Source organism: Amycolatopsis ruanii (assembly GCF_003385175.1).
Taxonomy (GTDB): Bacteria; Actinomycetota; Actinomycetes; order Mycobacteriales; family Pseudonocardiaceae; genus Amycolatopsis_E; species Amycolatopsis_E thermalba.
This window is the reverse complement of the sequence record NZ_PQHY01000040.1, coordinates 1-56454: the sequence shown is the minus strand read 5'-3', so window position 1 is coordinate 56454 and position 56454 is coordinate 1. Positions and strand designations below refer to the sequence as shown.

Genomic DNA, 56454 nt, shown 5'->3' with positions numbered 1-56454 from the left:
AAGTGCGACCGGTGGACGGCGAGTCGCGTGAGAGCGATCAGATCCGGGTTCTCCGCGGCGAGGAGACAGTCCTGCGTGGCGATGATCTCGGCGAGCGATGCCCCGTCACCACCCGTTCGCGCCAGCATTCGCCGATGCCTGCCCGGGTCGGTAGCACAAGCGATCATCCGCTCGGTGAGCCCGGCTTCGGACAGCATGGCGAAGTATCCCCGGAAGAGATAGTCAGGCGTGTTCTCGGGCCATTGCTGCCGCGCATAGCGGGCCGCCCATTCGTGCAAACGAGAACGATACTCCTCAAGCTTCGGGCCCAGCATCGAACGCGCAGTGGTTTGAAGTCGTTCGTGAGCCAGCAGATACACGTCATGCCCGCCAGAGGAAACACTACCCCGGCGCGTGAAGCTCCGACCGGCGGAAGTGCCGAGATGGTTGTCGATCGCCCATTCGGACACACCGATCAGCTCTGCGAGATCCGGTGTCGACAGTCCGCCCCCCGCTGCCGTCAGGAGCCCGAGCAAGTCCTGTTCTACCCGGGAACCCCGCATCAGGTGCTGGAGGTCGCCTTCCATGACTACCCGTACCGCCTCAGCCTTCGCAGAGGGTTGCAACGGGCGGATGATCTCCGGGGCACGAAGCGGGTGGCGTTCGGCGACGTCCTTGGGCAAAGGAGGGTTCGGACGACTGGAGACGATCACCCGCATTCCGTGACGGGGCTGTTCCGGAAGCAACGCTGCGATGCTGCGTGATTCACGACCCCGGTCCTCGTCGAGTCCGTCGACGACCAACACCAACCGCTCGCCACGCACCTCACACTGCCGCGCCGCTTCGGTCAGCAGCGCCAACAGGTGCGTGTCCCTCGTGAATTCCGTCAAGTGGGAGGCCGGTGGCACCTCCATCATCGCCCACAACTGCTCCAGCACGTTGTCGACGAATGCACGCCGGTCGCTGTGTGGCCCGAAACTTGCCGTCACGAAGAACGACACCACGCGCACTCCCGACGGCGGGTTCAGAACAAAAGTCGACAGCAACGCCGACTTCCCCGACCAAGCCCGAGCACGCAACCACAGGTAGGAGGTCGCGCCATGGACACAGAACTCGGCCAGTTCGTCGAGCTCGCGGTCGCGGTCGTTCAGTTCCTTCGGTGCGATCCGTTCGACCTGCGACCGGTAACCAGTAACAACCGGAGTTCCCGAGTGCACGTACACTCCGCCGTGCACCGAACCTGCCTGAACCACCGGCCCATGGAATTCGCCCGCAGCCGCGTTCTGCTCCATCCGCCTATGATCCCGCACAACCCGCCTGTCCAGGCCGGAATCGCTCGAGGCACACCCGTTCAGCGCACCGCGTAGACGTCCAGCACCACCGCGTCCGGGCGGCGCAGCGCCGAGCTCACCGCCACCACGTGGTTCAGCCACGCGTAGTCCGGCGAGTCCTCGGCGGTTTCGAAGGTGATCGCGGTGCGGAAGCGGTACGTGGACGGCTCCGGGGACTGCCCGGCGAGCAACGCGGCCATCACCTCGGGCGGGCCGTGCCGCACGCCGCGGCTGGTGATCGACACCAGCGATCCGTCGTCGGCGCGTGCGGTGTAGCGCGCCTCGACGCGGACCCAGCCGTCGCTCTGCAGGATCTGCCAGTCCGCGCCGCCGGGCAGGACGTCCGCGGTCAGTCGCGGGCCCTCGAAGCGGCCGCCGGTGATCGGCACGATCCGGCGGCGGCCGTGGGGCGTGCCGCCGAGGTCGAGCACCTCGTCCAGCGTCACCTCCGCCCTGGCGAGGAACTCCAGCTCCGGCCGCGGTGGCTGCTGCGGGGTCACCATGACCGGGCAAACTATCAGGAATCCTGACCCAGGACAGCCGTCGCGCGGAGGACCACCTCTCGCAGGTAGCGGTGCTCCGGGTCGTCGTCGTACATCGGGTGCCACCACATCGCCTCACGCAGCGGGCCGACCTCGAACGGGCACGGCAGCACCCGCATGCCCAGCTCGGCGGGCACCGCCGCGGCCAGCCGCCGCTGCAGCAGCGCGACCCGGCCGGTGCCGCGCACCAGGCTCGGCACGGTCAGGAACGTCTCGGTCACCACCTGGACGTGCAGCTCGATGCCGAGCATCCGCATCTGCCGCGCGGCGGGCGTCGACGCGGTGGGGCCGTGGTAGGTCACCACCCACGGCATCGCCTCGAGCTGCTCGACGGTCAGCTCCTCGCCGACCTCGGCGTTGTCGCTAGAGACCAGGCAGACCCAGTCGTCGAGGTAAAGCTCGCGGTAGGGCAGGTCGGTGATGAACCCGTGCGGCATCAGCAGCAGGTCGTGGTTGACCAGCGCCTGGGCCGCCTGCTCGACCAGCGACGGGGTGTTCGCGGTGAGGCGCAGGCGCGTGCCGGGCGCCTCCGCGGCGAGCAGCGCGGCGATCTCCGAACCCAGCACCGCCACGCCGTAGTCACTGATCAGCAGCGAGAACTCCCGCGTCGAGGACGCCGGGTCGAAGTCCGGTTCGGCGGCGAAGACCCGTTCCACACCGGTGATCGCGACCCGCACGCGTTCCGTGAGCTGGACTGCCAGCGGCGTGAGCCGGTAGGAGTTGCCGACGCGGATCAGCAGGTCGTCACCGAAGTGGCGGCGCAGCTTGCCCAGGTGCGCGGACACCGCGGGCTGGCTCAGGCCCATGCTGGCGGCCGCCCGCGTCACACTGCGTTCCTGCAGCAGGGCGTGCAGCGCGACCAGCAGGTTCAGGTCCAGGCTCGCCAGGTTCACCAGCGCAGGCTACATCAGCGCGGCTGATACCACGCATCACCGATTTCGTCTTCCCTGATACCGCCGCGGTGCCCGACAGTGGTCTTCGTCGCTCGAGGAGGAACCGACGTGATCCACGACCGCACCGATCCCGAAGGCGCGATCGCCGCCGCGGCCAAGCGCTGCTCCAACTGGGGCCGCTGGGGAGCCGACGACGTGCTGGGCACCCTGAACTTCCTGGACGAGGCCAAGCGCCGCGAAGGCGCCGCCCTCGTCCGGCAGGGCAAGAGCTTCTCGCTGGCGCAGCGGTTCGAGGCGGACGGCCCGCAGAAGGGCTGGCGCCGCCGCACCAACCCGGTGCACACGATGCTCGACACCGGGCTGGACGCCGAGCGCGGCCAGGGCTTCCCGCACGGTCTCGGTGGCGCGGACGACGTCGTGTTCATGCCGCTGCAGGCTTCGACGCAGTGGGACGGGCTCGGCCACATCTTCGACCACGGCACCGCCTACAACGGCCGCCGCGCGGGTGACGTCGTGACCAGCGAGGGCGACCAGGTCACCGGCATCGAGACCACCGCGGGCCGGATCGCCGGCCGCGGGGTGCTGCTCGACGTCGGGCGCGCGATCGGCACCGACGGCGAACTGCCGGACGGGTTCGCGATCACGGTCGAGCACCTGGAGGCCACGATCGCCGCGCAGGGCGGGACCGCCCGGGTCGGCCGCGGCGACCTGCTGCTGGTGCGGACCGGCCGGCTCACCCGCGCCCGCCGCGAGGGCTGGGGCGACTACGCCGGCGGCGACGCGCCCGGCCTGTCGTTCACCACCGCGGACTGGCTGCACGGCACCGAGATCGCCGGGATCGCCACCGACACCTGGGGGTTCGAGGTGCGGCCCAACGAGTTCGACGTCGCGTTCCAGCCGCTGCACCAGGTCTGCATCCCGCACATCGGCCTGTTCCTCGGCGAGATGTGGGACCTCGACGCGCTGGCCGCCGACTGCGCCGCCGACGGGGTGTACGAGTTCTTCCTCGCCGCCGACCCGATCCCGGTGACCGGCGCGGTCGGCGCCCCGGTCGCGCCCGTCGCCGTCAAGTAGGAGTTCCCATGCCAGCCGTGAACAACGTCCTGGTGGTCGGCAGCGGCCTCGCCGGGACGGCCACCGCGATCGGTCTCGCCGCGCACGGCGTCGCCGTCGACCTGGCCGAGATCAAACCCGACATCGCCGCCATCGGCTCCGGGATCACCTTGCAGGGCAACGCCTTGCGCGAACTGCGCAACCTGGGCGTGTGGGAACGGGTGCGCGCCGAAGGCTTCGGCTTCGACAGCCTCGGCCTGCGTGCCCCCGACCCCGCGGGCACCCTGCTCGTGGAGATCCCGGACGCCCGCACCGGCGGCCCCGACCTGCCCGCCACGATGGGCATGCCGCGCCCGGCGCTGGCGCGGATCCTGCTGGACCGCGCCGCCGAAACCGGGGTGAAGACCCGCTTCGGCGTCACCGTCACCGAGCTGAACCCCGACGGCGACGTGGTGCTCTCCGACGGCTCCACCGGGCGCTACGACCTGGTGGTCGGCGCCGACGGCATCCGCTCGTCGGTCCGCCGGATGCTCGGCATCGAGCTGGAGACCCGCGCCACCGGCATGGGCATCTGGCGCGCGTTCGGCCCGCGCCCGGCGTCGGTCACGCGCACAGACCTGTTCTACGGCGGGCCGTGCTACATCGCCGGCTACTGCCCGACCGGGGAGAACTCGCTCTACGCCTACGTCGTCGAAGACGCCCAGGACCGCTCCGCGCTGACCCCGGACGAGCGGCTCGCCACGATGCGCGAGCTGGCCGCGGCCTACCACGGCCCGTGGGACGAGATCCGCGAGACGCTCACCGATCCGTCCCGGGTCAACTACACCTGGTTCGAAACCCACGTGCTGCCGCCGCCGTGGCACCGCGGGCGCGTCGTGCTCATCGGCGACGCCGCGCACTCCTGCCCGCCCACCCTCGCGCAGGGCGGCGCGCAAGCCCTCGAGGACGCCGCGGTCCTCACCGAACTGCTGCTCGCCGCGGACACGCTCGACGAAAACCTGTGGCGGGCCTTCACCGACCGCCGCTACGAGCGCGCGAAGGCCGTCGTCGACGCGTCCAACCAGCTCGGCCAGTGGCTCCTCGACCACGAACAGGGCGACGTGCCGGGCCTGATGGGCCGCGTCGCCGCACTCGTCACCCAGCCCGCCTGACCCAGGAGGACCCATGACCGACCGACTCATCACCCACCTGCGCCACGTCGACCTGGCCGTGCCGGACCTGGCCCGGCAGCAGGACTTCTTCACCGGCGCCTGGGGCCTGACCACCGAGCACACCGACTCCGGCATCGCGTTCCTGGCCGCCGAGGGATCGCCCGAGCAGTACGTGATCCGGCTGCGCCAGGCCGCCGACAAGCGCATCGACCTGATCTCGTTCGGCGCCGCCACCCCGTCCGATGTGGACACCTTGGCCGCCCGGCTGGCGTCGTCCGGCGTGAAGCTGGTGAGCGAGCCCGGCGCCATCGACACCCCCGGTGGAGGCTACGGGTTCCGGTTCTTCGACAACGAGGGCCGCACCATCGAGATCAGCGCCGACGTGGCCGTGCGCGCGCACCGCAAGATCGAGGAGGGCGAGTCCGTCCCGGTGCGGCTGTCGCACGTGGTGATCAACTCCGCCGACCCGGAGGGCACTCGCGCGTTCTACGAGAAGCACCTCGGGTTCCGGCTCTCGGACATCCTGATGCACCCGCGGATGGGCGAGATGATGTGGTTCATGCGGGTGAACTCGTGGCACCACAGCATGGCGATCGCCCGCTGCCCGCACCCGTCGCTGCACCACGTGTCGTTCGAGATGCGCGGGCTGGACGAGTACATGCGCGGCACCGGGCGGCTGCTGCGCGCCGGGGTGGAGAAGATCTGGGGGCCCGGCCGCCACCTGGCAGGCAACAACACGTTCAGCTACTTCCTCGACCCGCACGGCAACACGATGGAGTACACCACCGAGCTGGAGCTGATCGACGAGGACACCTGGCACCCGCACCTCTACGACTTCAGCGACCCCGAGGTGTCCGACCAGTGGGGCACGGCGAACGCGATGAACGAGTTCGTCGCGCAGAAGTCGTTCAACGATCCGGACAAGGGCCTGTTCGTCGCCCCGCCGGTGTGAGGAGTTCCTGATGCGTTTCGCCACCTACTCACTCGATGGCGTGGTCCGGGCCGGTGTCGTCGCCGGCGACGGCATCCACCCGCTGCCGCCCGAGGTGACGGTGCTCGACCTGGTGCGATCGGGTCTGCCCGCCGCGCTGGAGGCGGGTGCCGCCGCCCTGGGCGAACCGCCGGTGCCGCTGGACCGCGTGCGGCTGCTGCCGCCGCTGGCGCCGCCGACCGTGCGGGACTTCGTCGCGTTCGAGGAGCACGTGGAGGGCGTGGTCGCCAGCGTCTCCGGCGGATCCGGGGTCGTGCCGGAGTGGTACGAGGCGCCCACGTTCTACTTCACCAACCCGTACGCGCTGCTCGGCGCCTTCGACGACGTGCCGGTGCCGCCGGGTTCGCGGCTGTTCGACTTCGAACTGGAGGTCGCGGCCGTGGTGGGGCGGGACGGGTCGTCGCTGACGCCGGAGCAGGTGGAGATCTTCGGGTACACGGTGTTGAACGACTGGTCCGCCCGCGACCTGCAGCGGCGGGAGATGAAGGTGCAGCTCGGCCCGGCGAAGGGCAAGGACTCCGCGACGACGCTCGGGCCGTGGCTGGTGACGGCGGACGAGCTGGAGTCCTATCGCGACGGTGACGGGTTCCTGGAGCTGGACCTGCGGGTGTCGGTGAACGGCGACCTGATCGGGCAGGACCTGTTGTCCAACATGGGCTGGCCGTTCGAGGAGCTGGTCTCCTACGCCTCGCGCGGCACCTGGGTGCGGGCCGGGGACGTGCTCGGGTCCGGGACCTGCGGCAACGGCGGTTGCCTCGCCGAGCTGTGGGGCCGGGGGCGGGACGTGCCGCCGCTGAAGCCGGGGGATGTCGTGGAGATGACCGTCGAGGGCATCGGCACGATCCGGAACACCGTCGTCGCCGGGGTGGACCTGCCTCCGGTGCGGGCGGCGCGCCCCCGCCCGCGGAAGCGCACGCGATGAGGGTCGCCGGCAAGGTCGTCATCGTGACCGGCGCCGGACGGGGACAGGGCGCGGCGGAGGCGCGGCTGCTGGCCGAGGAGGGCGCGCGGGTGATCGGCGTGGACCTCGATCCGTCGCCGGCGGAACCGTTGCCCGGGGTCGAGTACGCGCGGCTGGACGTCACCGACGCCGCGGGCTGGTCCGCGCTGGTGTCCGGGTTGGACCGGGTGGACGGGCTGGTCGCCAACGCCGGGATCACCTGGCGGGCGCGGCTGGGCGAGGTCGATCCGGACGATCTGGCGCGGGTGCACGACGTGAACGTGGGCGGCGTGGTGCGGGCGATCCAGGCGGTGCTGCCGGTGATGCCCGCGGGCGGGTCGATCGTGACGGTCGGCTCGGTGGCCGCGCTGACCGGGCACTACCCCGTCGCGTACACGGCGAGCAAGTGGTCCCTGCGCGGGCTGACCCGGGCGGCGTGCCTGGAGCTGGGCGCGCGCGGGATCCGCGTCAACGCCGTGCACCCGGGCTACATCGAGACGCCGATGACCGCGTCGGCTCCGGCGGCGTTCCGGGAGGCGAACATCGCCGAGACGCCGCTGCGCCGCACCGGAACCGTGGACGAGGTCGCGCCGCTGGTGGTGTTCCTGCTCTCGGACGACGCGTCGTTCATCACGGGCGCGGAAATCCCGGTGGACGCGGGCTGACCGCGCACGGCGGCGTGAAATCGATCAGTGACACACTTCGGAAAGGCTTTTGATGTTCGAGTACTTCCCCGGCAACTACGTCTGGAACCTGGGCGTCGTCGCGACGCTGAACAGCGGCGGGCTCATCGACGAGGTCGACCGCGCCTGCCGTCCGATCAAGGAGGCCGCGCAGCGCGGTGAGGACGCCGGCACCGCCGACTTTCTGACGGCGTGGACCGCGCTCACCGACCAGCTCGTGGAGCAGGCAGAGGAAGCGGAAGCGGCCGGGCACACCCGCACCGCGCGGCAGTTGTACGCGCGGGCCACGAACTACCTGTGCCAGGCCGAGCGGATGCAGAGCGCGTCGGCGCCCGGGCGGCTGGACACCTACCGGCGGGTGCTTGCGTTGCAGGAGAAAGCGTTTGCGCCGGGCGTGTCGCGGGTCGAGATCCCGTACGAGGGCACGACGCTGCCCGCGTACTTCAGCGCGGCGCCGGTCGAGGGCCCCGCGCCGGTGATGATCATGTGGAACGGGCTGGACTCGACCAAGGAGCACATGTACTCCTCCGGGCACTGGGCGGAGCTGGCGGCGCGCGGGATCTCGTGCCTGATGGTGGACTGCCCCGGGTCGGGCGAGGCGTTGCGGCTGCAGGGCCTGACGGCGCGCGTGGACACGGAGGCGTGGGCGGCGGCGTGCGTGGACTACCTGGTGGGCCGGTCCGATGTGGACTCGTCGCGGATCGGCCTGGTCGGCTGGTCGCTGGGTGGTTATTACGCACCCCGCGCCGCGGCGTTCGAGAAGCGGCTCGCGCTGGTGGTGGCGTGGGGCGCGAACCACGACTGGGGGGCCGTGCAGAGGCGCCGCCTGGAGCGCGAGGGCGAGCGGCCGGTGCCACACTACTGGGAGCACGTGCTGTGGGTGTGGGGGCACTCCGACCTGGAGGAGTTCATCCGCTTCGCGGACGCGGTCAACCTGGACGGCGTGGTGGAAAAGATCGACGTCCCGTTCCTCATCTGCCACGGCGAGAACGACCGGCAGATCCCGCTGGCGTACGCCCACCGCTCGTACGAGCAGGCAACGGCCAGCCCACGGCGCGACCTGCGGATCTTCACCCCGGCCGAGGGCGCGACGGAGCACATCGGGCTGGACCACCTGCCGTACGTGAGCAGCTACATCGCCGACTGGGTGGCGGACGTGTTCGAGGGTCGCTGACCGGCATACTCCGGAGGTGACGGACGACGAGTGGCGGCAGCACGTGGAGGGCTGGCGACGCCTCCTGGCCGAACTGGAAGCAGAAGGCTGGCAAGCCACGCTGACCTCCCCGGCGGCCCCGGTCCAGCTCGAAGGCCGCTTGCCCGAGGGCGAGCGGTTCTACTTCCGGGCCCGCCACGCCCACGTGCTCCTCTCCGTCGGCGGCGACGATCCCGCTGATGTCGGCGCTTGGGAAGGCGAGGTTCCGTTCGAGGGCGCCAGCTACCTGGCAGCAGAAGACGGCGCTCCCGTCATCCGGCTACTGCTTGCCCGCTACCGCGCGGACAAACAGTAGCCCCGGCCCGCAGCTGGGCTTCGCGCCCGGCGGGGCGAAGCCCAGTCGTTTCCGGCCCTGCCAGTGCAGGCCTCCGCGGCGTGCGGGCCGTCCGGCCCGATCACCCGCAGGCCACCGACCAGCGCCTGGGCGGTGCCGTGAGTCGCACCTGCCGCACCTCAGCCACCGGGCATCCGGCCGCGAGAGCGGATCACCCATCTCAACCTCGCAGCTGCGCCCGCGCGTCCATCAGCGCGAAGCCCAGCAGGTTCAGCCCCGGCCAGCGCTCCGGATCCCCGGCGCGCGGGTCGTCCGCCGCGGCGCCGATACCCCAGATCGCATCGACCGGGCTGGCCTCCACCAGCACCCGCGGGCCCGTGCCCACCAGGAACCGCCCCAGGTCGGGGTTCTGGCCGAACTTCGCGACCGAACCGGCGACCACGATGTCGTACCGGGACGCCTCCCAGCGGGCCGGATCGAAGCCCGCCACCTGGCGGCCCAGCTCCTTCGCCCGCCCGGGGTGCGGGGCGCGCAGCACCTCCTCGGCCACCGCCGAGTCGCCGAACAGCAGCGCCTTGCGCCACATCATGTAGTGCTCCGCCGTGGCGAACTCGCGCCCGTCCACGGTGAACCGCGCCGGCCACCACTGGCTCAGGCACCCGCGCCCCGCGCTGCCGTCCGGCTCCGGCCGGTGACCCCAGAAGAACAGGTACTCGACTCGCTCACCCCGTCGCACCCGCTCGATCAACTCCGCTCGCACAACCGGCAGTATCGCCGATCAGAAGCCGGAGATCACCGTCTTTCCGACGGTCCGCCCGGTCTCCGTCAGCTCGTGCGCCTGCCGCAGCGTCGAAGCGTTGATCGGCTTCAGCTCGGTCGTCAGCGTGGTCCGGACCGCGCCCGCCTCGACCAGTTCGGCGACGTGCGCGAGCAGGTCGTGCTGGGCGATCAGGTCCCAGCCGTGCAGCGGCCGGGTGAACATGAGCTCCCAGTGGAAGCTGATGCTCTTCCCCTTGAGCGGCAACAACTCCAGCCCCTCCGGCTCGTCGATCGCGGTGATCGCGCCGCCGGGGCGCAGCAGCTCGGCGAACTCCTCGATTCGGCCGGCGGTGTTCGGGGAGAACACGTAGTCCACGCCGTCCGGCGCCACCTCCCGCACGCTCGCGACCAGCTCCCGGTGGTCGGCCACGTGGTGGGCGCCCAGCGAGCGCACCCAGTCCCGCGACTCCGGACGGGACGCGGTCGCCACCACGGTCAGCCCGGTCAGCGCCCGCGCCAGCTGGATCAGGATCGACCCGACCCCGCCCGCGCCGGCGAGGACCAGCAGCGTGCCGGTGCTGTCCGGGCCGGCCCGGAACCGGTCGTGCAGCGTCTCGTACGCGTGATGCTGGTCAGCGGCAGCGCCGCGGCCTGGGCGAACGACAGGCTCCGCGGCTTCGGGCCCACGATGCGCTCGTCGACGACGTGGTACTCGGCGTTCGTGCCCGGCCGGTCGATCGTGCCCGCGTAGTAGACCTCGTCGCCGGGCTGGAAGAGGGTCACCTCGGCGTCGGTCGCGGTCACCACGCCGGCCGCGTCGAAGCCGAGCACCCGCGGCTCGCCGCCCGGGTCGGAGCCGGCGCGCACCTTCGTGTCGACGGGGTTGACCGACACCGCCTCGACGCGCACCAGGAGGTCGTGCGGCCCCGACTCCCGGACCGGCAGCTCGACGTCCTCGAGAGCGGCGGGATCGGTGATGGGGAGGGGCTTGCGGTAGGCCACCGCGCGCATGGTCGTCATGGCGGCGACGGTAGTAGGAAGGTAGTAGTTACCTGCAAGGCGCACAAGTTCCCATCGGATACCATCGCAGCGTGCAGACTTGTGGTCCGAAGGACGTCTACGCCGCCGCGTGCCCGTGCCGGGACATGCTCGACCTGCTGGCGAACAAGTGGAGCGCGCTCGTGCTGGGCGCGCTGGAGGGCGGCCCGCAGCGGTTCGGCGCGTTGCGGGCGCGGCTGCAGGGCATCAGCCCGAAGGTGCTGACCCAGACGCTGCGCAAGCTCGAGTCGCACGCGCTGATCGAGCGCGAGGTGTTCCCAGAAGTGCCGCTGCGGGTGGAGTACCGGCTGACCCAGCTCGGCGCCGACGCGGCCGTCCCGCTGGCCGCGCTGCGCACCTGGGTGGAAGCCAACATCGACCGCTTTCCGCAGCCCGCCTGAGAAACTCGCGCTTGACCTCCAGCTCACTTCAGCTTCTAGCGTCGTCGGCATGACGGATGTGACGGCGACCGCGGTGCGGATACTGCCCAGGACACTCCTGCTCACGCTGCTCGGCGTCAGCACGATGACCATCATGGCCAGCGCCACCATCACGCCCGCCCTGCCGGGCATGGAACACCACTTCGCGGGTACGCCGCACGCCGCGCTGCTGGTCCGGCTCGTCCTCACCCTGCCCGGCCTCGCGATCATGCTCGCCGCGCCGGTGCTCGCCCGGCTGAGCGGCCGGGCCGGGCGGGTCCGGGTGCTCGTGGCCGGCCTCGCTCTCTACATCACCGGTGGCGGGTCGGGCCTGGTGCTCGACTGGCTGCCCGGTCTGCTGGCCGGGCGCGCGGTGCTCGGCGTCGGCATCGCGGCGATCATGGTCACCTCGACCGCCCTGCTCGCCGACCACTACCCCGCCACCGAGCACGGCCGAGTGCTGGGCCTGCAGGGTGCCGCGATGGGGTTCGGCGGTGTCGTCGCCCTGCTGCTCGGCGGGGTCCTGGCCGACCTGAGCTGGCGCGGGCCGTTCGCGGTCTACCTGCTCGCCCTGCCGATGCTCGTGCTCGTCCTCCGGTTCGTGCCCGAGGCGCCGACGACCGCGCCGTCTCCGGACGGTCCACAACGGACACCGCGGCTGTTCGGCCTGTACGCGCTGATGTTCCTCGGCGTCGTCGTCTTCTACACCGTCCCCACGCAGGCCCCGTTCTGGCTGGGTGAGATCACCGGCACCGGCCCGGTCGTGGTGGGCGTGCTGATCGCCGCGATGAACCTGGTCATGACGCTGGTCGGCCTGAACTTCCGGCGGCTGCGCGCCCGCTGGGACTTCCGGGTCCTCGCCGCGGCGATCTTCGCCGCCTACGCGGCCGGCCTGGTCGTCGTCGGCCTCGCCGGCGGGATCTGGATGGCGGCGATCGGCATGCTCATCACCGGCATCGGCATCGGCCTGCAGAACCCGGTGATGAACGGCTGGGTGGTCGCCTCGGTGTCCGCCGTGGCCCGCACCCGCGCGCTCGGGATTCTCACCTCGGCGCTGTTCCTCGGCCAGTTCGCCTCGCCGCTGATCGCGCAACCGGTGGTCGACGGCGTCGGGCTCGGGAACACCTTCGTGCTCGCCGGCGCGCTCGGCCTGGTGATTTCCGTGGTGCTGGTTTTCCGGCGCGGCAGGGCAACCTCGGATTCCCCGGCGGCGTAAGGAGCTTCGTAAGCCCACCGACAGGGAGGAAAGGGCATGCGCGTCAAGGGAATCATCATGGGGGCGGCGACCGGGGCGGTCGGGCTGGAGATGTTCGCGACGCCCGCCGCGTCCGCGTCCGGCCCGGTGGACTGCGACCCGAACCCGGGTTCGACCGGCTCGTGCGGGTGGATCAACGTGGAGCCGGACGTGGTCCACCGCGGCGACGTGGTGGACGTGGAGGCCAGGTGCCTGAACGCGGAGGCCTACCCGGTGTCGGACGTGCTGCTGAACTTCACCCCGACCGCCGAGCCCACCCACTGGTCGGCAACGGTCTCCCGCAAGGCGAGGCCCGGCGAGCACACCGCAACGATCACGTGCCCGGAAAACACCTACACGACAACGTTCTTGGTGGTCCGATAAGGACGGACGCGAGGCCGCCGGACGGTTCCGCCTCACGATCCGGACCGTTCGGCGGATCACCTTAGTGGCTTGTAGCCGACTCCGGCAAGGCTTCCTCGACGAGCACGCTGGTCGTGAAGTGCGCGGGGGATGCTCGACCGCCAATCGGCCGCCGGAACCAGGCCCGGCGGAACGAGTTCGAGCCCCCGGAAGAACTCCGATATCTGCCCGGCCGTCCTCGGGATCACCGTGGCCGAATCCCGCGTGTAACGCCGGACCAGTTCGGCGCGGTCATCGGGACTGGCCGACGCGTCGTCGACCACTCCGTGCGAGATGACGAGGTAGCTGCCCGGCGCCAAGGCCTCAACCCAGTCGTGGACCGGTGACGCGGGCTGGTCGATGAAATGCAGTACCGCGTTCATGAGCAACGCGGTGGGCTCCGCGAGGTTCAGCGGCCCATCCAGCCGCCGGAGCACCTCCGCCGGGCGACGAAGGTCACCGGAAATCACCTGAGCCTTCGCGTAACCGCTGGTCAGGCCGGACAGCGCGTCGACGACGTCCGGGTCGTTGTCGACGTACACGACGCGTGCGCCGGAGGCGAGTTCGTGGACATTGCCCCCAGGCGTCGGGTAGCCGGCGCCGACATCGAGGAACTGACGGATCCCCTGCTCGTGGCAGAACCTGACCGCCCGTTTGAGGAACTCGCGGCTGAGCTGCGCCCACTCCACGATGAAGGGAATCAACGGGTAGACCGTCTCCTCGGCGAATGCCTGTTCCACGTCGCCGTAGTGCCTTCCGCCGAGGTAGAGGCTGTAGAGCCGGGGGGCACTGGGTCTCTGCGCGTCCGAGGTCAAGGTGGGGCTGCTCCTTCGCTCGCCATGATGGCTGCGGCCAAGTGGGCCGTGTCGTTGTGGGTGACCTGCACCCAGCGATGGTGTCGCTCCCGGATCCCGGGGACGAGGGGCTGCCGCTCCCAGCGGGTGATGCCAGTCGGAGTGACCTCGAACCCGGCGTGCACCCGTGCCTCTGGCGGCAACCGGAGAAAGAGATGAGCCGCTGTGGTGACGGTTTCCCCATGCCCGATGACGAGGATCCGCTCTCCCCGATGCCGATCGAGCAGCCGGGTGAGCCCTGCGGTGACGCGGACGAGATAGTCCTTCCACGTCTCCGCTCCCGGCGCGACGGCGATGTCCAGCCCGTCCTCGGGCCCCGCGCGGACCTCGGAGAGCACTTCCCGCCAAGGACGGCCGTCGGCCTCGCCGTAGTCGGGATCGCGCAGGTCGTCGGAGACGGTGAGTGGGAGGCCGAGCCGCGCTGAGACGACTTCCGCGGTCTCCGCGACGCGCCGCACCGAAGTGGCGTACAGCGCGGCGAACGGCTTGACGTCGTGCTCCTGCGCGAGCGCAGCGGCCAGCCGGGCGGCTTGCCACCGGCCCAGCTCGGTCAGTCCGGTACATCCGCGGGGGCCTCCGACGATCCCCTCCCGGCCGCACCGGGACTCCCCATGGCGCGCGATAACCAAACCAGTGCTCTCCATCCTGGCCCTCCCGCCGGATTCCGCAGCCTTGACGAACCGCCCTGCGTGGCGTACGCGCAGGGCAATACCGCTTCGGCCACACCCGGAATGGCAACGGGACGGGCACAATGTGTTCGGCAACGCCGCGTCGTACGGCGCTGCCGAGCAAAACGGTAAATACCGTCCGTCATCCCGTCTAGGCCTGGTTGGGTGGATCAGTTTTCACCACGCCTCACATTTGGTTAACCTCTCGTCCGAGGTTCCGAATCGATCGGCACCTGACCGGACGAAGGTCGGTGAAGAACGTGAACGCCGCTCGGCGACAGCCGGGGACCGCGGAAGGAAACTGGGTACTGGTCGACACCCGGCCCGACGACCCTCAGCGCGACAGGCACCGCGGGCGCAAGGTCGGACTCCTCCTCGCCGTGGGCCAGGCGAGCTACCACGGAGTCGCACCGCGGAACGCACTCGACCACCGCCTCGCCCAGCATCTACTCAGGTACCGGCTGGAGCAGGCCGTGCGTGAGGGGAACCGGGTCGAAGCGGACCGGGTGATCTACGCGGGCCGCGAGTGGAAAGTCCGCGTCCTGCCTATCACTTCACCCATCACCGGAACGGTGGTTGCGGCTGTGGGGTGCTACATCGACGCCGCCACGGACTGGGCAACGGTGCCGCCCCCGCTCGTGGGCAGTTGGGAGTGGCGGATCACCGAAGCGGGAGCCGATCACGAGAACACGATCGCATGGACCGACGAGCTGTTCGAGCTGTACGGCTTGGCGCCACCGGAGGAGGAATCCCAGCCGGGCACGCCGAGGGAGCCCGCGGTTCGTCGGCGCTTTCCACACGGCCGCTGGTGGGACGGCACCTACTTCCTGAACAACCTGGTGATGGACTCGTGGCGCCCCGCGGTGCAGGAGTTCCGGGACCGGCTTCTGCACGACAGCGGCGGTGGTCTGCACCTCTGCAGCTTCAAGGCCCAGCACCGGGTGACCGGTCAACCGGTCGCGCTTCGCCTGGCCGGCCGGGCGGCTGCCGGCATGCCGGGGTGGTTCCACGGCATCGTCACCATGGACGTCGGTGCGCGCAAGAACGCGACCTTTCCGACACCTCGACCACTGGCCCAGGCCTTTCTCGAAGCGTCCCGCGATCCGCTGATCGTCGTGGATCGGATGCTGGAGGAGCTGGACTCCGCGAACTCGCACTTCGACGGGTTGAACCTCGCGGTGCCGACCGACCACCACGTGCGCAAACTGGTACACCCGTTCGACGTACCCGCCCTGACCAAGCTCCTGAGGGAAGCCGGAGCAGCACCGGAACGCCCGGTGGGTCCGCAACGGCTGCGCCTCGCCACGTTGTCCGCGGACGTGTGGCGCGAATTCGAGATCCTGGCCGTCGGCGACGCACCCACCAGCGGAGGCGAGGTTCGTTACGTCGTGTGCCGGATCAGCGAGCCCTCGTGATGGGCTAGACGAGTATTGCGTAATTCGAGGTGGTAGCCGAAGACGGACCAACGGTGTTCAAGATCAAATAGGTCACCCTGGCCGTGGCCCATGCGCTGCAGGGGTTCACCTCGGACGCCCGGTGGCTGCGGTTCCTGCCTACCCGGATACTGGTGTCTTCCGGAGCCCGCCCGGCCAGTCCGGCGACAAACGTCGTCCGCGCAATGCGTTACCACCGATCGAGCAGGTCATGCGCTGGTTGGCGACGGACACCGCCCTGTGGACCGGCAACACCTGGATCGTTGGCTCTACCCCGGTCGAATGCGGACACTCTCTGCCCACCGTGAAGCACAGCTCATCGAGTCGGTCAACGACACACTCAACGGCCAGTTGGCCTGGAACGGCACGGGGAGCCCACCACCGAGGGCGTCGGCGTCCGCATCGCCCAACGTCTCCTGAGCCTGACCGCGGCGATCTGGCACAACCGCACCACCGGCCAACCCGTCACCTGATCCCTAACCGCCTACGACCATGACACAGTTACGCACTACTCGTCCAGGTATCCACGCGAGCCACAGCACCGCGCATCGTGCGCTTGGCCCAGTCGGTGTGCCTGACGTGGTTTCCCGGCTCGGGCAGGCAGTCCGGGAGGTACGTGACCGGGGTGACCAGTGTCATCCCGTCGAAGAACCGCTCGACCTGCGACACGTTGCGCAACACGAACGGAGTGCCGATATCCCGTTCGTACACTTGCGAAAGCGCAATGAAAGGCGCGAGAGCTTCCGAGGGGAGATCTTCACCGCAGCCCAGGGAAAGCGCGAAGCAGCTGCCGGGCGCCAACCGGTCGGTGTACTGCCTCACCACGTCGTAGAGGTCCTCACCGTCGCGAAGTTGCACGAACGACAGAACGCACAACATGCCCAGCCAGACCGGCTCACTGAAATCCAGCTGGGCGCGCACCGCTCTGTCGTCGAAGATCATCTCGGGTTCACGGAGGTCGGCGTGCACCACCGCGGTGTTCGCGTTCCCCGCGAGCAACCGCCGGTACTCCTGCACCGGCGCCTGTTCGTAGTCGACGTAGACGACCCGCGCGTCGGGCTGGCCCGGCTGCGCGACCTCGTGCACGTTGCCCCAACGGGGAAATCCACAGCCCAGTTCGAGGAACTGGCGGACACCCGATTTCAACGCGTACCGCACGGACCGGACGAGGAACTGGCGGTTGAACCGCGCGACGTTCTCCGGGACGTCGCGGTGCTCCGGCGGAAATTCCGCCAGCATCCGGCGAGCCGCTTCCCGGTCGTGCTCGGTGAGGCCGCTACCCCCCAGCTGCACGTCGTAGACACCGCCACAGGTCGCCCGGTCCACAGTGTGGCGAGGACCGTAGACGATCTCGGTCACGTCGCCGTCCGGATCAGTCGCCATCGGCTCCCCCGATCCCCCGTTGGTTGTGGAACATCAACTTGTACCTGTCAAATCGGCGGCCGAACAGGCGGAAGAGAATCGGCTTCCCGCGCCACCTCGACACGGGACCGCTCCTGACGGCCGGGTCAGCCGTGCCACGGGCCGGAACCTCGGTGATTCGCGCGGTCACCGGTGCTCACCTCCCTTCGTAGCCGGGTCAGCCGTGCCGTCAGCCCGGCGATCAAGAACTCCAGCCCATCGCCCCGGGACAGGCAGGTCTCTACCAGTACCGCATGCGCGGCGAGCTCGCTCTCCGCGGCGAAGCCGGCCCGGTCCAGTTCCGCGACCACGGCCTCCAGCAGCGGCGCGGCCGGCCCGCTGCCGGTGGCCACCGCCCGTCCGACGCCCGGGTACCGGGCGACCGTCTCGCGCATCCGGGCGGCGAGCAGGCGGATCCAGTCCGCCCACGCGCCGCCGTCGGGGAGGCTGATCGCGGCGCACACCTCCGCCACGACGGCCGCCTCCACGTCCGCCCGGTTGCCCACGTGGTAGCGGATCACGTTGGCCCGCGCGCCGACCGCGGCCGCGAGGTCGCGCATCGTCCAGCCGGACAGGCCCCGCCGCCGGGTCAGGTCCAGTGCGGCCGTGACGACCACCGAACGCGTGATCGGCGCGCGCTCACGGACGGGCGTCGACATCCCGGACCTCGATGCCGCTCTCGCTGTACCGGACCTCGATCTCCGCACCGCCGCGGGTGCGGAAATCGATGCGCGGGCGGAGCCGCGGGGGGCCGAACTCGAACTGGTGCCGCCCGCTGTGCCCGGCGGGGAACGCGCAGAGCGGCGGGTGCTCGGCGTCCGGGTCGAGAACCGCCTGCAGCAGCGCGGGGCCGCCCCGCCGCGGCGGCGGGATCAGGCACTGCGGCCGGATCACGACGTCCCGGCCGCGGTCGTCCCACAGCACCCAGTGGTGCTCGTCGCCGGCGATCTGCACCCGGGCGCAGTGCCGCCGGTCGGCGCCGCCGTGACCGGGTTCGAGGACGCACTCGGCGTCCATCCTCGGCACGAGCCGCGCGCCGGGCACGGCGGCCAGCTCGCGCCGCGCCTCCTCCGGCAGGGTCGTGACCGCCCCGCAGACCCCGGGGCTCTCGTAGTGGCGCAACACGTCCTGCGTCGGCCGGAGCAGCCGCTGGTCCCGCAGGTCGGCCACGTGCAGACCGGCCCAGAGCCGCAGACCCGCGTGCTCCTGCTGCCCGGGCCGCCAGCGCACACGCCCCAGCTGCTCGGGGGCGACGAGCGCGAACCGGGCGATCCGGCGCAGGTCCCACAGGACGCTGGTGAGGACGGCGGGCCCCAGTTCGCGCCAGTCCCGCTCCACCCGCAGCTCCCGCACCACCACCGCGCGCGGCGGACCGGCGGTGACCTGGGCGTCCAGGGCGCCGGTCAACGTGGCGGTCGCGAGGTCGACGTGCTCGGACAGAAAGGCGCGCACCGCGTCGGCGAGACCGTTGAACAACGCGACGTCGATCTGCCCGAGTGTGCGCTCGGCGAGGTCCACGACGGCGTACTCCACGTGGCCCACCTCGTCCCCGAACGCCAGGCACGCGGACGAGGTCCACAGCTCGACGCAGTCGTCCAGCAGGGATGGTGTGGTCCACCAGTAGTAGCGACGGACGTGGCTGATCTCGAGTGCGACGAGGTCGCGCACGGAGTGGACGAAGCCCGATGTCACAGCAGGATCCCGTTCGACGAGGGGTCACGGCTGCCACACCCCATGATCGCGGGGACGGGCTCACCTCTTTCTATACCAGGACCGCCGCCCCCGCCAACACCCGTACGGGGCAGGTTCGCCCCGTAGTATCGATCGGCACTCGTCGTGGGTGTTGGGAGGTTCGGTGGTCGCCGAGGAGGAGTCGGCTGGGGTGCGTGCGCTGTGGCGTGCCCGGCGCGCGCCGGACGCCGCCGACGTGCTCGCCGCCGCCCGGCGCATTGCCGGGCACCTCAGCGACGGGCTGACCGGGCCGGGCACCCGCGCGGCGGCCAAGGGCGTCCGGTCCCTGCTCGGCGTGCCCGCCGCCGGCCTGGCCGACCTCTCCGGCGCCATCACCTGGGCCGGCCATCCCGCCGACGAGGACGCCGCCCGGGAACTCGTCTCCGCCGTCCTGCACAGTGAGACCCCAGGCGGGAAGGCGCCGCTGCGGGCGGTGCCCCTCGACGTCGACGACGAGCTGGCCGGCGTGCTCGTCGTCGAAGGCGAGGCGCCGCGCGGGGCCGTGCAGGAGGTCGCGAAACTCGTGTCCGCCGCGCTGGAGCGGGGCAAGCTGGAGGCCTCCGCCGAACGGGCCGCCCAGTCGGAACTGCGGGCGCTGCGCGCGGAGATCTCCCCGCACTTCGTCTACAACGCGCTCACCGTCATCGCCTCGCTGGTGCGCTCCGACCCGGACCGCTCCCGCGAGCTGATGCTCGACTTCGCCGACTACATCCGGCACAGTCTCGCCAAGCACGGCGAGTACACCGCGCTCGCGGACGAGTTCCACGCCATCGAGACCTACCTCGCGCTGCAGCGGGCCGTCCTCGGCGACCGGTTGCGCGTACAGATCCGCGTCGCGCCGGACGTGCTCGCCGTGCCGGTGCCCTACCTGGTGCTGCAGCCGCTGGTCGAGAATGCCATCCGGCACGGGATCGAGCCGCTCGGCAGGCCCGGCACGGTGTCGGTGCGCGGCGAGGCGGAAGGGAACGACTGCGTGATCAGCGTGGAGGACGACGGCGTCGGCATGCCCCCCGCGGACGCCGAAGCGGTGCTCTCCGGCGACGACGAGCGCTTCGGGCTGGCCAACGTCGACCGGCGCCTGCGCACCGTGTACGGCCCGTGGTACGGCCTGGTCGTGGAGACCGCGCCGGGCGCGGGCACGCGGGTCGTGGTGCGGGTGCCGATGTTCCAGCCCGGGGTGATCCTGCCGTGACCGGGCTGCGCGTGCTCGCGGTGGACGACGTCCCGCCCGCGCTCGAGGACATCTGCCAGCTGCTGCGGGAGGCCCCCGAGGTGGCGGAGGTGACCGGCGCCGGTGACGCGCTGACCGCGCTGCGGATGATTCAGAACGAGCGGTTCGACGCGGTGTTCCTGGACATCTCGATGCCCGGCCTGGACGGGCTGGAGCTGGCCGGGCTGCTGGCGAAGCTGAGCGAACCGCCGGTGATCGTGTTCGTCACCGCGCACGACGGCCACGCGGTGACCGCGTACGGCATCGGCGCGGTGGACTACCTGCTGAAACCGGTGCGCGCGGAACGGTTGTCGGCCGCGCTGGGGAAGGTGCTGCGGATGCTGCCCGCGGGCGCGGCTCGGTCCCCCGAGCTGGCCGACGCGCTGGCCGCGCTGCCGGTGGAGTCGCGCGGGCGGACGCGGTACGTGCGGCGCAGCGAGGTGCTGTTCGTCGAGGCACACGGCGACTACGTCAAGCTGCACACCGGCGGCGGGGTGCACGTGGTGCGGATGCCGATCTCGCGGCTCGCCGAGTACTGGGAGGGCAGCGGGTTCGTGCGGGTGCACCGCGGGTTCCTGGTGGCGCTGGACGCGGTGCGCGAGCTGCGGAGTGATTCGGTGGGCGGGCTGCTGGCGCACACGGCGGCCGGGGACGTCCCGGTGAGCCGCCGGCACGCCCGTGAGCTGCGGGAACGCCTGTTGCGGGCAGCGCAGCGCAGCGAGCTGAACCAGCGGGGGCGTTGATGCCCAACCGCCGCGTCGCCGTGATGAGTCCGCAGACCCGGCTCGCCCATGCGCGCCGGCGGCAGCGGGGGCGTTGGCGGCTGCCCCGCCTCGAAGCCGCGGACGCCGAGCGCGCCCTGCGGAACTACCGCCGGCAACGCCGCCGCGCGGTCGCCGCTCTCCTGCTGCTGTTCGCGATCCTCGCCGGGCTGCCCGCCCTGTTCGCGCTCTGGCCCGCGCTCGACCACACGCGCCTCGGCGGGGTGCCGGTCTCCTGGCTGATCCTGGCGGTCGGGCCCTACCCGCTGCTCATCGTGCTCGGACACTGGCACCTCCGCCGCGCGGAACGGGCCGAGAGGCGCTGATGGTCGGCCTCTTCGCGGTCGCCCCGGTCGTCCTCGTCACGCTGCTCATCGGGCTGCGCGGGGTCGCCGCGATGCGCACCACCTCCGACTTCCTCGTCGCCTCCCGGCGGGTCACCCCGCTGCTCAACTCGGCCGCCGTGTCCGGCGAATACCTGTCCGCGGCCTCGTTCCTCGGCGTCGCCGGGCTCGTCGTCAAGGACGGTGTCGGCGCGCTCTGGTATCCGGTCGGCTTCACCGCCGGGTACATCGCCATGCTCGTCCTCGTCGCCGCGCCGATGCGCCGCTCCGGCGCGCTCACCGTGCCCGACTTCGCCGAAGCCCGCCTCGCCTCGCCCGCGCTGCGCCGGCTCGCCGCCGTCGTCGTGCTCGTCATCGGCGCGCTCTACCTCGTGCCCCAGTTCCGCACCTCCGGCCTGGTGCTGAGCGTGGTCAGCGGCACGCCCTACTGGGTCGGCGTCGTCCTCGCCGGGGCCGCCGTCGCCACCACGCTCGCGCTCGGCGGGATGCGTGCGGCGACCTACGTGCAGGCCTTCCAGTTCGTGCTGAAGGTCGTGCTGTTCGCCGTGCCCGCGCTGTGGCTGGCGATCACCGCCGGCGCCGCCGTCCGCGACGAGGCCCTGCACCCCGCCGAGTTCACCCAGCTGCGCCAGGACACCCACGTGGTCTTCCGCGTGGACGTCACCCTGGAGGCCCCCGAGCCCATCCAGGCCAGGGAACCCGACGGCACCCCGGTCACGCTCGCCACCGGCCCGCACACCTTCGCCGCCGGGGAGGAACTCGTCTTCCTCGCCGGGCAACCGGTCCCCCGGGTCCAGGGCGTCGCCGCGCCGGGCGCCCCGGGGTGGGAACGGCCGCTGCTCAACCTCAACAACGAAGGCCACCCGCTGCTGGGCACGCTCGCCGTGCTGGTCGCGATCGTGCTGGGCACCATGGGCCTGCCGCACGTGATCATGCGCTTCCACACCAGTCCGGACGGCCGGGCCGCCCGGCGCACCGCCGCCCTGACCGTGGCCCTGCTGTCCGCGTTCTACGTCTTCCCCGGCGTCTACGGCGTGCTCGGCCGGGTCCTGGTGCCGCACCTGTACCTGTCCGGCGCCACCGACACCGCGGTCGTCGCGCTGCCGCTGCAGGTCGACACCGGCTGGGCGGGCACGCTGTTCACCGGGCTGCTCACCGCGGGCGCGTTCGCCGCGTTCCTCGCCACCTCGCTCGGCCTGCTGCTGGCGGTGTCCGGCGCGATCGCGCACGACCTCGCGCCGGGCGGGCTGGCCCGGCTGCGCGGCACCGTGGTCGCCGCCGCGGCCGCGGTGGTGCTGCTCGCGTTGTTCGCCGTGCACCTGGACGCGGGCGTGCTCGTCACGTGGGGGTTCACCGTGGCGGCGTCGACGTTCTGCCCGCTGCTCGTCCTCGGGATCTGGTGGCCGCGGCTGACGGCGCGCGGCGCGATCGCCGGAGTGCTCACCGGGCTGCTCGCCTCCTCCGGCGCGATCCTCGCGACGATGGCCGGGGCCGAGGTGGACGGCGTGCTCGCGATCCTGCTCGCCCAGCCCGCGCCCTGGTCGGTTCCGCTGGCTTTCGGCACCATGGTGGTGGTGTCCCTGCGTGGACGGCCGCCGGCCTGGGCGATCACCGCCATGTTGCGGCTGCACCTGGACGAGAACCCGCCGCGGCAGGCCGCGCCGCGCCGCCGTTCGACCGGTTTCCGCTACCGCTCGTCGACCGTTCGTCGCGCCCGCTGACGGTTGGTCGTCACGGCGCGGCACCACTCGTGGTGACCTCCTAACGTGTCCGCCACCACACGACAAGGAGGTCTCCAGTGGCGGCCACTGAGCACGATCTCGGCCACGAGGAGTGGACGCGCGTTCACTCCAGCCCCGAATTCGCGCAGTTGCGCCGAAGGCTGCGGGGCTTCGTCTTCCCGATGACCGCGTTGTTCCTGGGCTGGTACCTGCTCTACGTCCTGCTCGCCGACTACGCGCACGGGTTCATGTCGATCAAGCTGGTCGGCAACTTCAACGTCGGGCTGCTGCTGGGATTGCTGCAGTTCGTGTCCACGTTCCTGATCACCGGTCTGTACGTCCGCTTCGCGAACCGGAAGCTGGACCCGATCGCCGACCGCATCCGTGACGAAGTCGAGGGAGGCGCGCGATGACCCTCGCCGCGGGAGTCGCGGGCAGCAGCCCCGCGCTCAACATCAGCATCTTCGGCCTGTTCGTGGTCGTCACCCTGGTGATCGTGCTGCGCGCGAGCCGGAACACGAAGACCGCGTCGGACTACTACGCGGCCGGGCGGGCGTTCACCGGTCCGCAGAACGGCGTCGCGATCGCCGGTGACTACCTGTCGGCCGCGTCGTTCCTCGGCATCGCCGGTGCCATCGCGGTCTACGGCTACGACGGGTTCCTGTACTCGATCGGCTTCCTGGTGGCGTGGCTGGTCGCGCTGCTGCTGGTCGCCGAGCTGTTGCGGAACACCGGCAAGTTCACCATGGGTGACGTGCTGGCGTTCCGGATGCGGCAGCGGCCGGTGCGCGCGGCGGCGGCGACGTCCACGCTCGCGGTGAGCTTCTTCTACCTGCTGGCGCAGATGGCCGGCGCCGGTGTGCTGGTTTCGTTGCTGCTGGGCGTGTCCAGCGGGATCGGGCAGTCGGTGGTCATCGCGGTCGTCGGCGTCGTGATGATCATCTACGTGCTGGTCGGCGGCATGAAGGGCACGACCTGGGTGCAGATCATCAAGGCGGTCCTGCTGATCGCGGGTGCCGCGCTGATGACCGTGTGGGTGCTGGCCAAGTACGGGCTCAACCTGTCGGCGCTGCTGCAGGGCGCGGTCGACCGGTCCAACGAAGCGGTGCTGAACCCGGGTGCGCGCTACGGCGCCACCGAAACGTCCAAAATCGACTTCCTGTCGCTGGGTTTGGCGCTGGTGCTGGGCACCGCCGGGCTGCCGCACGTGCTGATGCGGTTCTACACCGTGCCCACCGCGAAGGAAGCACGCCGCTCGGTGGTGTGGGCGATCGCGCTGATCGGCCTGTTCTACCTGTTCACGCTGGTGCTGGGCTACGGCGCGAACGCGCTCGTCGGCGCGGACGCGATCCGGAAGGCGCCGGGGTCGGAGAACGCGGCGGCCCCGCTGCTGGCGCTGGAGCTGGGCGGCCCGGTGCTGCTCGGGTTCATCGCCGCGGTCGCGTTCGCGACGATCCTCGCCGTGGTGGCCGGCCTGACGATCACCGCGTCGGCGTCGTTCGCGCACGACATCTACGCCAACGTGATCAAGAAGGGCCAGGTGGACACGAAGAACGGTGAGGTGCGGGTCGCCCGGATCACCGCGGTGGTGATCGGCGCGGTCGCGATCGTCGGCGGCATCCTGGCGAAGAACCAGAACGTCGCGTTCCTGGTGGCGCTGGCGTTCGCGGTGGCGGCGTCGGCGAACCTGCCGACGATCCTGTACTCGCTGTTCTGGAAGCGGTTCAACACCTCGGGTGCGCTGTGGAGCATCTACGGCGGCCTGGCGATCACGATCACGCTGATCGTGTTCTCGCCCGCCGTGTCCGGGACGCCGAAGTCGATGCTGCCCAACGCCGACTTCGACTGGTTCCCGCTGCAGAACCCGGGCCTGGTGTCGATCCCGGCGTCGTTCCTGCTCGGCATCATCGGCACGCTGCTGTCGAAGGAGCACGACGAGCACAAGCACGCGGAGATGGAGGTCCGCTCGCTGACCGGCGCCGGCGCCGAGAAGGCGACGGCGCACTAGCGGCCGCGCCTCGCCCGAGCCCCCGGCACCCCTGCCCTGGTGCCGGGGGCTCGTTTGTGCCGGGGGCCGTTCCCGCGGGCGGACTCGCCGCCCGGCGGGTGCGGCGCACGACCCACGAGCCGGGCGCCGGGGTACCCGGCTTCGCGCCACCCCGGCGCACTCCCGCCGAGGCGCAACGCCCACCGAAACCAGGCCTGACGCGCCCCTCGCGCCGCCGCGGTGCGGGCCCAGCAGCCCGGCGCAACCCCGCCGACTCCGGATCAGAAACTCACGCCGACGCGCCGTCCACCAGTGCGATTCCCAGCGGGGTCAGTGAATGACGCACCGTGTTGCGGTTGCGGTGGCTGGCTATCAGGCCCGCCGCGCGCAGCACCGACATGTGCTTGCTCGCCGCGGATGGGGTCACGCCCAGGCGCGCCGCCAGGTCCGACGTACTGCAGCCCGCGGCCGCCAGGGTCATCGCCGCCGCGCGGGTTGGGCCCAGCAGCGCGGCGAGGGCCCGCGGGGTGGCGTGCGGGGCGCGGCGGACGCGCGGGTCCTCCGCCAGGGCGGGGTATCCAAGGCGCACCGGGCCGGCCGAACCGGGCACGAGCCACGGCTGCACCGCGAAGTACGTGGGCACCAGCAGCACCCCGGCCGTCCGCCGTGGTGCGCCCGGGCTCGCCACACCGGTCACCAGGTACGGCGGCTCCCACCGCAGCACCGGGCGCAGCGTGGCCAGCAGCCCGTCCACCCCGCCGTCGGCCAGCGCCTGGATGCGCGCCTGCCGGTCCACCTCGACCCGGGCGCGCACGCTGTCCCAGTGCGGCGCCAGCGCGGCCATGAAGTACTCCCGCAACGCCTGCACCAGCCGCGACAACGCGGCGTCCGCGCCGGACCGCAGCGCCGCGGCCCACGGCGGCAGGCCCCGCGGCTCCGGCAGCCCCGCCAGCGCGGTCCGCACCCGGTCCGGCGGCGTCTCCAGCACCGCGGCGAGCCCGGACGCCAGGTCACCGCCTGCGGGCAGCAGGAACTCCGGCACCTCCCCCGAGCCGTAGAGCCACCGCAGCACCGGGAACGACTCCGGCAGCCGCCCGCGGACCCGGCGGCGCCACCAGCCGAACGCCACCTCGTCGTCGTCCCGCAGCAGCCGCACGCTGCTCGCCAGCTCCCAGCACGGATCGGCCACGTTGCACAGCCCGACGCGGGTCAGATCGCGCGACTTCAGCTCCAGGCGCACCGGCGATCCTTTCCGCGACGAACGTCAGCACTGGGGAGATCGTTCGCGATGCCGGTCCGTTACACCGCTGAACAGCGTTGTTGAGCGGCCAGGAAATGTGGTCGACGCCGGAGCGCCCGCGTGGGGAAGATCCAGTCTCCGGGGTGCGGCCGGAGGATTCCGCGCCCCGTCACGGAATGGGGAATTCATGAGAAGACTCAAGCGGCCGTTCGCGGCCGCGGCGCTGCTGGCCGGCCTGCTTTCGCTGTTCGTCGCGCCCAGCGCGGGCGCCGCCCAGCAGAACGGCGAGCCGGTCACGTCGCTGGACGGGCTGGTGCTGCGTCCGGCGCACCCGAACCAGGTCAAGGGCGGCATCACCACGATGGCCGACGAGCAGGCCTACCTGCTCGGCCCGGCCTCGGACCCGACGCGCTGCCTCGACGCCGACCTCAACACCATCAACCGCAACGGCACCAAGGTGCAGCTGTGGGCCTGCGACGAGTACGCGGCCCAGCAGGGCTGGTACATCCGGCAGATCCCCGAGGGCTACTACCGGCTCCAGAACGCCTACAGCGGCCGGTACCTCGACGCCGACCTGAACACGATCAACCGCAACGGCACCGTCGTCCAGCTGTGGGACTACGTCCCGGGCGCGAAGAACCAGTGGTTCGCGGTCAGCGAGATCCCCGAGGGCTACCTGCGGCTGCAGAACGTGCACAGCGGCCGGTACCTCGACGCGGACCTGAACACCAGCAACCGCAACGGCACCGTCGTGCAGCTGTGGCAGTACGTGGCGGGCGCGAAGAACCAGTGGTGGTTCTGACGGCCTGACGAGTGCCGGGCGCCGCACCGGCGCCCGGCACTCACCGGGTCAGAGCACCTTGTCCAGCGTGATCGGCAGGTCGCGCACCCGCCGCCCGGTCGCGTGGCGGACCGCGTTCGCGACCGCCGCGGCGACCCCGGTGATGCCGACCTCACCCGCGCCGACGACGCCCAGCGGCATCGTCGGATCCGGGTCGTCCAGCATGGCCACGTCGATGCGCGGGATGTCGGCGTGCACGGGAACGTGGTACTCGGCGAGGCTGGGGTTCATGATCCGCCCGGTGCGCGGGTCGACCAGCGTCTCCTCGGACAACGCCATCCCGATGCCCATCACGATCCCGCCGCGCAGCTGGCTCGCCGCGGTCTTCGCGTTGACCACCGTGCCGATGTCGAACACCCCGAGCCAGCGCGAGATCCGCACCTCACCGGTGTCCGGGTCCACCCGCACCTCGCAGAACTGCGCCCCGGACGCGGCCCGCACCAGCCGCCGGTCACGCAGGAACCGGCCCATGAACCGGGCCTGCCCGGCGATCCGGCCGAGCCGGGTGTCCGAGCCGACGGACACCTCCACGTGCGGCACCCCCGCCCGGCGCACGGCCGCCACCAGGTCGTCCCCGGACCTCGTCCGCAGCCGCCGCTTCAGCTTCTCCGCCGCTTCGACCACACTGGCCGCCACGCTCGCGGTCTGCGTCGAACCGCCCGCGGTGGACGCCATCGGCAACGCCGAGTCGCCGTACTCCACGCGCACCGCGTCCACCGGCACCCCGAGCGCGTTCGCGGTGATCTGCGCCTGGGCGGTCGCCGCGCCCATGCCCATCTCCTGGAAGCCGCAGCGCAGCAGCACCGTGCCGTCGGCCGAGAGCCGCACCGTGACGTTGGCGGGGAAGAGCCACGCCGGGTGGTAGGCGGTGGCCACGCCCATGCCGACGAGCCACCGGCCGTCGCGCATCGAGCCCGGCTCCGGGGTCCGGTCCCGCCAGCCGAACCGCCGCGCGCCCAGCTCGTAGGCCTCGCGCAGCCTGCGGTGCGTGAACTCCTTGCCGTCCAGCGGGTTGCGCTCCGGCTCGTTGCGCAGGCGCAGCTCGATCGGGTCCACGTCCAGCTCGACGGCCAGTTCGTCGATCGCCGACTCGACGGCGAACGTGCCGATCGACTCGCCGGGCGCCCGCATCGCCGTGTTCGGCACCAGGTCCAGCTCGACCGTGCTCGCCTGGACCAGGATGTGCTCCGCGGCGTAGAGGTGCCGCGACTGCGAGGTGACCTGCTCGGGCATGCCGCCGACGCGTCCGGTCCGGCTCACGCTCGTGTGGATCAGCGCGGTCAGCCTGCCGTCTTGGTCCGCGCCGAGCGCGACGCGCTGGATCGACGGCGTCCGGCCGCCGACCGTGCGGTACACGCCTTCCCGGGTCAGCGCGAGCCGCACCGGCCGTCCGGTCGCGCGGGCGGCCAGCGCGGCGAGGATCGTGCCCGGCCAGACCATGCCCTTGCCGCCGAAACCGCCGCCGACGAACGGCGCGATCACCCGGACGTTGCCGACGGGAACGCCGAAGCGGATCGCGAGGTGCGTGCGGCACCAGTCGATGGACTGGGTCGCGTCGTGCACGGTCAGCCGGTCGCCGTCCCACTCCGCGATGGTCGCGTGCGGTTCGATCGCGTTGTGGTGGTGCGGCGGCGTGGTGTACCGGTGGTCCACGGTCACCGGCGACGCGGCGAACGCCTTCTCCGCGTCGCCCTTCTTCGCCTCGCCCGGGGAGACCGGGTTGTTCGGCTGCTTCTTCGCGTGCGGCGCCGCCGCGGCGAAGTCCACTGTGGATGGTGAAGGAGCGTACTCGGCCCGCACCAGCGACGCCGCTTCCTTCGCCGCGGCCGAGGTTTCCGCGACCACGACGGCGATCGGCTGCCCGTCGAAGTGCACCTCGTCGGTCTGCAGGTAGTTCACCGAGGTGCCGGAGGCGAGCGTGCTGAGGTTGAGCGGGTTCACCTTCGGCGCCGGCTTCAGCGGGGGCGCGTCGTGGTGGGTCAGCACCGCGATCACGCCGGGTACGGCGCCGGCCGCCGTGGTGTCGAGGCGGGTGACGCGGCCGCGGCTGATCGTGGCGTGCACGAGCGCGGCGTGGGTGAGGCCGGGGCGGAGGTGCTCGGCCGCGAACCGGGCCGCTCCGGTGGTCTTGGCCGGGCCGTCGCGGCGGTCCAGCGGGGCGCCGATCACGCTCATGCCGCACCTCCGCCGGTCGCCAGCTGACGCAGGGTCGCCACGATCGTGCGGGTGGCCAGGCCGACCTTGAACGCGTTGGCCTCGCGGGTCACCGCGGGCGCGAGTTCCGCTTCGGCGGCTCGCCGGAAGGTCTCGTCGGTCGCCGGCTCGCCGATCAGCAGGCGTTCGGTCTCGGCCGCGCGCCACGGTTTCGTGGCGACACCGCCCAGCGCCACCCGCGCCTCGGCGATCTCCCCGCCCTCGACGCGCAACGCGGCGGCGACCGAGACGAGGGCGAAGGCGTAGGAGGCGCGGTCGCGGACCTTGCGGTACCGGGAGTTCGCGGCCACCGGCACCGGCGGCAGCTCGACGGCGGTGATCAGCTCGTCGGGCGCCACAGTGGTGTCCAGGTGCGGGGTGTCGCCGGGTGTGCGGTGGAAGTCACCGATCGGGATCCGCCGGGTCCCGCGAGTGCTCTCGACCTCGACGACGGCGTCCAGCATCACCAGCGCGACGGCCAGGTCGGACGGGTGGGTGGCGATGCAGGAGTCGCTCACGCCCAGGACGGCGCCGGCGCGGGCGAACCCGTCGAGCGCGCCGCATCCGCTGCCCGGGGTGCGCTTGTTGCACGGCGCGGCGTCGTCGTAGAAGTACAGGCAGCGGGTGCGCTGCATCAGGTTGCCGCCGGCGGTCGCCATGTTCCGCAGCTGGGCCGACGCGCCGTGCAGGATCGCGTGGGCCAGCACCGGGTACCGGGCCCGGATCACCGGGTGCGCGGCGAGGCGGCTGTTCCGCACGAGCGCGCCGATGCGGACACCGCCGCCGGGCAGTTCCTCGACGCCGGTCAGTGGCAACCGGCTGACGTCGACCACGGTGCCCGGCCGCTCGATGCCCTCCCGCATCAGATCGACGAGGTTCGTGCCGCCGCCCAGGAACTTCGCGTCGCCCCCGGCGACGGCCGCGAGCGCGGACGGCACGTCCGGGGCGCTGACGTAGGTGAACGATCTCATTCCGCGACCTCCCGGATCGCCTCGACGATGCCGTTGTAGGCGCCGCAGCGGCACAGGTTGCCGCTCATGCGCTCGCGGATCTCCTCGTCGCTCAGCTCGGGGGAGGTGGTCAGGTGCTCGGTGACCGCGCTCGGCGCGCCCTCCTTGTGCTCGGCGAGCATGCCCACCGCGGAGCACAACTGGCCCGGCGTGCAGTAGCCGCACTGCAGGCCGTCCGCGCGGACGAACGCCGCCTGCAGCGGGTGGCCGAGGCCCTCGACCGTGGTGATCTCCCGACCGTCGTACTGCACCACCAGGGCGAGGCAGGAGTTGATGCGGTCACCGTCGGCCAGCACCGTGCACGCCCCGCACGCGCCCTGGTCGCAGCCCTTCTTCGTGCCCGTCAGGCCCAGCTCCTCGCGCAGCGCGTCGAGCAGGCTCACCTGGGGCTGGACGTCCAGCCGTTGCGCGGACCCGTTGACCCGCAGTGACACCTCGACCATGTCGGCTCCTCCCGGTTTGTTCCGAAGCTAGCAGGACGCCGTCCTCTTAACAAGAGGACGGCGTTCTCTAATCGGGGGTCGTAGACTGATCCGGCGATGTCGAAAGAGTTCCTCCGCGCGCGGCGCCCGGAGCACAAGCAGCAGCGACGCGAGGCGATCCTCGCGGCGGCGCGGGAGCTCGCGCTCACGTCGGGTGTGCGGAACGTGAGCCTGGGCGGTGTGGCGGCCGCGGTCGGGCTCGCGAAGTCGAACCTGGCGCGGTACTTCACCACCCGTGAGGAGATCTACCTGGAGCTCGCGCGCCAGGAGTTCGACGCCTGGGAGACGGCTGTCCTGGCACGCATCGGCGAGGCGTCCTCACCCGATGCGGTGTTCGACGCCCTGGTCGACACACTCGAAGAGCGCCCCCTGTTCTGCGACCTGCTCTCCCACAGCTCGACGACGCTGGAGCACAACGTCACAGTCGAGGCGGCGCGCGCCTTCAAGCTCCGGACGGCGGAGGCGCTGGCGAAGGTGGCGTCGGCCGTCGCACGGGCCCGCCCGGACCTGACCGAGGAGGAGGCACGCGAACTGGTCGCCGCGGCGGCCGGGTTCGCCGCGCTGCTGTACCCGGCCGCGAACCCACCACCGGTGATGGCGAAGCTCTACGCGGAGGACCCGGTGATCGCCGCGCTGTGCATCAAGTTCGCCCCCACGGCAAAACGCATGCTGCGCGCACTGGCCGCAGGCCTACCAACACTGCGCCCACCCCACGACTAAAAAAAGATCGCCCCCACCAACCACAAAACCGCCACCCGGCAACGCAAGCCAACACCCCCACGAGCCACCCCTCTCCCGCAACCCGATCCCCAGCCACATCGGTTGCCGAGCAGCGGGGTCAAGGTACTCTTTCCAGCCTTGACGCCGCTTCTCGGCAACCGAACACTGAAAGATCGGGTTCGGGAGGGGCAATCCGGGCGTAGCGAAGCGAAGCCGGCGCAGTAAATACACGCGTAGCGCAAGAAACCCGCGTAGCGCCCCCTACAAACCCGGAGCAGCAGCCCCAAACCCCCCGTACTTGCCAGCCTTCGCACGCTTCCGCACCTCATCGAAGTGCCGATGCACAGCCTCCTCGGCAGCATCCGCATCCCCAGCCACCAGGGCATCCACGATCGCCTGATGCCGCTTCGCCGTCGAAACCGCCGACCCCGCCGGCCCACCCAGCTCGGACTCCGCCGCCCGGTACACGTCCCAGAACAACCGCGTCAGCTCACGAGCGAGATCGAACCCCGCCTCCGCGCAGATCAGGTCGTGGAACTCGCGGTCGGCGGCCGCGCTGTCCGGTCCCTTGCTCCGCATCCGCGTCACGCACTCGCGCAGCGCGGAGATCAGCTCCGGCCGGTGCCGCCGGGCCACCCGGCGGGTCAGCTCGGTCTCCAGCATCTCCCGCACCTCGAGCAGGTCCCGCAGCCGGCCCGTGGTGCCGGCGCCCGGGGTGCGGGTGCGGAACAGCAGCCACGTGCGCAGCGCCTCGGACCCGGCGGACCCGACGAACGTGCCGTACCCGTGCCGCACCTCGACGATCCCCAGCGCCCGCAGCGCGCGGATGGCCTCCCGGATGGAATTGCGGCTCACCCCGATGTCGGCCATCAGGTCCAGTTCGGTGGGCATGGGCGAGCCGGGCGGGAGGTCCCGCTCGATGATCAGGTCGATGATCCGTTTGCTGATCTCGTCGCCGAGCTGAGGGCGTGCCACGTCCAACTCCCCGCCTCTGACCGCCGAATTTCCGGACATCCTACGTCAGACCCCTTGACCACGGGTCGCGCCGCTGTTTACTCTCACCCGGTCGATGGACGTCCTACGTCCTACTTCCTGCTCCGGCCTGATCAACGACGCACAAGTCAGGAGACGTCATGTCGCACAGCTTGTCCGGTCTCAGCCGCCGCGATTTCCTGCGGTACACCGGACTGGCCGGCACGGCCGCGGCCTTCTCGGTCACCCTGGGGGCCTGTGGCGGACCGGCATCCACCAACAGCACCGGCAGCTCCACCGGCACGCTCACCGCGGTCATCGGCTACGGCAACAACCAGACCTGGGACCCGCTGCAGACCGCGTCGGCGTTTTCGATGGCCGCCAACCTGCACTGCTACGAATCGCTGGTCGAGGGCGACCCGATCACCCGCGACCCGTTCCCCGGCCTGGCCAAGGCGCTGCCGTCCGACCTCACCGGCACCAGCCTGGAGTTCGAGCTGCGCGACGGCGCCAAGTGGCACGACGGCACCCCGGTGACCGCCGACGACGTCGTCTTCACCTACGCCCGCGTGCTGGACCCCAACGAGAAGGTGCTGGTCCACAGCTTCTTCGCGGACTGGCTGGCCGAGGTGCGCAAGACCGGCGAGAACTCCGTGGAGTTCGTGCTCAAGCACCCGTTCCCGTACGCCCTCAAGCGCATCCAGACCGCCAAGATCTGCCCCAAGCACGTCTTCGAGGGCAAGTGGAAGGACGCCGCGGGCGGCAAGGTCGTCGGCTCCGGCCCGTACAAGGTCGTCGAGCAGGCCCCGCTGTCCTACACCCGCTTCGAGAAGTTCGCCGAGTACAACGGCCCGCGCCCGGCGGCCTACCAGTCCATGCTGTGGAAGTCGATCGTGGACGCCGCGCCGCGCGTCGCGGCCATCTCCGGGGCCAATCCGGAAGCGCAGATCGTGGACAACATCCCGCCCGCCAACGCCGACCAGCTGCGCAGGTCCGGCCGCACGGTCGAGTTCGCCGACGGCGGCAACAACCTGTTCCTGATGTTCAACACCGCCCACGCTCCGTTCGACGACAAACTCGTGCGGCAGGCCCTGCACTACGCCATCGACAAGCAGAAGATGATCCAGATCGGCCTGCAGGGCGCGGGAACCGCGGCGACCTCGTTCATCAACCCGAAGCTGCCCGCCTCCCAGCCCGCGGCCAACGACTTCACCTACAACCCGGACAAGGCCAGGCAACTGCTGCGGCAGGCCGGGGTCACGAACCTGGCGATCACCCTGTCCACCACGAACACCTCGCTGGTCACCGACTGCGTCAAGGTCATCAAGGAGGGCTGGGACGCGATCGGCGTGACCACCACGCTGGACTCGCAGGACACCAAGGCGCTGTTCTCCAAACTGGACAGCGGCAAGGACTTCGAGGTCGTCGCCACCACGAACAACCCGCTGCAGTTCGGCAACGACCCGGACCTGCTGACGCGCTACTACTACGACAAGACGTCGGTGCTGATGACCACCTACGCCCGCTGGACCGGCCCGGAGTCGCAGGCCCTGCTGGACTTGCAGAACCAGGCCGCCGGGGAGAACGACGAGACCCGCCGCAACCAGCTCACCAAGCAGCTGCTCGACATGATCTCCGACCAGGCGGTCATCTACCCCGTGGTGTTCACCCAGCTCGGCACCGCGTGGAACGCGCAGAAGATCACCGGGGTGCGGGCGCAGGGCTACCCGGGCATCTACCTCAACCAGGCCAAGCCGGCCTGAGCGGGGAGCACTGCCATGGCCGTCGTCGTGCGGATGCTGCTCGCCCGCATCCTCGCCCTGATCCCGCTGGTGCTCGGGGTGGTCCTGTTCGTCTTCATCGTCATGCAGTTCTCCCCGGTGGACACCGCGGTGGCCGCGCTCGGCGACGCCAACCCCACGCCGGAGCAGCTCCAGCAGTTCCGCCAGGAGAACGGCCTGCTCGACCCGCTGCCGGTGCAGTACGTGCACTTCGTGTGGAACCTGCTGCAGGGCGACTTCGGCACGAGCGTGATCACGCGGGAGCCGGTCGGGCAGGTCATCGCCACCGCGCTGCCGCTGACCGTGCAGCTCACCCTGCTGGGACTGCTGCTCGCGATCGTCGCCGGGCTCGTGCTCGGCGTGACCTCGGCGCTGTTCCGCGACCGCTGGCCGGACCAGCTCATCCGGATCGTCACGCTGGCCGGCGTCGCCGCGCCCGCGTTCTGGATCGCGGTGCTGCTGGTCCAGTGGCTCGCGGTGGGCGAGGGCCTGTTCCCCACCAGCGGGTACGTCAGCCCGGCCGACTCGGTCGGCGGCTGGCTCAACTCGCTGACCCTGCCGGCGATCTCGCTCGCGCTGCCGGTGGCCGCGCAGCTGACGCGCATCATCCGCACCTCGATGGTCGAGGAGCTGGACAAGGACTACGTCCGCACCGCACGCGGCGGCGGGCTGCCGCCGGTGGTGGTCGTGGGTCGCAACGTGCTGCGCAACGCGCTGATCAACCCCCTCACCGTGCTCGGCCTGCGGGTCGGCTACCTGCTGGGCGGCGCCGTCGTGATCGAGACGATGTTCGCGCTGCCCGGGATGGGACAGAACATGATCCAGGCCGTCAAGGACGGCGACACCGCGAAGGTCCAGGGCTTCGTGATCACCATCGCGGTCGGGTTCGTCCTGGTCAACCTGATCGTCGACGTGCTGTACCTGATCGTGAACCCGCGCCTGCGGAGCCGGTCGTGATGCGCCAGCTGTACCGGCCCGGGCTCACCAAGCGGCTGTCCCGACCCGGCATCCGGTTCCGCCGGCTCAACACCGCGTCGTGGATCGCGGTGTCGGTGCTGGCCGTGCTCGCGCTGGTGGCGCTGATCGGCCCGCTGCTGGTCAAGGACCCCTACGCGCTGGGCACGGAGGTCACCGGGCCGAACGGCGCGCACTGGTTCGGCACCGACCAGTCCGGCCGGGACATCTTCTCCCGGGTGGTGCACGGCGCCCGCTGGTCGCTGGCGATCGGGCTCGGGGCCGCCGCGATCGCGCTGGTCGCCGGTGCGGCGATCGGCGCGCTGGCGGCCACCTCCCGGCGCGGGGTGGATTCGGTGATCATGCGCGTGCTCGACGTGCTGATGGCCTTCCCCGGCATCGCGCTCGCGGCCGTGCTCGTCGCCGTGTTCGGCCGCGGCATCGGGGTGCTGATCCTGGCGATCGCGTTCGTCAACGTGCCGCCGGTCGCGCGCGTGGTGCGGGCGAACGTGCTGGCGCAGTACAGCGAGGACTACGTCGCCGCCGAGCGCATCATCGGCGCGCGCCGGTTCTTCATCCTGGTCAAGCACGTGGCGGTGAACTGCGCCGCGCCGATCCTGGTGTTCTGCACGGTGATGGTGGCCGACGCGATCGTGTTCGAGGCGTCGTTGTCGTTCATCGGGGCCGGGATCCAGCCGCCCGACCCGTCGTGGGGCTCGGTGCTCGCCGACGGCAAGGACATGGTGCTCAACGGCGGCTGGTGGGCCACGTTGTTCCCCGGTCTGCTGATCCTGTTCACGGTGCTGGCGCTGAACGTGCTGTCGGAAGGCATCTCGGACGCGTGGGCGGCGCCCTCGGCCCGCACCGCGAAGGCGGCGGAGGTCGCCAAGGCGGTCGTCGCCGAGGAGGCGGCCGAGAACGTCGCGCCGGTGCTGCCCATCCGGGGCCTGCGCGAGGTGGGCGAGCGGCTGTCCCGCCGATCGCGCCCCCTCGACGGCCGCGCGGCGTTGCTGTCGGTGGAGGGGCTGACGATCTCCTTCCCGGAGCGGCACAACGGCGTCAACGTGGTCGACGACGTGTCGTTCACCGTGCGGCCGGGTGAGGTGCTGGGCCTGATCGGCGAGTCGGGGTGCGGCAAGTCGCTGACCGCGCTGTCGATCGTCGGCCTGCAGCCGCGGACCGCGCGGTTGTCCGGCCGGATCCGCTTCGAGGGCGCGGACCTGCTGACCGTGACACCGGCCGCGCGGCGGCGCCACCTCGGGCACGACATCGCGATGATCTACCAGGACGCGCTCAGCTCGCTGAACCCGGCGATGACGATCCACGCGCAGCTCAAGCAGTTCACCCGCCGCGGCGGCACGCGCACCCCGCGCGAGCTGGTGGAGCTGGTCAACCTGGACCCGGACCGCACGCTGCGGGCGTATCCGCACGAGCTGTCCGGCGGGCAGCGGCAGCGGGTGCTGATCGCGATGGCGTTGTCCCGCAGCCCGAAGCTGATCGTGGCCGACGAGCCGACCACCGCGCTGGACGTGACCGTGCAGGCGCAGGTCATCGCGTTGCTGCTGCGGTTGCAGGAGGAACTGGGCTTCGCGCTGGTACTGGTGTCGCACGACCTCGCGCTGGTGTCGGACGTGGCCGACCGGGTGGTCGTCATGTACGGCGGTCAGGTCGCCGAGGCCGGCACCACCGGGCAGGTCGTCGGCGCGCCACGGCACCACTACACACGCGGACTGCTCAGCGCGGTGCTGTCGCTGGAGGAGAACGACGCCCGGCTCACCCAGATCAAGGGCGTCGTCCCGGCCCCCGCGGACTTCGCGCCGGGTTGCCGGTTCTCCGACCGCTGCCCGGCCGCGCGAGCGCACTGCCGCACCGAGGCGCCGGTGGTCGCGGGCACCGGGATGGACCACCTCGTCGCGTGCCACCACCCCGCCGAGCCCATCGCGGAACCGGAGGTCCTGGTGAAGGGAGCGCCGGCATGAGCCTGCTGGAACTCGACGGCGTGCACGTGGTGCACAAGATCCGCTCGTCCGGCCTGTTCGGGCACGACTCGGTGCACGCCCTGACCGACGCGACGCTGACCGTCCGCCCCGGCGAGACGCGCGGCGTGGTCGGCGAGTCCGGGTGCGGCAAGACGACGCTGGCGAAGGTGGTCGTCGGGCTGCAGAAACCCACCCGGGGCGTGGTGCGCTACCGCGGGAAACCGGTGTCGGACCAGCGCGAGTTCGGCCGCGACATCGGCATGATCTTCCAGGACCCGTCGACCGCGCTGAACCGGCGGATGTCGATCGCCCGGATCGTGCGCGACCCGCTGGACGTGCACCGCGTCGGCACCCCGGCGCAGCGGGCCGAGCGGGTGCGGGAGCTGATGGAGCTGGTCGGCCTGCCGCCCAGCGTCGCGGACGCGGTGCCCGGCCAGCTCTCCGGCGGGCAGCGGCAGCGCGTGGCCATCGCCCGCGCCCTCGCGCTCGAACCGTCGCTGCTGGTCGCCGACGAGCCGACCTCCGCGCTGGACGTGTCGGTGCGCGCGCAGATCCTCAACCTGCTGCTCGACCTGCGCGAACGGCTGGGGCTGGCGATGATCTTCGTGTCGCACGACATCCAGACCGTGCGGAAGATGAGCGACCGCATCGTCACGATGTACCTGGGCCGCATCGTCGAGGACGCCCCGGCGGCGGCGATCCCGGGCGACGCGCACCACCCGTACACGCGGGCGTTGTTCTCCGCCACCCCCAGCCTGCTGAACCCGATCGAACCGATCGTCCTGACCGGGCCGGTGCCGTCCGCGGTCAACCCGCCGAGCGGGTGCGCCTTCCGCACCCGCTGTCCGAAAGCGACGGACGAGTGCGCCACCGCGGTGCCCCCGGCCGCCGACGCCGGCGACGGGCACACCTACCACTGCATCCACCCCGAGATCGAAGTGAGCGTGCGATGACTCGATTCACCGGCATCATCCCCCCGCTGTGCACCCCGTTCCGGGACGACTTCACGATCGACGTGGACTCGCTGCGCCGGCACCTGGACGTCCAGCTGGACGCGGGCGTGCACGGGGTGTTCGTGCTGGGCTCGTCCAGCGAGGTGGCGTTCCTGCCGGACCGGCAGCGGCGGGTGGTGATCGAGACGACGGTGGAGCACGTCGGCGGCCGCGTCCCGGTGCTGGCCGGGTGCATCGACATGACGACACTGCGGGTGGCCGAGCACATCCGGGTCGCCGAAGAAGCCGGCGCGGACGCGCTGGTCATCACCGCGCCCTACTACACCCGCACCCACACCGCCGAGATCGAGCAGCACTTCCGGCTGCTGCACGAGCGGGCCTCGCTGCCGATCTTCGCCTACGACATCCCGGTCGCGGTGCACTCGAAGCTGGACCGGGACATGGTGCTGCGGCTGGCCGCGGACGGGGTGCTGGCCGGGCTCAAGGACTCCAGCGGTGACGAGGCCGGGTTCGGCGCGCTGCTGCTGGACCGCCGGGAGCGCGGGCTGTCGGAGTTCGCCGTGTTCACCGGTTCGGAGCTGGTGGTGGACCTCGCGCTGCAGATGGGCGCGGACGGCGCGGTGCCCGGACTGGCCAATGTGGACCCGGCGGGGTACGTGACGATCTGGGACCGGTTCCGGGCGGGCGATTTCGCCGCGGCCCGGCGCGAACAGGACCGGCTGATGCGGCTGTACGACATCACGTGCGCCGCCCCGCCGGAGCGGATGGGCCGCGGCTCGGCCGGGCTGGGCGCGTTCAAGGCGGCGATGAAGATGCGCGGGTTCATCGACAACTCGGTGATGGCGCCGCCGCAGCTGCCGCTCAACGACGAGGAGCTGTTGCGCATCAAGGGCGCGCTGACCGAGGCGGGCCTGCTGTGATCCACTACGGCGCGGACTACAACCCCGAGCACTGGAGCGAAGACGTCTGGGACGAGGACGTCAAGCTGATGACCGAGGCCGGGGTCACGCTGGTCACGCTGGGCGTGTTCTCCTGGGCCAAGGTCGAGCCGCGGCCGGGCGAGTACGACTTCGGCTGGGTCGACGCGGTGATGGACAAGCTCGCGGCCGCCGGCATCAAGGTGGCGCTGGCGACGATGACCGCGTCGCCGCCACCGTGGCTGACCCACCGCCACCCCGAGGTGCTGCCGGTGCGCGAGGACGGAACCCGCCTCTCCCCCGGTTCGCGGCAGCAGTTCTGCCCGTCCAGCCCGGTCTTCCGGGAGCACGCGGCACGGCTGGTGGAGCAGCTGGCGAACCGCTACGGCGACCACCCGGCGCTGCACATCTGGCACGTCGGCAACGAGTACGGCTGCCACATCCGGGCCTGCTACTGCGACACCTCCGCCGAGGACTTCCGGTCCTGGCTGCGCGACCGGTACGGCTCGGTGGAGGCGCTGAACGCGGCGTGGTCGACCACCTTCTGGTCGCAGGGCTACTCGGACTGGGCGGAGATCCAGCCGCCGCGGGTGGCGCCGTCGTTCCGCAACCCCGCCCAGCAGCTGGACTACCAGCGGTTCTCCTCGGACGCGTCGCTGGCCTGCTACCGGGTGGAGGCCGACGTCCTGCGCCGGGTGACGCCGGACGTCCCCCTGACCACGAACTTCGTCGGGCTGGTGCAGAAGGCGCTGGACTGGCACGCGTGGGAGCCGCACGAGGACGTCGTGTCGCTGGACTCCTACCCCGAGCCCTACGACCCGCGCGGGCACGTCGAGGCGGCGTTCGGGTACGACGTGGTCCGGTCGCTCAAGGGCGGGCAGCCGTGGATGCTGCTGGAACACGCACCGAGCGCGGTGAACTGGCGCACGCACAACGGCGCCAAGGCCCCCGGCGTGATGCGGCAGGGCGTGCTGCAGGCGGTGGCGCGGGGGGCGGACGCCGCGATGTTCTTCCAGTGGCGGCAGAGCCGCGGTGGCGCGGAGAAGTTCCACTCGGCGATGGTGCCGCACGCCGGCGCGGGCACCCGCGTGTTCGCCGAGGCCCGCGCGCTCGGGCAGGACCTGGCGGCGCTGTCCGACGTGGCGGGCACCCGCGTGCGGTCGGACGTGGCGTTCCTGCACGACTGGAACAGCTGGTGGGCGCTGGAGCTGGACGCGCACCCGTCGGCCGACGTCACCCAGCTCGACGCGCACCTGGCGCACTACGCGCCGTTCTTCGACGCTGGCATCTCCTGCGACGTGGTGCGACCGGACCGCCTGGCCGGGTACCGGCTGGTCGTGGTGCCGAACCTGTACCTGCTCGACCCGGAGACCGCCGACGGCCTGCGGCGGTACGTCGAGGGCGGCGGGCACCTGGTGGTGTCGTTCTTCTCCGGCATCGTCGACTCCTGCGACCGGGCCCACCTCGGCGGCTACCCGGTGGCGCCGCTGCGGGAGGCGCTCGGGGTGTCGGTGGAGGAGTTCTGGCCGCTGGCACCGGGCATCTCGGTTCCGCTGAGTCCGGAGTGGACCGGGAGCGTGTGGTCGGAGGCCGTTTCGCTGGCGGGCGCGGACGCCGTCGCGACTTTCGGTGACGGTGACCTCGCGGGCTTCCCCGCGGTGACCCGCCACGCCTACGGCAGGGGCGTCGCCTGGTACCTCGGCACCCGGCTCGACCCGGCCGGGATGCGCGCGCTGGTCGACCGGGCCGCCGCGGAAGCGGGCGTGGCACCGGTCCTGCCCGGCCTGCCCGCCGGGGTCCAGGCCGTGCGCCGCGAGGGGCCCGGCCGGAAGTTCCTGTTCCTGCTCAACCACAACACGGAAGCGGTCGCGGTGGACGCCGGAGTCCCGGCGCCCGACCTGCTCACCGATTCGCCGCCCGCGACCCGGCACACGCTGCCACCGCGGGGCGTCGCTGTCCTCCGGATCGACTAACCGAAGGGAAGGCACATGAGATCGTTCGCAGCGTGGCGCGCGGTCCCGCTCCTCGTGGCGGTACTGCTCGCCGGTCTGCTCGGCGGCGGGGGCCCGGCCTCCGCCGACACCGCCAGACCGGGATTCGACCAGCAGGCGCTGTTCAACCCCAAGCAGGAGCAGGGCTACTTCTGCTTCCGCATCCCGGCCATCGTCAAGAGCACCAAGGGCACCCTCCTCGCGTTCGCCGAGGGCCGGGTCAACGACTGCGGCGACGCCGGTGACATCGACCTCGTCCTCAAGCGCTCCACCGACGGCGGCCGGACCTGGTCGCCGCTGGAGGTCATCAACTCCGGGGACGGCGACACCCACGGCAACCCGGTGCCGATCGTCGACCAGATCACCGGCCGGATCGTGCTGATCTCCACCTACAACGCGGGCCACACCGGCGGCAAGAACTGCGAGATGCCGTGCTTGCGGACCCCGCACGCGCAGTACAGCGACGACGACGGGCGCACCTGGTCCACCCCGGTGAACATCAGCGCCCAGGCGAGCAGGCCGGAGTGGAACGCCTGGTACGCCTCCGGTCCGGTGCACGGCATCCAGCTCACCAAGGGGCCGCACCGCGGGCGCCTGGTGTTCGGCGTGAACGCCGAAACCGCCGTGGGCGCCGACCCGGTGGCCAACCACGGCGCGCTCGTCTACAGCGACGACCACGGCCAGACCTGGCGCATCGGTGCGGTGGACACCTATTCGTTCCCGGCGAAGAGCCCCTACCCGCAGCGGCCCCAGGAGATCAGCGTCGTCGAGCTGGCCGACGGGTCGATCTACGCCGGCGGGCGCGAGCAGGGCGGTACCGACATCGGCAACCGCGACTACGCGATCAGCCGCGACGGCGGGGAGACGTTCAGCCAGCCGTTCCGGACGATTCCCGACCTGGTCACGCCGATCGTGCAGGGCTCGCTGCTGCGGCTGGACCGGCCGGGACCGGACCGGATCCTGTTCGCGTCGCCGTCGGACACCGACCGGCGGCGGTGGATGATGATCCGCTCGTCCTACGACGGCGGCCGGAGCTGGGAGAACGCCGAGCAGGGCACGCGGGTGACCGACGAGTGGTCCGGGTACTCGGACATGGTCCAGATCAGCGGGCGGTACGCGCGGACCACCGAGATCGGCCTGATGTACGAGGGCGGCCCGGTCGACGCGCGCGACGAGATCCGCTTCGCCCGCTTCACCGAGGACGTGCTGGGCTGGCGCAACTCGCCCGGCCCGACGACGCGGGACGTGTCCGGGGAGCGGTCGGACGCCTACCTGATCGGCGGCCCGGTTCCGGTGCCCGGCCGCTACGGTGACGCGCTCGACCTGGACGGGGTGGACGACTTCGTCCGCGTGCCCTACGACAGCTCCCAGGTCGTCGGCGCCGAGGACTTCACCTGGACCGGCTGGGTGCGGTACGGCGCGTCGACCGCCAACCAGGTGTTCTTCTGGATGGGCGGCATGGGTTCGACCGCGCCGCAGATCTGGCTGCGCGGCGAGCCCGGGGCGAACCGCCTGATCGCCTCGATGACGACCGCGGCCGGCTCCAAGCAGATCACGTCGGCGGGTGCGTTCAACGACCAGCAGTGGCACCACGTGGCGCTGCAGCGCACCGGCGGACAGCTGGTGTTGTGGGTGGACGGCGTGCAGGTGGCGGCCGGCCCGGCCGCGGCCGGATCGGTGACCGAGCGCGTGTCGTTCCAGTTCTGGCTGGGCCGCCGCCTCGACGGAGGCATGGGACTGGACGGCACCCTGGACGACGTCCGGCTCTACCGCAAGGCGCTGTCACCGTCCGAACTGACCGCGGTACGCACCGAAAACGCCCCGGTACGGGACGCCCTGGTGCTGCGGCTGCCGTTCTGAGCCGCGGAGTCCCGGCCCCGTACTCGCGGGGCCGGGACTTCAGTACGCGTCCAGCGTGGCGGTCGCCGCCTGCTGCCGCGGCGTGACCGGTCCGGCCGCGCCGTCGTCGGGGTGGCCGAGCAGGACCGCACCGTCCGGCGCGAGGACCCGCGTCGCCTCGCGGCCCTCCAGGATGAGAGGACGAGCCGCGGGAGCTGATCGAGGCCATCCCGCGGGTGGCCGGGTCGGTCACCCGCGAAGGCCGCGGCGTGCGGGTCCATGCGCTGCTCCCGGTGCTCAGGGGTAGAGGCCGCGCAGGCGGTGCGCCTCGGCGACCCGCTCGACGGCCTGCGCGGTGGCGGCGGTGCGCAGCGGCCTGCCGGTGGCGGTCGCGTGCGCCAAGACCTGCTCCCAGGCCTGCAGCATCCGCCGCCGCAGCCGGTTCTCGACCTCGTCGGCGCTCCACCAGTACGCCTGGTTGGCCTGCACCCACTCGAAGTACGACACGATCACCCCGCCCGCGTTGGCCAGGATGTCCGGCACCACCAACTGACCGTTGGCGGTGAACACGGCGTCCGCGTCGGGTGTCGTCGGGCCGTTCGCACCTTCGACGATGACCTTGGCCCGTACCCGGGGGGCGTTGGCCGCGGTGAGCACTCCCTCGACCGCTGCCGGGACGAGCAGGTCGGCGTCCCACTCCAGCAGGTCGGCCGGGCTGATCGCGTCGGCGCACGGGAAGCCGACCACGGAGCCGGTCGCGTCGACGTGCGCCTCCAGGGCGGGGATGTCCAGACCCCCGGGGGCCGCGATCGCGCCATACTGGTCACCGGCCGCGACGACGCGCAGACCCGCCTCGGCGAGGAACCGGGCCGCGCCGCGCCCGACCTTGCCGAAGCCTTGGACGGCCGCGGTGGCCCGCGTGGCCGCCACCACGCGGTGCGCCAGCGCCGCCAGTCCGATGTGGACCACGCCGCGGGAGGTGGCGCTGGATCGGCCGCGAGAGCCGCCGAGGCTCATGGGCTTGCCGGTCGCGACGCCGAGCACGGTGTGGCCCTGCTGGACGGAGAAGGTGTCCATCATCCAGGCCATGGTGTCCTCGTCGGTGCCGATGTCCGGGGCCGGGATGTCGCGCTCGGGGCCGATGAGCGGGCTGATCTCACTGGTGTAGCGGCGGGTCACGCGCTCCAGTTCGGCGCGGCTGTGGTGGCGGGGGTCGACGCGGATACCACCTTTCGCGCCGCCGTAGGGCACGTCGAGCAGCGCGCACTTCCACGTCATCCACATCGCCAATGCGCGGACCTCGTCGAGGGTGACGTGGGGGCTGTAGCGCAATCCGCCCTTGGCGGGTCCGCGGGAGAAGTTGTGCTGCACCCGGTGTCCGATCAGCACCTCGGTCTCGCCGGTGTCGCGGCGCAGCGGGATGCTGACCGTCACCTCACGGCGTGGGTTGGCGAGCATGTCGTACATGCCTTGGTCGTAGCCCAGCAGGGCCACCGCTTCCCGCAGTTGCGTACGGGCGTCGTCGAGCGGGTTCGCCGGCGGGTTCCCGCCCAGGCCGCTGACGTGCGGGACGCCCATGCTCTCGGCCGGGCCGGTGACCGCGGACGCCGGCATCCCGACCGCGATGCTGGACCGGAAGTCGCTCAGGGAGTTGCCGTCGACATCGGCCAGCACGCCGCCCGCAGCCGCGTGAACCGGCAGCGTGGTCCCGACACCGCGGGGGACCGCCGGGTGCCTGCGTTCCTGTGGTAGCGAGGGGCCGCCGGCGGCGGTCGCGGGATCGGTCATCACGTGCTCCAAGTCGCTGGGGGTCGACCTCATCGTCGGCGACCGGCGACCACGGCGGCATGTCCGAACAGCACTGTCCGACCCGGACTGCTTGTGCAACCATGTCGGCATGGTGACGGTCGGCGACCTCGTCGCGGTGGCATCGCTCAACCTCGTCCCGGCTCATCTGGCGGACGCGTCGGCGGTGCTGCGCTGGGCGGCCACCAGCGAGCTGCCCGATCCCACGCCCTTCCTGGAGGGTGGCGAGGTGCTGCTGACCACCGGACTGCAGACCGCCGAGTGGGACCAGGAGTGGTCGCGGTACGTCGACCGGCTCATCGCGGCGCGGGTCGCGGCGATCGGCTTCGGCACCGGGCTCACCCACGAGGCACTCCCGGCTGGCCTGGTCGCGGCGTGCCGCGACCAGGGGATGAACCTGGTCGAGGTACCGAGGGCCACAACCTTCGTGGCGATCAGCCACACCGTCGCCTCGCTGCTGGAGTCCGCGGCCGACGCCCAGGCCCGGGCCCAGCTCGACGCCCAGCGCAGGCTGACCCAGGCCGCGCTGCTGCACGACACCCCGACCCACCTGGTCGCCACGCTGGCCGAGGTGCTCGACGGAGCGGCGACGCTGCTCGGACCGGACGCCGTCCCGCTCACCGGCCCGCGGTGCGACGCGGTCGACGTCGCGGTCGTGCACGCCGAAGTGGAGCGTCTGCGCCCCAGTGGCCGCCGCGCCGCCGCCACTGTGCAGACCCGCGCGGGGACACTGGTCGTGCAGCCCATCGGCATCAGTGGACGGCCGTCGTCGCACCTCGCGGTGCAGGTCCCCGGGCGGCTGGGTGACACCGAGCGAACCACGGTCGCGGCGGCTGTCGCGCTGCTGGGCCTGACCGCCGAGACCCGCCGGGAACGCCGCGACCAGGTACGCAGGCTCCGGGTGCGCGCGCTGGAGTTGCTGGTTCAGGGCGATGTGCGTTCGGCGACCATCGTGCTGGACGCGGCTGGGGACCCGCCGGGGTTGGTACCCCCGCGCGTCGTCGTGGCGCGCGCGTCCGGCGGCGCCGAGGCCGTGGAGGAGGGGCTGTCGGTCCTCGAGCGGGCAGGCGATTTCGCCGCGCCCGTCGAGGACGAACTGTGGCTGCTCGCCCCGCCGGCGCGGATCGACAGCGCCGTGGCCGCCCTGACCGGCCTCGGGCTCCTGGTCGGCGTGGGCGACACGGTCGCCGTGACGGACGTGCGACGAAGCGTGGCCAACGCGGGCCACGCACTGGCCACGGCCTCGCCCGCCGCTCCGGTGGTGCGCTGGAGCACGGTGGTGGACGAGGGTGCGCTCACCGTGCTCGACCCGGAGCGGGCGACCGCGTTCGCGCGGTCGTTCCTGTCCCGCCTTGGCGAGGACCCCGATCTCCTCGAGACGCTGAGCAGTTTCCTGCGGCACAACGGCTCACGCCTCAAAGTCGCCCAGGAGCTGGCCGTGCACCGCAACACGGTCGGCAATCGGATCGACCAGATCGAGCGTGCACTGGGCGCCTCCCTCGACGCGCCGCAGACCAGGGTCAGCGCGTGGATCGCGGTGCAGGTGGCCACCGAGTGGGCGCGCTGACCGATGTTCAGTATGCACAACGGCCCGGCGGGCAAGAGTGCACAACTGCCCTGTTGCGGTCGGCGCCGACCCCATAGCGTGCCGCCCAACCACAAGGAGAGGTCATGAGGGTGCTACCCGTGCTGATGGCGCAGACACCGCCGATGCCACCAGGTGACGCCGTCGCCAGGCTGCACGACCACGTGCTCGACCAGGTCGGTGAATTTCCCGGTACCCGGCTCGTCGTCTACCCGGAGTTCCACACCTGCGGGACCGCTGGGTCCCGGTCCGAGCGCCACCGCCAGTACGAGGAGATGGCCGAACCGCTGGACGGGCCCCGCGTGCGGGCGCTGCGCGACATCGCCCGGGAAGCAGGTGTCTGGCTCATCCCGGGGACCGTGGTCGAGCGTGGACCGCGCGGGGAACTGTTCAACACCGCTCTGGCCATCGCGCCCGACGGCACGCTGGCCGCCCGCTACCGCAAGATCTTCCCCTGGCGGCCGGTGGAGCCGTTCACTCCGGGCGCCGAATTCGTCACCTTCGACATCCCCGAGGTCGGCCGCCTCGGCCTGGCGGTCTGCTACGACCTGTGGTTCCCCGAGGTCATCCGGCAGCTGGCGTGGCTCGGCGCGGAGTGCGTGGTGCTCCCCACTCAGACCTCCACCACCGACCGCGAGCAGGAACTCGTGCTCGCCAGGGCCGCGGCGATCCAGAACCAGGTGTTCGTGCTCAGCGTCAACGCGTCCGGCCCGGTGGGAACCGGGCGGACCATCGCCGTGGACCCGGAGGGCCTCGTCCGCTGCCAGACCTCGGGCAGCAGCCCGGAGACCCTCACCGACGTCCTCGACCTCGACGCGGTCACCCGCGTGCGCGCGCACGGCACCTGCGGACTGAACCGCATGTGGTCCCAGGCGCGGCCGGGCGACCCCGTGGTGCCGCTACCGCTTTACGACGGCCGTATCGAGCCGAGCCGGTGGGAACCCCTGCCCTGAACGGAGAGACCCATGCCGACTGAATCCCCGGGCCTGCGGCGAACGCTCACGCTGTGGCCGCTGGTCTTGTTCGGAATCGCCTACGTGACACCGTTCGTCGTCCTGACGACCTTCGGTATCTTCGCCGAGGCGAGCAACGGCACTCTCGCCGCCACCTATGCCCTGGCCACCGGCGCGATGATCTTCACAGCGCTGAGCTACGGCAAACTCGCCGGGCTCTACCCGCAGGCGGGCTCCGCCTACACCTATGCCCGCCGCGCGATCGGCGCGAAGGTCGGGTTCATGACCGGCTGGGCGCTGCTGCTGGACTACCTGTTCCTGCCGATGGTGGTGTGGCTCTTCGGCACCGCCTACCTCACCGACCAGTTCCCGATGGTGCCCGGCTGGGTGTTCCTGCTCGCGTTCATCGTGCTCACCACCACGCTCAACGTGATCGGGATAAGCGTCGCGACGAGGGTCAACCTGGCTCTGATCAGCTTCCAGGTCTTGGTGCTCGTGTTCTTCGTCGTGTTCTCTTTGGACGCCGTCGTCGAAACCTCGGGTGTGGCGGGCCTGGCGAGCGCGGAACCGTTCTGGAATCCGGCCTCGACCCTGGCCGCGGTCTCCGGCGGCGCCGCGCTGGCCGCCTACAGCTTCATCGGGTTCGACGCCGTGAGCACCTTCGCCGAGGAGACCGTCGAACCGCGGCGCACCGTTCCCCGCGCCATCGTGCTGACCGCCGCCGGGGCGGGCGGCATCTTCATCCTGGTCGCCTATGCGGTCCAGCTGGTGCACCCCGGCGGGGTCTTCGCCAACGCCGACAGCGCCGCGCTCGACATCGCCAAGGAAATCGGCGGCGACCTCTTCGGCGCGGTGTTCCTGGCCACGGTGATCGTCGCCCAGTTCACCGCAGGCATCCCCATCCAGGCCGCGGGCGCCCGCCTGATGTACGCGATGGGCCGAGACGGCGTCCTGCCGAAGAAGCTCTTCGCCGCGATCCACCCGCGCTTCCGGACGCCTTTCCTGAACATTCTGATCACCGGCGCGATCGGCCTGCTCGCCCTCGTCCTCACGGTCACCACGTCGACCTCGTTCATCAACTTCGGGGCGTTCATGGGCTTCTCCGTGGTGAACATCGCCGTCATCGCCCAATACTTTCGCGACCGGCGTACCGTGCGCCGCAATCCCGTCACGTGGATCATCCTGCCCCTGTTCGGCCTGTTCTTCGTAGGCTGGCTGATCATCAGCCTGGACGGCAAAGCCCTTGTCCTCGGCGCCGTCTGGGCGGCCGTCGGCCTCGGCTGGCTCGCCTACCTCACCCGGGGATTCCGCCTCGCACCGCCCGAACTCGACCTCGACGACACCAGCCACGCCGGCAGTACACAGCCCCGCGGCACGGTCCGCTGAGACGCGCCATACGCGACCGCGTACGTTTCGCCGCGTTGTGGCCGTACAGTCCGCGCACCAGGTCGTGACAGCCGTTCGCCATCCACGACCGGCGCTCCTCGCCGTGGGGAACGGCCGTCCTGCAGCCGCTCGGTTCGTCACGGTCACGATGGGCTCGTCATCGGGCTGACTTTCCTGTTCGGGTTCGGCAACGTGCTGAACCTCGCCCAGCTGCGAACCCGAGTTCCATTCCCCTGGGCTTGGTACATCTTTCGTGTTTATGGGTCCATTGGTTCCTCGCGCTCACTCGATCAGGGAGATCTCGACGCTCGGGCGCATGGACGGACGGATGAGTGTGAACTCCGTCTGTGTTCAAAGGAACAGGTGGGCTCACAAGCACACCCGGCCGCAGATCAGGCGCACCTTTGTTCATGCCCGTCTCCGCACAGAGTCCTAACCTGGAGAACTTTCTCACCCAGGAGCAGTGATGCATATTCTAAAATCGAGAGAAACAAACGGTCTTCGCACCCGTGGCGCGATGGTTGGTTTACTCGCCGGATGCATGCTGATTTCCACCGGATCGACCATGGCGTCGGCGGCAGAAACATCTGGCGACAATTTGCCGAACACCAAGAACGAAGTCCTCGTGCATGAAATCAAAGCGGGATGCACAGAGAATCCAGAAAGTATTGTCTGCAAGACGGATGAAAAATATTGGGCCAACGTCGATTCCCGCGCCAAATCCGTTATCGCGAAACTGGAAGCGGATAAGGATTTCATGGCGAGTGTCATGCCGAGCAAGCCGGGAATCCCACCGACGAAACCGATTGATCCAAAGCTCACCGCTGGGCTCGTAGTGGACAAGGCGCTCGCGCATCCCGAGTTCAAGAAGTATGCAAGCCGTTTGAAGCCATCAGCATCGAGCATAGCCGCATGGGCCGCTAGTGTCGCCACCACGGGAACGGTCGCAGTACTGACGGGTCAAGCCAGCGGACAGGATGTGGCCGAGACGGCGGTTTCCGGGGTACCCGTTGTCGGGCAGCTCTACGGCTTCTCGCAAGCCGCGAGCAAGGACGACGCCGAAGGCATGATCACGAACTCGATCGCACTCGCAGGAATTGCCGCGGCAGTTGCCGGCAACCCAGTTACCGGGTCGGCCGCCTCCGTGGGCCTAGCCGCCTATGAACTCGGCAAACTCTTCAAGGAAAAGCTGATCGACCAACAGAGCGGCAGAGACTGGACTTCCAATCCACCCGAGGATATCGACGAACTGTACGAGGCCGGCGCGCATATCTCCTGGACCGAGCACGACAACGCAACAGTGGACCTCGGCAGCGGACAGGACTCGCAAACCATAATCTTCGACTCTCGGCGGCCGGAAACCCTTGTGACCGACCAACCGCGAGTCAGCTACACGCTCAACGGAAGCGAAAACCCAGGAATCACCGGCGGTCCGATCGTCATCAGCGGAAAGATGGGCGGCTCATTCGACGTCAAGGATATTTCTTTTTCCCAGGCCGGAAGGACGGTGCCCGGGAATTGCGAAGACAACATCATCACGACCATGGGCACAGTTACCATGGATGAAGATGGAGGATTTTATCGAACTCTATTCTGTGCACCAAAAGAGGATGTGACCGTCACGCAGGACAACCCCGTTTCCGTGAAAATCACTTATGAAAAATACGGGGAGACTACTGCCGCTCCCGCCGACATGTCCATGTCATTCGAGGTAACCCCGGAAAACGGAGGCCCGGTCACCGCTGGGGTCCCCAATTTCAGCGTGCAGCTGTAGTGTGCCGGACGACAGCATTTGACCCCGTTCGCGCGGGGCGTCGCGCGGGAACCGTCACCGGCCACGAGAGGTCGGTGACGGTTCCACGGATCAGCCCATTTTCGGATGTCTCGCACGAGGTAGGAGAGGGGCCGCAGCGGATCACCCGCGAGGAGCTGCCACACCCGTCCGGTCGAACCTCGTGATGCCACGGGGCGGTCGGCGTCGCCCGCGCCCAGCAACTGGCTGGCCAGGCCACTGACCAGCCGCACCATGAGGAAGCTGCCGCGGATGCCCTGACCGCGAGTCAGGGCGACCCCCAGCCCGACCGGATCTCCGGTCCGGGCCTGTGCCACGGCGTCGCCGGGTACCTGTTCTGCGACTCCTGCAGTCGGCGCATGAACGGTAAGACACGTCGCGGGATTCGTCGCTTCGCGGGGGCGAGAAGTCGGGACGGTGACGACCCTGCCGGCCCGCGCCACCTCGACATCGAAGGCGGTGCTCCGGACCCGGCCGCCCTGGTGTCCCTGGCCACGAAGCGCTCAATGCGGAACGTATGCAGCGGCCACCCCTGCGTCACCGCATCCAGCGCGGCCTGGCGCCAGGGCCGGCCCGCAGCGGTGGACACGCCCGCCGTCAGAGGACTGCCGAGATAGGTCACGAGGTCGAGCACGCTGGAGCGCGACCGGCTGCGCCGTCGAGCGACCTCACGCCGCCTGTCTGCCCTGGCTGATCATGTCTGCGAGTCTTGACCATACGTGTTCCTCGAAACGCCTCAAGGTCGTTTCATCCTGCGCTCCCTCGGCAACCACGACGACCAGACCCCATACGACCTCGCGGCAGTGATTGGTCCTGGTGATGAGCAAATCAGCAGCCAGCTCGTCTTCGCGGACAATCCGGAAGGCATGACCAGAATCGCCTTCACCAACACGTCGGAAAGGTTCTCGTTCCTCGACGCGGAGGCCGACGAGGAAGCCGCGCTGAGCCGCCGGCTGGGCCGAGCCCAGGGCGCAGTCCGGAACTCGTGGCAAGCTCGACGTCACCGCGGCTGGCCCGGAGCAGATCGTCGGCCCGCTAGACCAGTTCATCGCCCAGCCGGGGTGCCCTTGGCGTCGCGGGCGTAGGTGGTGCGGACGCCGTTGTCGGTGACCTTGGTGATGCCGAGGGCGGACTGCACGAACTGGTGCGTGTAGGTGGTCGCTCCGGCCTTCTCGACGATGGTGTTGGGCTGGGTCTGGTCGGTCGTGCCGTAGCCCGCCGAGAAGACCTGTTGCCCGTTGGAGGTCACTGACCTGCCGAGTCACCCTGGCCGGCCCGACGATCGCCGCAGCAAGCCTGGCCGCCCAGGACGCCGCCACGGCACAGCAACGCGGCAACGGCGGAGCGGACCAGGCGCTGGGACGACCTGGTCCCATGCTTGTGGTGCCCCCGGCAGGACTCGAACCTGCGACCTAGAGATTAGAAGGCTCTTGCTCTATCCGGCTGAGCTACGAGGGCCTGGCGCCGACGACCACAGGCCGTCCTGACCTGCAGTTTAGTCAACGTCACTTCCCCTATCGCCGGACGGCGGGGGAACGTTTCAACCTCGGCCGATGAACGGCATCTTCGTCGCCGTCACCGTCATGAACTGCACGTTCGCGGTGAGCGGGAGGGCCGCCATGTACCGCACGGCCTCCGCGACGTGTCTCACATCGAACGTCGGTTCGGGCAGTTCGCGGCCGTCGGCCTGGCGGGCGCCCCGCGCGATGCCCGCGGTCATCTCCGTCGCCGCGTTGCCGATGTCGATTTGACCACACGCGATGTCGTACGCGCGCCCGTCCAGCGACAGCGACTTCGTCAGGCCGGTGATGGCGTGCTTCGTCGCCGTGTAGGCCGCGCTGCCGGGGCGCGGGGTGTGCGCGGAGATGGAGCCGTTGTTGATGATGCGGCCGCCGCGCGGGTCCTGGTGCTTCATGATCCGGAACGCCTCCCGCGCGCACAGGAACGCGCCGGTCAGGTTCACCGCCACGGTCTGCTGCCACGCCTCGACCGGGATCTCGTCCGGGTCGCCAGCCGGGCCGAACGTGCCGGCGTTGTTGAACAGTACGTCGACCCGGCCCCAGCGGGCCGTCACCGCCTCGAACAGGGCGCTGACCTGCGCGGGGTCGGCGACGTCGGCCGCGTGCACCAGGGCGTCCGGCGCGCCGGCGGCGGTCTCCGCCAGCGCGTCGGCCCGGCGACCGGCCAGCGCGACGCGGTAGCCGTCCTCCAGCAGCGCCCGCGCCACGTGCCGGCCGATGCCGGAACCCGCACCCGTCACGACCGCCACCCCACCCATGCGCACCTCCCGCTCAGACCCGAACCTGCGACCCAGAGATTAGAAGGCTCTTGCTGCCCAGCCGGGCACCTCCCGCTACACAGTCAACACGACCTTGCCACGTCCGTGCCCGGTCTCGATCTCCCGGTGCGCGTCGGCCGCCTCGTCCAGGGGGTACGTCCGCCGCACCAGGAAGCTCAGCTCGCCCCGGTCGTACATGCCGGCCAGCTCGGCGAGCCGCTCGGCCGACCGCTGCCCGCGCACCAGCTGCACGCCCAGTGACTCCGCCCGGCCGTGGTCCACCAGGGTGACGACGCGACGTCGCTCCTTCACCAGGGCGAGTGAAAGATCGAGCGCCGGACCACCCGCCCCGTCCAGGACCGCGTGCACCCCACCGGGTGAAAGCGCTCGCAGCCGGTCCTCCAGGCCATCGCCGTAGACGACCGGCGTCGCCCCGAGTGAGCGCACGTACTCCTGGTTCGCCTCGCTCGCGGTGCCGATCACGGACGCGCCCCACCGCCGCGCCAGCTGCACCGCCGCCGTGCCGACCGAACCCGCCGCCGCGTGGATCAGCACCGTCTCCCCCTGGCCGACGCCGAGCTGCCGCAACGCCAGGTACGCCGTCTGGGTTCCGGCGGTGAACCCACCCGCGACGGTCCACGGCATCCCGGCCGGCTTGGCGGTGATCTGGTCCTGCCCGACCACCACGTACTCGGCGTAGCAGCCCAGCACGTTGAAGCCGAGCACCTCGTCACCGACCGACCACGCGACCCCGTCCCCGGCCTGGTCGACCACGCCGGCGAACTCGTTGCCGGGGATCCGCGGCCAGGTCAGGCCCGTCGCGTACGGCGGCTCCCAGCCGCCCCGGACCGCCGCGTCGAACGGCCGGACCCCCGCCGCCCGCACGCGGACCCGGACCTGTCCCGGACCCGCCTGGGGGTCCGGGAGGTCCATGGTGCGCAGAACGTCGGGACCACCGGGTTCGGTGAACGCCGCTGCCTTCATGAAGTGCCTCCTCGATTCGACCTGCGAGATCAACGGTGACACCTCCAGTTAACTAGAGGTCAACGACGAAAAAAGCTCCCCGCGCCCGTGGACGCGGGGAGCCTCGTCGTGACTCAGAAGTTGATCATGTGTCCGGCGAGGCCGTGGATGGCCTCCTTGACCGCCTCGCCGAGGGTCGGGTGCGCGTGCACGTTCCGGGCCACCTCGTGCACCGTCAGGTCCCACTGCTGCGCCAGCGTCAGCTCCGGCAGCAGCTCGGTCACGTCCGGCCCGATCAGGTGGGCGCCGAGCAGCTCGCCGTACTTGCCGTCGGACAGGATCTTGACGAAACCACCCGAGTCGGCCAGGCCGTGGGCCTTGCCGTTGGCCGTGAACGGGAACTTGGCGACCTGCACGTCGTAGCCCTGCTCACGCGCCTGCGCCTCGGTCAGGCCGAAGCTCGCGACCTGCGGCTGGCAGTACGTCGCGCGCGGGATCATCGTGTAGTCGAGCTCCATGGTCTCCGCGCCGCCGATCGTCTCGGCCGCGACGATGCCCATCGACTCCGCCGCGTGGGCCAGCATCAGCTTCGCGGTGACGTCACCGATCGCGAAGATGTGCGGCACGCTCGTGCGGCAGCGCCCGTCGACCGCGATGGCGCGGCGCTCGGTCAGCTCGACGCCGGTGTTCTCCAGCCCGTAGCCCTCGACGCGCGGCTGGAAGCCGATCGCCTGCAGGACCTTGTCGGCCTCCAGCGTCTGCTGGCTGCCGTTGCTGGACACGGTGACCTTGACCTTGTCGCCGCTGTCGTCGATGCTCTCGACCTTCGTGCCGGTCAGGACCTTGATGCCGAGCTTCTTGTAGCGCTTGGCCAGCTCCTTGGACACGTCCGCGTCCTCGAGCGGCACCATGCGGTCCAGGAACTCGACGATCGTCACGTCCACGCCGTAGTTGTGCATGACGTAGGCGAACTCGACGCCGATCGCGCCGGCGCCGGCGATGATGATGCTGCCCGGCAGCTCACGGGAGAGGATCTGCTCCTCATACGTCACCACGCGCTCGGACAGCTGCGTGCCCGGCAGCAGCTTGGTGGTGGCGCCGGCGGCGATGATGCAGTGGTCGAAGGTGACGGTCTCGGTGCCGTTCTCACCGGTGACCTCGATGGTGTGCGCGTCGGTGAACTTGCCGCGTCCGGTGAACTCCTGGATGTTGTTCTTCTTCATCAGGAAGTGCACGCCCTTGACGCGGCCGTCGGCGACCGAGCGGCTGCGGTCGAACGCGGCGCCGTAGTCGAAGGTGATCGGCCCGTCCGAGCTGATCCCGAAGGTCTTGGCCTCCTTGGTGACCAGGTGGGCCAGCTCCGCGTTGCGCAGCAGCGCCTTCGACGGGATGCACCCGACGTTCAGGCACACGCCGCCCCAGTACTTCTCCTCGACGATCGCCGTCTTCAGGCCGAGCTGCGAAGCCCGGATCGCCGCGACATACCCGCCGGGCCCGGCACCCAGCACCACAACGTCGAAATGCGCACTCATACCCGCCACCCTATGCCCTCGCGGGCGAGCCGGTCGTGGGTGCTCGGACCCACGACCGGCCCCTGATCAGGCGCGCTCGAGGATCACGACGGGGATCTTGCGGTCCGTCTTCTTCTGGTACTCGTCGTAGTCCGGCCACACCTTCGCCATCTTCGGCCAGAGCACCTCGCGCTCGGAGTCGGTGGCGGTGCGGGCCTTCGCGGTGAACTTGTCGGCCTTGACCTGCACCTTGACCCCGGGGTTGGCCTGCAGGTTGAGGTACCAGCCGGGGTGCTCGGGCGCGCCGCCCTTGGACGCGACGATCACGTAGTCGCCCTCGTGCTCCTGGTAGATCAGGGCGAACTTGCGCTCCTGACCGGTCTTGCGGCCGATGGTGGTGAGGATCAGGATCGGGGCGCCCTTCTCCCAGTCGTGACCGACTTCACCATCGGTCTCCTCGTAGCGGCGGACGTGTTCGTCACCGAAGAGCATGCGGGGTCCTTTCGTCTCGACAGAGTTCTCCGTGAATGCGCAACGCGGGGCGCGGCGGGGGTATTTCCGGGGTCACTTTCGGTGATCCCCACTCGCTCGGGTGGTCCTGACCAGGCAAAAGCCGGAAATCGACCTAGAATTCGGCCCAACGCCGACCGCGGGAGGAACGATGAGCGACCGGCAGCACGTGACGCTCGAGGACGTGGCGAGGACCGCCGAGGTCTCGCTCGCGACGGCGTCGCGTGCGCTCAACGGCACCACCAGAGTGCGCGACGACCTGCGGGAGCGGGTCCTGTCGGCCGCGGCGGAGCTGGCCTACACGCCCAACGCGCACGCGCAGGCTCTCGCCGGCGGGTCGCGCCGGACGGTGGGCGTGATCTGCCACGACATCAGCGACCCGTACTTCGCGGCGATCACCCGTGGGGTGATGCGGGTGGCCGACAGCCACGGCCTGCTCGTGATGCTGGCCGGCACGTTCGCCGATCCGGATCGCGAGCTGGCGTGCGTCTCGACGCTGCGGGCGCAGCGGGCGTCGGCGATCCTGCTGACCGGTTCGGCGTTCGAGGACCGGGCGTGGGAGCGGCGGATGGCGGCCGAGCTGGAGCCCTACCGGCGCGGGGGCGGGCGGGTGGCCGTCGTGACGCGGCACCGGTCGCTCAAGGCGGACACGATCGCGCCGGACAACCGGGGCGGCGCGCGGGCCCTCGCCGAGGCGATGCACCGGCTGGGCCACCGGCTGTTCGCGGTGGTGACGGGGCCGCCGCAGCTGACCACAGTGGCCGATCGGGTGGCCGGGTTCCGGGA

General features: G+C 70.8%; 54 protein-coding genes, 1 tRNA gene and 2 pseudogenes (1 of these 57 only partly in view). 33 read left to right on the top strand and 24 right to left on the bottom strand.

Features of this window, described 5'->3' with window-relative positions:
• The 3 genes in view from D0D28_RS21305 to D0D28_RS21295 are tightly spaced (at most 59 nt apart) and all read right to left on the bottom strand, a layout consistent with a single transcriptional unit that may run on beyond the window.
• Window positions 1-1271 carry the 5' end (the start) of a hypothetical protein gene (locus D0D28_RS21305; protein ID WP_116111742.1) on the bottom strand. The gene continues 1681 nt to the left of window position 1, outside the view, so 1271 of the gene's 2952 nt are visible here — the first part of the coding sequence; it begins with the start codon at window positions 1269-1271; the stop codon falls past the left edge of the window.
• Window positions 1272-1330: 59 nt separating this feature from the next.
• A complete protein-coding gene (locus D0D28_RS21300; RefSeq protein WP_094004158.1) occupies window positions 1331-1813 on the bottom strand; it encodes a DUF3237 domain-containing protein in 483 nt (160 codons plus the stop codon).
• Between the two features lie 14 nt (window positions 1814-1827).
• Window positions 1828-2745 (bottom strand): LysR family transcriptional regulator, encoded by a 918-nt coding sequence (locus tag D0D28_RS21295; RefSeq protein WP_116111741.1) that lies wholly within the window; start codon window positions 2743-2745, stop codon window positions 1828-1830.
• Window positions 2746-2853: 108 nt separating this feature from the next.
• On the opposite strand from D0D28_RS21295, the gene D0D28_RS21290 reads away from it, so the two are divergent.
• The 7 genes from D0D28_RS21290 to D0D28_RS21260 are packed head-to-tail and all read left to right on the top strand — an operon-like array spanning window position 2854 to window position 9071.
• A complete protein-coding gene (locus tag D0D28_RS21290; RefSeq protein WP_116111740.1) occupies window positions 2854-3819 on the top strand; it encodes a cyclase family protein in 966 nt (321 codons plus the stop codon).
• Between the two features lie 8 nt (window positions 3820-3827).
• The gene (locus D0D28_RS21285) at window positions 3828-4949 is read left to right on the top strand and encodes an FAD-dependent oxidoreductase (protein ID WP_094004155.1); all 1122 of its coding nucleotides are present in this window, start codon (window positions 3828-3830) and stop codon (window positions 4947-4949) included.
• A 13-nt stretch (window positions 4950-4962) separates the two neighbouring features.
• Entirely contained in the window at window positions 4963-5901 is a 939-nt protein-coding gene (locus D0D28_RS21280; RefSeq protein ID WP_094004154.1) for a VOC family protein, read from the top strand.
• A gap of 10 nt (window positions 5902-5911) precedes the next feature.
• Window positions 5912-6862, top strand: coding sequence for a fumarylacetoacetate hydrolase family protein (locus D0D28_RS21275; RefSeq protein ID WP_116111739.1), 951 nt, complete (start codon window positions 5912-5914; stop codon window positions 6860-6862).
• Entirely contained in the window at window positions 6859-7545 is a 687-nt protein-coding gene (locus tag D0D28_RS21270) for an SDR family NAD(P)-dependent oxidoreductase (RefSeq protein ID WP_240323291.1), read from the top strand. The genes D0D28_RS21275 and D0D28_RS21270 overlap by 4 nt, the downstream gene beginning before the upstream one ends.
• Before the next feature lie 52 nt (window positions 7546-7597).
• Entirely contained in the window at window positions 7598-8737 is a 1140-nt protein-coding gene (locus D0D28_RS21265) for an alpha/beta hydrolase family protein (protein ID WP_116111738.1), read from the top strand.
• 16 nt (window positions 8738-8753) lie between these two features.
• The gene (locus D0D28_RS21260; RefSeq protein ID WP_094004150.1) at window positions 8754-9071 is read left to right on the top strand and encodes a hypothetical protein; all 318 of its coding nucleotides are present in this window, start codon (window positions 8754-8756) and stop codon (window positions 9069-9071) included.
• Between the two features lie 199 nt (window positions 9072-9270).
• Here the strand turns inward: D0D28_RS21260 and D0D28_RS21255 are convergent, their stop codons facing one another.
• The 3 genes from D0D28_RS21255 to D0D28_RS36910 are packed head-to-tail and all read right to left on the bottom strand — an operon-like array spanning window position 9271 to window position 10829.
• Window positions 9271-9810: an NADAR family protein gene (locus D0D28_RS21255; protein WP_094004149.1), complete on the bottom strand. Its 540-nt coding sequence runs from the start codon at window positions 9808-9810 to the stop codon at window positions 9271-9273.
• A gap of 18 nt (window positions 9811-9828) precedes the next feature.
• The gene (locus D0D28_RS36915; RefSeq protein WP_240323290.1) at window positions 9829-10299 is read right to left on the bottom strand and encodes a zinc-binding dehydrogenase; all 471 of its coding nucleotides are present in this window, start codon (window positions 10297-10299) and stop codon (window positions 9829-9831) included.
• 35 nt (window positions 10300-10334) lie between these two features.
• Window positions 10335-10829: an alcohol dehydrogenase catalytic domain-containing protein gene (locus D0D28_RS36910; protein ID WP_240323289.1), complete on the bottom strand. Its 495-nt coding sequence runs from the start codon at window positions 10827-10829 to the stop codon at window positions 10335-10337.
• Window positions 10830-10900: 71 nt separating this feature from the next.
• On the opposite strand from D0D28_RS36910, the gene D0D28_RS21245 reads away from it, so the two are divergent.
• Genes D0D28_RS21245 through D0D28_RS21235 form a run of 3 tightly spaced genes read left to right on the top strand, consistent with a single transcriptional unit; the run spans window position 10901 to window position 12884 of the window.
• Entirely contained in the window at window positions 10901-11248 is a 348-nt protein-coding gene (locus D0D28_RS21245) for a winged helix-turn-helix transcriptional regulator (RefSeq protein WP_233157116.1), read from the top strand.
• A gap of 49 nt (window positions 11249-11297) precedes the next feature.
• Complete coding sequence (locus D0D28_RS21240; RefSeq protein ID WP_116111737.1) at window positions 11298-12482, top strand: MFS transporter; 1185 nt, start codon at window positions 11298-11300, stop codon at window positions 12480-12482.
• Between the two features lie 36 nt (window positions 12483-12518).
• Window positions 12519-12884 carry a hypothetical protein gene (locus D0D28_RS21235; protein ID WP_116111736.1) on the top strand — a complete coding sequence of 122 codons (366 nt, stop codon included), beginning with the start codon at window positions 12519-12521 and terminating at the stop codon, window positions 12882-12884.
• A gap of 56 nt (window positions 12885-12940) precedes the next feature.
• Here D0D28_RS21235 and D0D28_RS21230 read toward each other — a convergent pair whose 3' ends face one another.
• A complete protein-coding gene (locus D0D28_RS21230) occupies window positions 12941-13717 on the bottom strand; it encodes an SAM-dependent methyltransferase (RefSeq protein ID WP_158224397.1) in 777 nt (258 codons plus the stop codon).
• The gene (locus tag D0D28_RS21225) at window positions 13714-14400 is read right to left on the bottom strand and encodes a histidine phosphatase family protein (RefSeq protein WP_094004144.1); all 687 of its coding nucleotides are present in this window, start codon (window positions 14398-14400) and stop codon (window positions 13714-13716) included. Before D0D28_RS21225 ends, D0D28_RS21230 begins: the two co-directional genes overlap by 4 nt.
• Window positions 14401-14675: 275 nt before the next feature.
• Here D0D28_RS21225 and D0D28_RS21220 point away from each other — a divergent pair, with 275 nt between their 5' ends.
• The gene (locus D0D28_RS21220) at window positions 14676-15839 is read left to right on the top strand and encodes a hypothetical protein (RefSeq protein WP_094004143.1); all 1164 of its coding nucleotides are present in this window, start codon (window positions 14676-14678) and stop codon (window positions 15837-15839) included.
• Window positions 15840-15910: 71 nt separating this feature from the next.
• Window positions 15911-16330: pseudogene (locus D0D28_RS37690) on the top strand (IS982 family transposase); the annotation flags it as partial.
• 28 nt (window positions 16331-16358) lie between these two features.
• Here D0D28_RS37690 and D0D28_RS21210 read toward each other — a convergent pair.
• The 3 genes from D0D28_RS21210 to D0D28_RS21200 all read right to left on the bottom strand — a co-directional run bounded on the left by D0D28_RS21210 (window position 16359) and on the right by D0D28_RS21200 (window position 18950).
• On the bottom strand, window positions 16359-17216 hold the full coding sequence (locus D0D28_RS21210; RefSeq protein WP_158224396.1) for an SAM-dependent methyltransferase: 858 nt from the start codon (window positions 17214-17216) through the stop codon (window positions 16359-16361).
• Between the two features lie 149 nt (window positions 17217-17365).
• Window positions 17366-17917, bottom strand: coding sequence for a TetR/AcrR family transcriptional regulator (locus tag D0D28_RS21205; RefSeq protein WP_094004141.1), 552 nt, complete (start codon window positions 17915-17917; stop codon window positions 17366-17368).
• On the bottom strand, window positions 17898-18950 hold the full coding sequence (locus D0D28_RS21200) for a hypothetical protein (RefSeq protein WP_116111735.1): 1053 nt from the start codon (window positions 18948-18950) through the stop codon (window positions 17898-17900). The genes D0D28_RS21205 and D0D28_RS21200 overlap by 20 nt, the downstream gene beginning before the upstream one ends.
• A gap of 163 nt (window positions 18951-19113) precedes the next feature.
• Here D0D28_RS21200 and D0D28_RS21195 point away from each other — a divergent pair, with 163 nt between their 5' ends.
• The 6 genes from D0D28_RS21195 to D0D28_RS21170 all read left to right on the top strand — a co-directional run bounded on the left by D0D28_RS21195 (window position 19114) and on the right by D0D28_RS21170 (window position 25033).
• A complete protein-coding gene (locus D0D28_RS21195; RefSeq protein ID WP_116111734.1) occupies window positions 19114-20181 on the top strand; it encodes a sensor histidine kinase in 1068 nt (355 codons plus the stop codon).
• Complete coding sequence (locus D0D28_RS21190) at window positions 20178-20942, top strand: LytR/AlgR family response regulator transcription factor (protein WP_094004138.1); 765 nt, start codon at window positions 20178-20180, stop codon at window positions 20940-20942. The genes D0D28_RS21195 and D0D28_RS21190 overlap by 4 nt, the downstream gene beginning before the upstream one ends.
• A complete protein-coding gene (locus D0D28_RS21185) occupies window positions 20942-21286 on the top strand; it encodes a hypothetical protein (protein WP_094004137.1) in 345 nt (114 codons plus the stop codon). Before D0D28_RS21190 ends, D0D28_RS21185 begins: the two co-directional genes overlap by 1 nt.
• Window positions 21286-23025 carry a cation acetate symporter gene (locus tag D0D28_RS21180; RefSeq protein ID WP_094004136.1) on the top strand — a complete coding sequence of 580 codons (1740 nt, stop codon included), beginning with the start codon at window positions 21286-21288 and terminating at the stop codon, window positions 23023-23025. The genes D0D28_RS21185 and D0D28_RS21180 overlap by 1 nt, the downstream gene beginning before the upstream one ends.
• A 77-nt stretch (window positions 23026-23102) precedes the next feature.
• Window positions 23103-23438 carry a DUF485 domain-containing protein gene (locus D0D28_RS21175; RefSeq protein WP_094004135.1) on the top strand — a complete coding sequence of 112 codons (336 nt, stop codon included), beginning with the start codon at window positions 23103-23105 and terminating at the stop codon, window positions 23436-23438.
• On the top strand, window positions 23435-25033 hold the full coding sequence (locus tag D0D28_RS21170) for a solute symporter family protein (protein ID WP_116111733.1): 1599 nt from the start codon (window positions 23435-23437) through the stop codon (window positions 25031-25033). Before D0D28_RS21175 ends, D0D28_RS21170 begins: the two co-directional genes overlap by 4 nt.
• A 268-nt stretch (window positions 25034-25301) precedes the next feature.
• Here the strand turns inward: D0D28_RS21170 and D0D28_RS21165 are convergent, their stop codons facing one another.
• On the bottom strand, window positions 25302-26252 hold the full coding sequence (locus D0D28_RS21165; RefSeq protein WP_116111732.1) for an ArsR/SmtB family transcription factor: 951 nt from the start codon (window positions 26250-26252) through the stop codon (window positions 25302-25304).
• A gap of 187 nt (window positions 26253-26439) precedes the next feature.
• Here D0D28_RS21165 and D0D28_RS21160 point away from each other — a divergent pair, with 187 nt between their 5' ends.
• The gene (locus D0D28_RS21160) at window positions 26440-27054 is read left to right on the top strand and encodes an RICIN domain-containing protein (protein ID WP_094004132.1); all 615 of its coding nucleotides are present in this window, start codon (window positions 26440-26442) and stop codon (window positions 27052-27054) included.
• Between the two features lie 48 nt (window positions 27055-27102).
• Here D0D28_RS21160 and D0D28_RS21155 read toward each other — a convergent pair whose 3' ends face one another.
• The 3 genes from D0D28_RS21155 to D0D28_RS21145 are packed head-to-tail and all read right to left on the bottom strand — an operon-like array spanning window position 27103 to window position 30739.
• Entirely contained in the window at window positions 27103-29268 is a 2166-nt protein-coding gene (locus D0D28_RS21155; RefSeq protein ID WP_116111731.1) for a xanthine dehydrogenase family protein molybdopterin-binding subunit, read from the bottom strand.
• Complete coding sequence (locus tag D0D28_RS21150; RefSeq protein ID WP_116111730.1) at window positions 29265-30257, bottom strand: FAD binding domain-containing protein; 993 nt, start codon at window positions 30255-30257, stop codon at window positions 29265-29267. The genes D0D28_RS21155 and D0D28_RS21150 overlap by 4 nt, the downstream gene beginning before the upstream one ends.
• Window positions 30254-30739, bottom strand: a complete 486-nt coding sequence (locus D0D28_RS21145) for a 2Fe-2S iron-sulfur cluster-binding protein (protein ID WP_116111729.1) — start codon at window positions 30737-30739, stop codon at window positions 30254-30256. Before D0D28_RS21145 ends, D0D28_RS21150 begins: the two co-directional genes overlap by 4 nt.
• 96 nt (window positions 30740-30835) lie before the next feature.
• Here D0D28_RS21145 and D0D28_RS21140 point away from each other — a divergent pair, with 96 nt between their 5' ends.
• On the top strand, window positions 30836-31498 hold the full coding sequence (locus D0D28_RS21140) for a TetR/AcrR family transcriptional regulator (protein WP_116111728.1): 663 nt from the start codon (window positions 30836-30838) through the stop codon (window positions 31496-31498).
• Window positions 31499-31759: 261 nt separating this feature from the next.
• On the opposite strand, the gene D0D28_RS21135 is transcribed toward D0D28_RS21140, so the two are convergent.
• Window positions 31760-32473, bottom strand: a complete 714-nt coding sequence (locus D0D28_RS21135) for a FadR/GntR family transcriptional regulator (protein ID WP_116111746.1) — start codon at window positions 32471-32473, stop codon at window positions 31760-31762.
• A 158-nt stretch (window positions 32474-32631) separates the two neighbouring features.
• Between D0D28_RS21135 and D0D28_RS21130 the strand changes: the two genes are divergently transcribed.
• The 7 genes from D0D28_RS21130 to D0D28_RS21100 are packed head-to-tail and all read left to right on the top strand — an operon-like array spanning window position 32632 to window position 42905.
• Window positions 32632-34233: an ABC transporter substrate-binding protein gene (locus tag D0D28_RS21130; RefSeq protein ID WP_116111727.1), complete on the top strand. Its 1602-nt coding sequence runs from the start codon at window positions 32632-32634 to the stop codon at window positions 34231-34233.
• A 15-nt stretch (window positions 34234-34248) separates the two neighbouring features.
• Window positions 34249-35208 (top strand): ABC transporter permease, encoded by a 960-nt coding sequence (locus tag D0D28_RS21125; protein WP_094004126.1) that lies wholly within the window; start codon window positions 34249-34251, stop codon window positions 35206-35208.
• Window positions 35208-37184, top strand: coding sequence for a dipeptide/oligopeptide/nickel ABC transporter permease/ATP-binding protein (locus D0D28_RS21120; protein ID WP_116111745.1), 1977 nt, complete (start codon window positions 35208-35210; stop codon window positions 37182-37184). Before D0D28_RS21125 ends, D0D28_RS21120 begins: the two co-directional genes overlap by 1 nt.
• Window positions 37181-38137, top strand: a complete 957-nt coding sequence (locus D0D28_RS21115; protein WP_116111726.1) for an oligopeptide/dipeptide ABC transporter ATP-binding protein — start codon at window positions 37181-37183, stop codon at window positions 38135-38137. Before D0D28_RS21120 ends, D0D28_RS21115 begins: the two co-directional genes overlap by 4 nt.
• Window positions 38134-39057 carry a dihydrodipicolinate synthase family protein gene (locus D0D28_RS21110; RefSeq protein ID WP_094004124.1) on the top strand — a complete coding sequence of 308 codons (924 nt, stop codon included), beginning with the start codon at window positions 38134-38136 and terminating at the stop codon, window positions 39055-39057. The genes D0D28_RS21115 and D0D28_RS21110 overlap by 4 nt, the downstream gene beginning before the upstream one ends.
• Window positions 39054-41027 carry a beta-galactosidase gene (locus D0D28_RS21105; RefSeq protein ID WP_116111725.1) on the top strand — a complete coding sequence of 658 codons (1974 nt, stop codon included), beginning with the start codon at window positions 39054-39056 and terminating at the stop codon, window positions 41025-41027. The genes D0D28_RS21110 and D0D28_RS21105 overlap by 4 nt, the downstream gene beginning before the upstream one ends.
• 15 nt (window positions 41028-41042) lie before the next feature.
• Window positions 41043-42905, top strand: a complete 1863-nt coding sequence (locus D0D28_RS21100) for a sialidase family protein (protein ID WP_116111724.1) — start codon at window positions 41043-41045, stop codon at window positions 42903-42905.
• Between the two features lie 276 nt (window positions 42906-43181).
• On the opposite strand, the gene D0D28_RS21095 is transcribed toward D0D28_RS21100, so the two are convergent.
• Window positions 43182-44672 carry a Glu/Leu/Phe/Val family dehydrogenase gene (locus D0D28_RS21095; RefSeq protein WP_205413325.1) on the bottom strand — a complete coding sequence of 497 codons (1491 nt, stop codon included), beginning with the start codon at window positions 44670-44672 and terminating at the stop codon, window positions 43182-43184.
• Between the two features lie 109 nt (window positions 44673-44781).
• On the opposite strand from D0D28_RS21095, the gene D0D28_RS21090 reads away from it, so the two are divergent.
• From D0D28_RS21090 to D0D28_RS37685, 5 genes and pseudogenes are all read left to right on the top strand, one after another.
• The gene (locus tag D0D28_RS21090; RefSeq protein ID WP_116111723.1) at window positions 44782-46257 is read left to right on the top strand and encodes a PucR family transcriptional regulator; all 1476 of its coding nucleotides are present in this window, start codon (window positions 44782-44784) and stop codon (window positions 46255-46257) included.
• 104 nt (window positions 46258-46361) lie between these two features.
• Window positions 46362-47228 (top strand): carbon-nitrogen hydrolase family protein, encoded by an 867-nt coding sequence (locus D0D28_RS21085; RefSeq protein WP_198958144.1) that lies wholly within the window; start codon window positions 46362-46364, stop codon window positions 47226-47228.
• 12 nt (window positions 47229-47240) lie between these two features.
• Window positions 47241-48614, top strand: coding sequence for an APC family permease (locus D0D28_RS21080; protein WP_094004118.1), 1374 nt, complete (start codon window positions 47241-47243; stop codon window positions 48612-48614).
• Between the two features lie 466 nt (window positions 48615-49080).
• Window positions 49081-50388, top strand: coding sequence for a hypothetical protein (locus D0D28_RS35750; protein WP_162831142.1), 1308 nt, complete (start codon window positions 49081-49083; stop codon window positions 50386-50388).
• A 197-nt stretch (window positions 50389-50585) separates the two neighbouring features.
• Window positions 50586-51023 (top strand): annotated as a pseudogene (locus D0D28_RS37685) (hypothetical protein); the annotation flags it as partial.
• Between the two features lie 51 nt (window positions 51024-51074).
• Here D0D28_RS37685 and D0D28_RS35745 read toward each other — a convergent pair.
• The 7 genes from D0D28_RS35745 to D0D28_RS21035 form a co-directional block, all read right to left on the bottom strand.
• Window positions 51075-51410 (bottom strand): hypothetical protein, encoded by a 336-nt coding sequence (locus D0D28_RS35745; protein WP_162831141.1) that lies wholly within the window; start codon window positions 51408-51410, stop codon window positions 51075-51077.
• A gap of 41 nt (window positions 51411-51451) precedes the next feature.
• Entirely contained in the window at window positions 51452-51655 is a 204-nt protein-coding gene (locus D0D28_RS21060; RefSeq protein WP_116111721.1) for a hypothetical protein, read from the bottom strand.
• 132 nt (window positions 51656-51787) lie between these two features.
• Window positions 51788-51864, bottom strand: a tRNA-Arg gene (locus D0D28_RS21055).
• A gap of 82 nt (window positions 51865-51946) precedes the next feature.
• Complete coding sequence (locus D0D28_RS21050; RefSeq protein ID WP_116111720.1) at window positions 51947-52684, bottom strand: SDR family oxidoreductase; 738 nt, start codon at window positions 52682-52684, stop codon at window positions 51947-51949.
• A gap of 75 nt (window positions 52685-52759) precedes the next feature.
• Window positions 52760-53668, bottom strand: coding sequence for an NADP-dependent oxidoreductase (locus tag D0D28_RS21045; protein ID WP_116111719.1), 909 nt, complete (start codon window positions 53666-53668; stop codon window positions 52760-52762).
• Between the two features lie 113 nt (window positions 53669-53781).
• Window positions 53782-55179 (bottom strand): dihydrolipoyl dehydrogenase, encoded by a 1398-nt coding sequence (lpdA, locus tag D0D28_RS21040; protein WP_116111718.1) that lies wholly within the window; start codon window positions 55177-55179, stop codon window positions 53782-53784.
• A gap of 66 nt (window positions 55180-55245) precedes the next feature.
• Complete coding sequence (locus tag D0D28_RS21035) at window positions 55246-55650, bottom strand: nitroreductase family deazaflavin-dependent oxidoreductase (RefSeq protein WP_116111717.1); 405 nt, start codon at window positions 55648-55650, stop codon at window positions 55246-55248.
• Window positions 55651-55819: 169 nt separating this feature from the next.
• Here D0D28_RS21035 and D0D28_RS21030 point away from each other — a divergent pair.
• A partial coding sequence (locus tag D0D28_RS21030; protein ID WP_162831140.1) for a LacI family DNA-binding transcriptional regulator occupies window positions 55820-56454 on the top strand: 635 nt, incomplete at its 3' end.

Excerpts from the sequence above, each read along its gene's own strand:
- D0D28_RS21150 (WP_116111730.1), bottom strand. The coding sequence starts at position 30,257 with ATGAGATCGTTCACCTACGTCAGCGCCCCGGACGTGCCGTCCGCGCTC.
- D0D28_RS21085 (WP_198958144.1), top strand. The coding sequence starts at position 46,362 with ATGAGGGTGCTACCCGTGCTGATGGCGCAGACACCGCCGATGCCACCA.
- lpdA (WP_116111718.1), bottom strand. The coding sequence starts at position 55,179 with ATGAGTGCGCATTTCGACGTTGTGGTGCTGGGTGCCGGGCCCGGCGGG.
- D0D28_RS21120 (WP_116111745.1), top strand. The coding sequence starts at position 35,208 with ATGCGCCAGCTGTACCGGCCCGGGCTCACCAAGCGGCTGTCCCGACCC.
- D0D28_RS21090 (WP_116111723.1), top strand. The coding sequence starts at position 44,782 with ATGGTGACGGTCGGCGACCTCGTCGCGGTGGCATCGCTCAACCTCGTC.
- D0D28_RS21140 (WP_116111728.1), top strand. The coding sequence starts at position 30,836 with ATGTCGAAAGAGTTCCTCCGCGCGCGGCGCCCGGAGCACAAGCAGCAG.
- D0D28_RS21185 (WP_094004137.1), top strand. The coding sequence starts at position 20,942 with ATGCCCAACCGCCGCGTCGCCGTGATGAGTCCGCAGACCCGGCTCGCC.
- D0D28_RS21155 (WP_116111731.1), bottom strand. The coding sequence starts at position 29,268 with ATGAGCGTGATCGGCGCCCCGCTGGACCGCCGCGACGGCCCGGCCAAG.
- D0D28_RS21170 (WP_116111733.1), top strand. The coding sequence starts at position 23,435 with ATGACCCTCGCCGCGGGAGTCGCGGGCAGCAGCCCCGCGCTCAACATC.
- D0D28_RS21035 (WP_116111717.1), bottom strand. The coding sequence starts at position 55,650 with ATGCTCTTCGGTGACGAACACGTCCGCCGCTACGAGGAGACCGATGGT.
- D0D28_RS21205 (WP_094004141.1), bottom strand. The coding sequence starts at position 17,917 with ATGTCGACGCCCGTCCGTGAGCGCGCGCCGATCACGCGTTCGGTGGTC.
- D0D28_RS21115 (WP_116111726.1), top strand. The coding sequence starts at position 37,181 with ATGAGCCTGCTGGAACTCGACGGCGTGCACGTGGTGCACAAGATCCGC.
- D0D28_RS35750 (WP_162831142.1), top strand. The coding sequence starts at position 49,081 with ATGCATATTCTAAAATCGAGAGAAACAAACGGTCTTCGCACCCGTGGC.
- D0D28_RS21045 (WP_116111719.1), bottom strand. The coding sequence starts at position 53,668 with ATGAAGGCAGCGGCGTTCACCGAACCCGGTGGTCCCGACGTTCTGCGC.
- D0D28_RS21265 (WP_116111738.1), top strand. The coding sequence starts at position 7,598 with ATGTTCGAGTACTTCCCCGGCAACTACGTCTGGAACCTGGGCGTCGTC.
- D0D28_RS21285 (WP_094004155.1), top strand. The coding sequence starts at position 3,828 with ATGCCAGCCGTGAACAACGTCCTGGTGGTCGGCAGCGGCCTCGCCGGG.
- D0D28_RS21080 (WP_094004118.1), top strand. The coding sequence starts at position 47,241 with ATGCCGACTGAATCCCCGGGCCTGCGGCGAACGCTCACGCTGTGGCCG.
- D0D28_RS21160 (WP_094004132.1), top strand. The coding sequence starts at position 26,440 with ATGAGAAGACTCAAGCGGCCGTTCGCGGCCGCGGCGCTGCTGGCCGGC.
- D0D28_RS21095 (WP_205413325.1), bottom strand. The coding sequence starts at position 44,672 with ATGACCGATCCCGCGACCGCCGCCGGCGGCCCCTCGCTACCACAGGAA.
- D0D28_RS21300 (WP_094004158.1), bottom strand. The coding sequence starts at position 1,813 with ATGGTGACCCCGCAGCAGCCACCGCGGCCGGAGCTGGAGTTCCTCGCC.
- D0D28_RS21180 (WP_094004136.1), top strand. The coding sequence starts at position 21,286 with ATGGTCGGCCTCTTCGCGGTCGCCCCGGTCGTCCTCGTCACGCTGCTC.
- D0D28_RS21125 (WP_094004126.1), top strand. The coding sequence starts at position 34,249 with ATGGCCGTCGTCGTGCGGATGCTGCTCGCCCGCATCCTCGCCCTGATC.
- D0D28_RS21050 (WP_116111720.1), bottom strand. The coding sequence starts at position 52,684 with ATGGGTGGGGTGGCGGTCGTGACGGGTGCGGGTTCCGGCATCGGCCGG.
- D0D28_RS21235 (WP_116111736.1), top strand. The coding sequence starts at position 12,519 with ATGCGCGTCAAGGGAATCATCATGGGGGCGGCGACCGGGGCGGTCGGG.
- D0D28_RS21240 (WP_116111737.1), top strand. The coding sequence starts at position 11,298 with ATGACGGATGTGACGGCGACCGCGGTGCGGATACTGCCCAGGACACTC.
- D0D28_RS21110 (WP_094004124.1), top strand. The coding sequence starts at position 38,134 with ATGACTCGATTCACCGGCATCATCCCCCCGCTGTGCACCCCGTTCCGG.
- D0D28_RS21130 (WP_116111727.1), top strand. The coding sequence starts at position 32,632 with ATGTCGCACAGCTTGTCCGGTCTCAGCCGCCGCGATTTCCTGCGGTAC.
- D0D28_RS21270 (WP_240323291.1), top strand. The coding sequence starts at position 6,859 with ATGAGGGTCGCCGGCAAGGTCGTCATCGTGACCGGCGCCGGACGGGGA.
- D0D28_RS21145 (WP_116111729.1), bottom strand. The coding sequence starts at position 30,739 with ATGGTCGAGGTGTCACTGCGGGTCAACGGGTCCGCGCAACGGCTGGAC.
- D0D28_RS21225 (WP_094004144.1), bottom strand. The coding sequence starts at position 14,400 with ATGGAGAGCACTGGTTTGGTTATCGCGCGCCATGGGGAGTCCCGGTGC.
- D0D28_RS36910 (WP_240323289.1), bottom strand. The coding sequence starts at position 10,829 with ATGACGACCATGCGCGCGGTGGCCTACCGCAAGCCCCTCCCCATCACC.
- D0D28_RS21280 (WP_094004154.1), top strand. The coding sequence starts at position 4,963 with ATGACCGACCGACTCATCACCCACCTGCGCCACGTCGACCTGGCCGTG.
- D0D28_RS21100 (WP_116111724.1), top strand. The coding sequence starts at position 41,043 with ATGAGATCGTTCGCAGCGTGGCGCGCGGTCCCGCTCCTCGTGGCGGTA.
- D0D28_RS21275 (WP_116111739.1), top strand. The coding sequence starts at position 5,912 with ATGCGTTTCGCCACCTACTCACTCGATGGCGTGGTCCGGGCCGGTGTC.